Source organism: Micromonospora sp. MH99 (assembly GCF_021442385.1).
Classification (GTDB): Bacteria; Actinomycetota; Actinomycetes; order Mycobacteriales; family Micromonosporaceae; genus Micromonospora.
Map to the genome: position 1 here is coordinate 1 of NZ_MUZA01000013.1, position 57,671 is coordinate 57,671.

46 protein-coding genes and 1 pseudogene (1 of these 47 running past the window's edge) are annotated in these 57,671 nt (G+C 68.2%); 26 read left to right on the forward strand and 21 right to left on the reverse strand.

Annotation, left to right across the window (positions count from 1 at the left end):
* The coding region (locus tag B0E54_RS09535) for a LysR substrate-binding domain-containing protein (RefSeq protein ID WP_234582959.1) at positions 1-320 on the forward strand (320 nt) is incomplete at its 5' end.
* 97 nt (positions 321-417) lie between these two features.
* Positions 418-1,269 carry an aldo/keto reductase gene (locus B0E54_RS09540; protein ID WP_234582960.1) on the forward strand — a complete coding sequence of 284 codons (852 nt, stop codon included), beginning with the start codon at positions 418-420 and terminating at the stop codon, positions 1,267-1,269.
* Positions 1,270-1,335: 66 nt separating this feature from the next.
* Here B0E54_RS09540 and B0E54_RS09545 read toward each other — a convergent pair whose 3' ends face one another.
* Positions 1,336-2,178 (reverse strand): helix-turn-helix transcriptional regulator, encoded by an 843-nt coding sequence (locus B0E54_RS09545; protein ID WP_234582961.1) that lies wholly within the window; start codon positions 2,176-2,178, stop codon positions 1,336-1,338.
* Positions 2,179-2,280: 102 nt separating this feature from the next.
* On the opposite strand from B0E54_RS09545, the gene B0E54_RS09550 reads away from it, so the two are divergent.
* Positions 2,281-3,033 carry an SDR family oxidoreductase gene (locus B0E54_RS09550; RefSeq protein WP_234582962.1) on the forward strand — a complete coding sequence of 251 codons (753 nt, stop codon included), beginning with the start codon at positions 2,281-2,283 and terminating at the stop codon, positions 3,031-3,033.
* An 84-nt stretch (positions 3,034-3,117) separates the two neighbouring features.
* A complete protein-coding gene (locus B0E54_RS09555; protein ID WP_234582964.1) occupies positions 3,118-4,104 on the forward strand; it encodes an aldo/keto reductase in 987 nt (328 codons plus the stop codon).
* Positions 4,105-4,128: 24 nt separating this feature from the next.
* On the opposite strand, the gene B0E54_RS09560 is transcribed toward B0E54_RS09555, so the two are convergent.
* Positions 4,129-4,644, reverse strand: a complete 516-nt coding sequence (locus B0E54_RS09560) for a GNAT family N-acetyltransferase (protein WP_234582966.1) — start codon at positions 4,642-4,644, stop codon at positions 4,129-4,131.
* A 176-nt stretch (positions 4,645-4,820) separates the two neighbouring features.
* On the opposite strand from B0E54_RS09560, the gene B0E54_RS09565 reads away from it, so the two are divergent.
* Both B0E54_RS09565 and B0E54_RS09570 read left to right on the forward strand, forming a co-directional pair.
* Positions 4,821-5,834 (forward strand): ATP-binding cassette domain-containing protein, encoded by a 1,014-nt coding sequence (locus B0E54_RS09565; protein ID WP_234582967.1) that lies wholly within the window; start codon positions 4,821-4,823, stop codon positions 5,832-5,834.
* Positions 5,831-6,685 (forward strand): ABC transporter permease, encoded by an 855-nt coding sequence (locus B0E54_RS09570; protein WP_234582968.1) that lies wholly within the window; start codon positions 5,831-5,833, stop codon positions 6,683-6,685. The genes B0E54_RS09565 and B0E54_RS09570 overlap by 4 nt, the downstream gene beginning before the upstream one ends.
* Before the next feature lie 107 nt (positions 6,686-6,792).
* On the opposite strand, the gene B0E54_RS09575 is transcribed toward B0E54_RS09570, so the two are convergent.
* The gene (locus B0E54_RS09575; RefSeq protein ID WP_234582970.1) at positions 6,793-10,098 is read right to left on the reverse strand and encodes an AAA family ATPase; all 3,306 of its coding nucleotides are present in this window, start codon (positions 10,096-10,098) and stop codon (positions 6,793-6,795) included.
* Positions 10,099-10,212: 114 nt separating this feature from the next.
* Here B0E54_RS09575 and B0E54_RS09580 point away from each other — a divergent pair, with 114 nt between their 5' ends.
* Complete coding sequence (locus tag B0E54_RS09580) at positions 10,213-10,662, forward strand: helix-turn-helix domain-containing protein (RefSeq protein ID WP_234582972.1); 450 nt, start codon at positions 10,213-10,215, stop codon at positions 10,660-10,662.
* The gene (locus tag B0E54_RS09585) at positions 10,655-11,023 is read left to right on the forward strand and encodes a DUF4180 domain-containing protein (protein ID WP_234582973.1); all 369 of its coding nucleotides are present in this window, start codon (positions 10,655-10,657) and stop codon (positions 11,021-11,023) included. Before B0E54_RS09580 ends, B0E54_RS09585 begins: the two co-directional genes overlap by 8 nt.
* On the opposite strand, the gene B0E54_RS09590 is transcribed toward B0E54_RS09585, so the two are convergent.
* The 3 genes from B0E54_RS09590 to B0E54_RS09600 all read right to left on the reverse strand — a co-directional run bounded on the left by B0E54_RS09590 (position 11,013) and on the right by B0E54_RS09600 (position 13,672).
* Positions 11,013-11,651: a hypothetical protein gene (locus B0E54_RS09590; RefSeq protein ID WP_234582975.1), complete on the reverse strand. Its 639-nt coding sequence runs from the start codon at positions 11,649-11,651 to the stop codon at positions 11,013-11,015. The genes B0E54_RS09585 and B0E54_RS09590 overlap by 11 nt on opposite strands.
* 102 nt (positions 11,652-11,753) lie before the next feature.
* Positions 11,754-13,109: a hypothetical protein gene (locus B0E54_RS09595; RefSeq protein WP_234582976.1), complete on the reverse strand. Its 1,356-nt coding sequence runs from the start codon at positions 13,107-13,109 to the stop codon at positions 11,754-11,756.
* A 176-nt stretch (positions 13,110-13,285) separates the two neighbouring features.
* Positions 13,286-13,672, reverse strand: coding sequence for a GIY-YIG nuclease family protein (locus B0E54_RS09600; protein ID WP_234582977.1), 387 nt, complete (start codon positions 13,670-13,672; stop codon positions 13,286-13,288).
* A 305-nt stretch (positions 13,673-13,977) separates the two neighbouring features.
* Between B0E54_RS09600 and B0E54_RS09605 the strand changes: the two genes are divergently transcribed.
* Positions 13,978-14,280, forward strand: a complete 303-nt coding sequence (locus tag B0E54_RS09605) for a hypothetical protein (RefSeq protein WP_234582978.1) — start codon at positions 13,978-13,980, stop codon at positions 14,278-14,280.
* Positions 14,281-14,915: 635 nt separating this feature from the next.
* On the opposite strand, the gene B0E54_RS09610 is transcribed toward B0E54_RS09605, so the two are convergent.
* A complete protein-coding gene (locus B0E54_RS09610) occupies positions 14,916-15,062 on the reverse strand; it encodes a hypothetical protein (protein ID WP_234582979.1) in 147 nt (48 codons plus the stop codon).
* A gap of 710 nt (positions 15,063-15,772) precedes the next feature.
* A complete protein-coding gene (locus tag B0E54_RS09615) occupies positions 15,773-16,081 on the reverse strand; it encodes a hypothetical protein (protein ID WP_234582980.1) in 309 nt (102 codons plus the stop codon).
* 155 nt (positions 16,082-16,236) lie between these two features.
* Here B0E54_RS09615 and B0E54_RS09620 point away from each other — a divergent pair.
* A pseudogene (locus B0E54_RS09620) lies at positions 16,237-16,477 on the forward strand (GntR family transcriptional regulator).
* A gap of 443 nt (positions 16,478-16,920) precedes the next feature.
* Here B0E54_RS09620 and B0E54_RS32760 read toward each other — a convergent pair.
* The gene (locus B0E54_RS32760) at positions 16,921-19,533 is read right to left on the reverse strand and encodes an NB-ARC domain-containing protein (RefSeq protein ID WP_234582981.1); all 2,613 of its coding nucleotides are present in this window, start codon (positions 19,531-19,533) and stop codon (positions 16,921-16,923) included.
* A 774-nt stretch (positions 19,534-20,307) separates the two neighbouring features.
* Between B0E54_RS32760 and B0E54_RS09635 the strand changes: the two genes are divergently transcribed.
* Entirely contained in the window at positions 20,308-20,712 is a 405-nt protein-coding gene (locus B0E54_RS09635) for a very short patch repair endonuclease (protein WP_255786753.1), read from the forward strand.
* A gap of 42 nt (positions 20,713-20,754) precedes the next feature.
* Positions 20,755-22,059: an ATP-binding protein gene (locus B0E54_RS09640; RefSeq protein ID WP_234582982.1), complete on the forward strand. Its 1,305-nt coding sequence runs from the start codon at positions 20,755-20,757 to the stop codon at positions 22,057-22,059.
* An 18-nt stretch (positions 22,060-22,077) separates the two neighbouring features.
* Here B0E54_RS09640 and dcm read toward each other — a convergent pair whose 3' ends face one another.
* Complete coding sequence (gene dcm, locus B0E54_RS09645; protein WP_234582983.1) at positions 22,078-24,030, reverse strand: DNA cytosine methyltransferase; 1,953 nt, start codon at positions 24,028-24,030, stop codon at positions 22,078-22,080.
* A 329-nt stretch (positions 24,031-24,359) separates the two neighbouring features.
* Here dcm and B0E54_RS09650 point away from each other — a divergent pair, with 329 nt between their 5' ends.
* The 5 genes from B0E54_RS09650 to B0E54_RS09670 are packed head-to-tail and all read left to right on the forward strand — an operon-like array spanning position 24,360 to position 34,471.
* Complete coding sequence (locus tag B0E54_RS09650) at positions 24,360-25,838, forward strand: ATP-binding protein (protein ID WP_234582985.1); 1,479 nt, start codon at positions 24,360-24,362, stop codon at positions 25,836-25,838.
* Between the two features lie 43 nt (positions 25,839-25,881).
* A complete protein-coding gene (locus tag B0E54_RS09655) occupies positions 25,882-28,680 on the forward strand; it encodes a Z1 domain-containing protein (protein WP_234582987.1) in 2,799 nt (932 codons plus the stop codon).
* Entirely contained in the window at positions 28,677-29,684 is a 1,008-nt protein-coding gene (locus B0E54_RS09660) for a PD-(D/E)XK motif protein (protein WP_234582988.1), read from the forward strand. The genes B0E54_RS09655 and B0E54_RS09660 overlap by 4 nt, the downstream gene beginning before the upstream one ends.
* A complete protein-coding gene (locus B0E54_RS09665) occupies positions 29,681-31,690 on the forward strand; it encodes an AIPR family protein (protein ID WP_234582990.1) in 2,010 nt (669 codons plus the stop codon). The genes B0E54_RS09660 and B0E54_RS09665 overlap by 4 nt, the downstream gene beginning before the upstream one ends.
* Positions 31,691-31,726: 36 nt before the next feature.
* Entirely contained in the window at positions 31,727-34,471 is a 2,745-nt protein-coding gene (locus B0E54_RS09670; RefSeq protein ID WP_234582992.1) for a sigma factor-like helix-turn-helix DNA-binding protein, read from the forward strand.
* 73 nt (positions 34,472-34,544) lie between these two features.
* Here B0E54_RS09670 and B0E54_RS09675 read toward each other — a convergent pair whose 3' ends face one another.
* Entirely contained in the window at positions 34,545-40,202 is a 5,658-nt protein-coding gene (locus B0E54_RS09675; RefSeq protein WP_234582993.1) for an AAA domain-containing protein, read from the reverse strand.
* A 753-nt stretch (positions 40,203-40,955) separates the two neighbouring features.
* Between B0E54_RS09675 and B0E54_RS09680 the strand changes: the two genes are divergently transcribed.
* The 3 genes from B0E54_RS09680 to B0E54_RS09690 all read left to right on the forward strand — a co-directional run bounded on the left by B0E54_RS09680 (position 40,956) and on the right by B0E54_RS09690 (position 42,126).
* On the forward strand, positions 40,956-41,171 hold the full coding sequence (locus B0E54_RS09680) for a helicase-related protein (RefSeq protein ID WP_234582994.1): 216 nt from the start codon (positions 40,956-40,958) through the stop codon (positions 41,169-41,171).
* Complete coding sequence (locus B0E54_RS09685; protein WP_234582995.1) at positions 41,168-41,605, forward strand: hypothetical protein; 438 nt, start codon at positions 41,168-41,170, stop codon at positions 41,603-41,605. Before B0E54_RS09680 ends, B0E54_RS09685 begins: the two co-directional genes overlap by 4 nt.
* 293 nt (positions 41,606-41,898) lie before the next feature.
* On the forward strand, positions 41,899-42,126 hold the full coding sequence (locus B0E54_RS09690; protein ID WP_234582996.1) for a hypothetical protein: 228 nt from the start codon (positions 41,899-41,901) through the stop codon (positions 42,124-42,126).
* A gap of 34 nt (positions 42,127-42,160) precedes the next feature.
* Here the strand turns inward: B0E54_RS09690 and B0E54_RS09695 are convergent, their stop codons facing one another.
* The 3 genes from B0E54_RS09695 to B0E54_RS09705 form a co-directional block, all read right to left on the reverse strand.
* On the reverse strand, positions 42,161-42,334 hold the full coding sequence (locus B0E54_RS09695) for a hypothetical protein (RefSeq protein ID WP_234582997.1): 174 nt from the start codon (positions 42,332-42,334) through the stop codon (positions 42,161-42,163).
* Positions 42,335-42,853: 519 nt separating this feature from the next.
* Positions 42,854-44,704 (reverse strand): DUF262 domain-containing protein, encoded by a 1,851-nt coding sequence (locus tag B0E54_RS09700; protein ID WP_234582998.1) that lies wholly within the window; start codon positions 44,702-44,704, stop codon positions 42,854-42,856.
* 424 nt (positions 44,705-45,128) lie between these two features.
* Positions 45,129-46,052 (reverse strand): S-4TM family putative pore-forming effector, encoded by a 924-nt coding sequence (locus B0E54_RS09705; protein ID WP_234582999.1) that lies wholly within the window; start codon positions 46,050-46,052, stop codon positions 45,129-45,131.
* Positions 46,053-46,354: 302 nt separating this feature from the next.
* Between B0E54_RS09705 and B0E54_RS09710 the strand changes: the two genes are divergently transcribed.
* On the forward strand, positions 46,355-48,868 hold the full coding sequence (locus B0E54_RS09710; RefSeq protein WP_234583000.1) for a hypothetical protein: 2,514 nt from the start codon (positions 46,355-46,357) through the stop codon (positions 48,866-48,868).
* Between the two features lie 14 nt (positions 48,869-48,882).
* Here the strand turns inward: B0E54_RS09710 and B0E54_RS09715 are convergent, their stop codons facing one another.
* Positions 48,883-49,266, reverse strand: a complete 384-nt coding sequence (locus B0E54_RS09715; RefSeq protein ID WP_234583001.1) for a peptidase inhibitor family I36 protein — start codon at positions 49,264-49,266, stop codon at positions 48,883-48,885.
* Positions 49,267-49,597: 331 nt separating this feature from the next.
* Here B0E54_RS09715 and B0E54_RS09720 point away from each other — a divergent pair, with 331 nt between their 5' ends.
* Positions 49,598-50,473 (forward strand): cellulose binding domain-containing protein, encoded by an 876-nt coding sequence (locus B0E54_RS09720; RefSeq protein WP_234583002.1) that lies wholly within the window; start codon positions 49,598-49,600, stop codon positions 50,471-50,473.
* A gap of 4 nt (positions 50,474-50,477) precedes the next feature.
* On the opposite strand, the gene B0E54_RS09725 is transcribed toward B0E54_RS09720, so the two are convergent.
* The 5 genes from B0E54_RS09725 to B0E54_RS09745 form a co-directional block, all read right to left on the reverse strand.
* Complete coding sequence (locus tag B0E54_RS09725; protein WP_234583003.1) at positions 50,478-51,251, reverse strand: DUF6082 family protein; 774 nt, start codon at positions 51,249-51,251, stop codon at positions 50,478-50,480.
* 47 nt (positions 51,252-51,298) lie between these two features.
* Positions 51,299-51,913: a DUF6879 family protein gene (locus B0E54_RS09730; protein ID WP_234583004.1), complete on the reverse strand. Its 615-nt coding sequence runs from the start codon at positions 51,911-51,913 to the stop codon at positions 51,299-51,301.
* Entirely contained in the window at positions 51,906-52,181 is a 276-nt protein-coding gene (locus B0E54_RS09735) for a hypothetical protein (RefSeq protein WP_234583005.1), read from the reverse strand. The genes B0E54_RS09730 and B0E54_RS09735 overlap by 8 nt, the downstream gene beginning before the upstream one ends.
* 98 nt (positions 52,182-52,279) lie before the next feature.
* Positions 52,280-53,338 carry an FAD-binding oxidoreductase gene (locus B0E54_RS09740; RefSeq protein WP_234583006.1) on the reverse strand — a complete coding sequence of 353 codons (1,059 nt, stop codon included), beginning with the start codon at positions 53,336-53,338 and terminating at the stop codon, positions 52,280-52,282.
* Positions 53,335-53,625, reverse strand: a complete 291-nt coding sequence (locus tag B0E54_RS09745) for a hypothetical protein (protein WP_234583007.1) — start codon at positions 53,623-53,625, stop codon at positions 53,335-53,337. Before B0E54_RS09745 ends, B0E54_RS09740 begins: the two co-directional genes overlap by 4 nt.
* A 219-nt stretch (positions 53,626-53,844) precedes the next feature.
* Between B0E54_RS09745 and B0E54_RS09750 the strand changes: the two genes are divergently transcribed.
* The 4 genes from B0E54_RS09750 to B0E54_RS09765 all read left to right on the forward strand — a co-directional run bounded on the left by B0E54_RS09750 (position 53,845) and on the right by B0E54_RS09765 (position 57,526).
* The gene (locus B0E54_RS09750) at positions 53,845-54,363 is read left to right on the forward strand and encodes a flavoprotein (RefSeq protein WP_234583008.1); all 519 of its coding nucleotides are present in this window, start codon (positions 53,845-53,847) and stop codon (positions 54,361-54,363) included.
* A 576-nt stretch (positions 54,364-54,939) separates the two neighbouring features.
* Positions 54,940-55,932 carry a hypothetical protein gene (locus B0E54_RS09755; protein WP_234583009.1) on the forward strand — a complete coding sequence of 331 codons (993 nt, stop codon included), beginning with the start codon at positions 54,940-54,942 and terminating at the stop codon, positions 55,930-55,932.
* On the forward strand, positions 55,929-56,843 hold the full coding sequence (locus B0E54_RS09760) for an aminoglycoside phosphotransferase family protein (protein ID WP_234583010.1): 915 nt from the start codon (positions 55,929-55,931) through the stop codon (positions 56,841-56,843). The genes B0E54_RS09755 and B0E54_RS09760 overlap by 4 nt, the downstream gene beginning before the upstream one ends.
* Before the next feature lie 167 nt (positions 56,844-57,010).
* A complete protein-coding gene (locus B0E54_RS09765) occupies positions 57,011-57,526 on the forward strand; it encodes a macro domain-containing protein (RefSeq protein WP_234583011.1) in 516 nt (171 codons plus the stop codon).
* 31 nt (positions 57,527-57,557) lie between these two features.
* Here the strand turns inward: B0E54_RS09765 and B0E54_RS32765 are convergent, their stop codons facing one another.
* Positions 57,558-57,671, reverse strand: the final stretch of a protein-coding gene (locus B0E54_RS32765; RefSeq protein WP_308195344.1) for a very short patch repair endonuclease. 681 nt of this gene lie beyond the right edge of the window; 114 of the gene's 795 nt are visible here — the last part of the coding sequence; its start codon lies off the right edge, out of view — the gene reads right to left on this strand; its stop codon occupies positions 57,558-57,560.

Consider the following 57,671-nt stretch of genomic DNA (forward strand, 5'->3'; position numbering starts at 1 on the left):
ACGGGTGGCGGCCGGCGCGGGTGCGGCCGGCGCGCAACCCGGAGTTCCTGTTCGGGCTGGTGCTGGCCGGCGGTGGGGTGGCCGTGGAGCCGGCGGCGCTGGCCCGCCGGGAACCCCGGATCGCGTGGCGGCCGATCGCCGACGCCCCGCTGACGAAACGCACCTCGGCGGTCTGGCCGCAACGGTCGGCGCATCCGGCGGCCCCGATGGTCGGGCAGATCGCCGCCGAGGTGCTGGCCGTCGCCGAGCCGGCGCCGCCCACGCCGCCCTCGGTGCCGGCGGCGCGACCCTGGCCGGTGTTGTTCGACACGACCGGGTGAACCGGCCCGACGTTGCGCTCGTCACCTCGCGTTGGACGGTGGATCGTCCACCCGCCCGGGTATGGATGACGGATACCGAAGACGCGAAGGAGCCGCAGTGGCACTCACGATTCCTGACATCAGCCTGAACGACGGCACCACCATCCCGCAGCTCGGCTTCGGGGTGTTCCAGATCGAGCCGAAGGACACCGTCGCGGCGGTGACCACGGCCCTGGAAACGGGCTACCGGCACATCGACACCGCCGAGATGTACGGCAACGAGGCCGAGGTCGGCGAGGCGATCCGCGTGTCCGGCCTCGACCGGGGTGACGTCTACGTGACCAGCAAGCTGAACAACGGCTTCCACCGCCCGGACGACGCCCGCAAGGCGTTCGACTCGACGCTTGCCGCGTTGAAGATGGACTACATCGACCTGTTCCTGATCCACTGGCCGCTGCCGACGCTGTACGACGGCGACTACGTCTCGACCTGGAAGGTGCTTGAGGAGTTCCAGCGCGACGGCCGGGCCCGTTCGATCGGCGTGTCGAACTTCCAGGTGGCGCACCTGCGGCGGCTGGCCGACGAGGCGAGCGTGGTGCCGGCGGTCAACCAGATCGAGGCGCACCCGTACTTCGCCAACGACGAGGTCCGTGCCTACGGCCGCGAGCACAACATCCTCACCGAGGCGTGGTCGCCCATCGCGCAGGGCAAGGTGCTCGACGACCCGACCGTCGTCGACATCGCCGAGGAGCTCGGCCGCACCCCGGCCCAGGTGGTGCTGCGGTGGCACGTGCAGCGCGGCGACATCATCTTCCCGAAGTCGACCACGCCGAAGCGGATCGAGGAGAACACCCGCATCTTCGACTTCGAGCTGGACGACACGGCGATGGAGCGGATCACCGCACTGGACAAGGGTGAAGCCGGGCGGCAGGGCCCGAACCCGGACACCTTCGCCTACGTGCCCCGCTGACGCTCGATCGACGGTGCTGCCGCTCAGTCCGCACGCTGGCTGAGCGGCAGCACGTCGCCCGCGGATTCAGGAGCCGACGCGCTCGGCGAGCCTGCGGAACACCGCCTGGGTCGGCGAGTCCGGCTCGGCGACGTAGACGATCAACCGCTGCTCGGTCTCCGGCACCAGCAGCACCCGGCACTCGAACTCCAGCGGCCCCAGCTCGGGATGCGCCACCCGCTTCACGATGGGACGGCGCTCCTCGACGTCGTGCTCGGCCCACAGGCGAGCGAAGTGCGGCGAGGTGCCGAGCAGTTCGGTGACCAGCTCCCGGATCGCCGGGTCCGCCGGATAGCGGCCGTAGGCGGCCCGCAGATCCGCCACCGTGCTGTGCACGAACCGGCGTACGTCGGCATCGGTCCAGTGGGCGTCGGTCATCGGCTGCCGGAACGTCCAGCGGATCATGTTGCGCCCGGCGTCCGGCACTGTCGCGAGATCGCCCACGAAGTGCGTGGCAAGCCGGTTCCAGGCCAGCACGTGGTAGGCGGCGTCGACGAGGTACGCGGGGGCTTCGGTCATCGCGTCGAGCAGGTGCCGCAGCCCGGGGCTCACCTCCCGGCTCGGGCCCACTGTCGCGGGCGGATGCTCACCGGCGATCCGGAACAGATACTCGCGCTCGTCGCGGCTCAGCAGCAGCGCCCGGGCCATCGCGGCGAGCACCTGCCGGGACGGGTGCGGCCCACGGCCCTGCTCCAGGCGGATGTAGTAGTCGATCGACATCCCGGCGAGCTGGGCGACCTCCTGTCGACGCAGCCCGGGGGTGCGCCGACGTGTCCCGTCGGGAAGGCCGACCTCGGCGGGGCTCAGGCGGGCGCGGCGGGTGCGCAGGAACGCCGCCAGTTCGTCACGTCGCAGGCCGCTGCTCGTCATTCCCCCAGCATGCCCCGGACGGCGTCGGCCAGGGTGGTACCGCCGGTCCCAGGCTCGACCCGTCCCTGTCCGCTGGCCGCCGCCGGGGTGAGGCTCGACGGCATGACGAACATGATCGCCCTGATCACCGGGGCCAACAAGGGAATCGGCTTCGCCACCGCACGACAGCTCGGCGGCCTCGGGATGACAGTCCTGGTGGGCGCGCGCGACGCCGAGCGGGGTCGGGCCGCGGAGCGGAAGCTGCGCGACGGCGGCGCGGACGCGGTGTTCGTGCCGCTGGACGTCACCGACGCGGAGTCGGTGACGGCCGCCGCGAAGCGGGTGGAGGCGGAGTACGGCCGGCTGGACGTGCTGGTCAACAACGCCGGCATCGTGCGCGCCGACGGTACGCGGGGGCTGCCCAGCGAGACGACCGTGGCGACGCTGCGCCAGCTGTACGAGACGAACGTCTTCGGGGTGGTGACGGTGACCAACGCGCTGCTGCCGCTGCTGCGCCGGTCGCCGGCGGCGCGGATCGTCAACGTCTCCAGCGAGGTCGGCTCGATCGCGGTGATGACCGACCCGGACGGCGCGCTGTTCGAGTTGACCTCCGTGCCGTACCCGTCGTCGAAGGCGGCGCTGAACATGCTCACCGCCATGTACGCCAAGGAGCTGCGCGACACCCCGATCAAGGTGAACGCGGCGAACCCCGGCTACTGCGCCACCGACCTGAACGGCAACAACGGCTTCCGCACGCCCGAGCAGGGCGCCGAGGTGAGCGTTCACCTGGCGACGCTGCCGGCCGACGGCCCGAGCGGGCTGCTGTGGGGCTTCCAGATGGACGCCGGTGGCGGATACGGCGTACTCCCCTGGTGAGACGACGGCTTGACCTGGAGCGCACTCCAGCCGCCACTGTGGTCCTCGGGCGCCCACCGGCAGGGCGCACGAAAGGAGATCCCCATGCGGTACCGCACGATCGGCACCGACCCGGCGACCCGGCGCGAGGTCAGCGTGCTCAGCCTCGGGGCCATGCTGTTCGGCAGCGCCACCGACGAGGCCACCTCGTACGCGATCCTGGACCGGTACGTCGAGGCCGGCGGCACGTTCATCGACACGTCGGACAACTACGCGTTCTGGGTGGACGGCGGCCAGGGCGGGCAGAGCGAGGAGCTGCTCGGCCGGTGGCGGCGCAGCCGCGGCGTCGGCACCGAGATCGTCATCGCCACCAAGCTGGGTGCCCGACCGCTGGCCCCGGGGACCAGCTACCTGGACAACGCCGAGGGCCTCTCCGCCAAGGTGATCCGCGAGTCCGCGGAGCGCAGCCGGGAACGGCTCGGGGTGGAGCGGCTGGACCTGCTCTACGCGCACATCGAGGACCGGACCGTGCCACTCCAGGAGACAATCGAGGGCTTCGCCGAACTGGTCGCCGAGGGCACTGTGGGTCTGCTGGGCGCCAGCAACCACCGGGCCTGGCGGGTGGAGCGGGCCCGCGCGTTGGCCGCCGCCGCCGGACTGCCGGGGTACGAGGTGCTCCAGTACCACCACAGCTACCTGCCCCGGCGCACCGACGTGGCCGGCGAACTGGACCCGGACGGCGACCCGGGCGCTGCCGGCGGTGACCTGCTCAGCTACCTGCGCGCCGAGCCGCAGCTGACCCTGGTGGCGTACTCGCCGCTGCTCAAGGGGGCGTTCACGCGGGCGGACAGGCCGCTGGGCGCGGAGTACGACCTGCCGAGCGCGCCCCGGCGGCTGGCCGCCCTGCGGGAGGTGGCCGGGCAGACCGGCGCGACGGTGAACCAGGTGGTGCTCGCCTGGCTGCTGGGCGGTGACCTGCCGACGATCCCGCTGGTGGGGGCCTCCTCGGTGGCCCAACTCGAGGAGAGCCTGGCCGCGGTGGAGCTGGAGTTGACCGCCGAGCAGCGGCACCGCCTCGACACCACCTGGTGACCCGCGGCGGCCGCCCCGCCGACCTCAGTCGTCGGTCGGCGGGGCGGTCAGGTCGAGCTGCCAGTCGTTGGCACGCATCAGGTGCCCGGGTGGATACTCGAAATTCGTCTCTCCCAGCAAGGTGAAGCCCGCCTTGCGGCAGACCGCGTTCGAGGCGGGGTTGTCGACGGACGGGTACGCGTGCGCGTAGCGCCGGTCCCGTCGGGCGCGAACCACGTCGAGCGCCGCGCGCACCGCGCCGGTGGCCAGCCCCATTCCCCGGTACGCGGGCAGCACCGCCCAGCCCAGCTCGTACACCTGTCGGTCGCGCCACTCGCGGGCCCAGTAGCCGACGCTGCCCGCCCGCGCGCCGTCCGGCAGCACCACTGTGAACATGCACCCCTGCCCGCCCTCGGCGAAGTGCACGTACCGGTCATGGCGGGCGAGCACCTGCTCGTCGGTCTCCGGGCCGCCGGTGTGCCGGCGCGTGTCAGGTGAGTTGAGCTGCCGCAGCAGATCGAGATCATCCTCGCGCCACGGCTCGATGCGTACCTGAGTCATTCCGTCCCCCTCGTCGACCCCCAGTCAAGCCGATCCCACCGACATTCCGGCCCGGAACAGCGCCCGCTAGTTCCGATCTAGCGGGCGGGTGGTCGTCACCTCGCGCCCTGTGGTGGGCGGCGTCGTTGACCTCACCGACCACGACGTCGCCGGCCATCGGACGAGAGGTAGGGATGATGAACAGACGCTCCACCGGCCTGGCCATCGAGGCAGAGGGGCTCACCCGCTCCTTCGGGGAGACCCGGGCCCTGGCCGGCATGGACCTGCGGGTGCCCGCCGGCACCGTCTACGGCCTGCTCGGCCCGAACGGGGCGGGCAAGACCACAGCGGTCCGGGTGCTGGCGACGCTGCTGCGCCCCGACGGCGGCACCGCGCGGGTGTTCGGGCACGACGTGGTCACCGAGGCTGACAAGGTCCGCAGCCGGGTCAGCCTCACCGGCCAGTACGCCTCTGTTGACGAGGACCTGACCGGCACGGAGAACCTGGTGCTCCTGGCCCGCCTGCTCGGCCTGCGCAAGCCGGCCGCCCGCGAGCGCGCGGCGGCGCTGCTCGCCGCGTTCGGGCTGACCGAGGCGAGCGACCGGCAGGTGAAGAAGTACTCGGGTGGGATGCGGCGGCGCATCGACATCGCCGCGAGCATCCTCAACACGCCTGACCTGCTCTTTCTCGACGAGCCGACGACAGGTCTCGACCCGCGCAGCCGCAACCAGGTGTGGGAGATCGTCCGGGCTGTGGTGTCGCACGGCACGACCGTGCTGCTGACCACGCAGTACCTCGACGAGGCCGACCAGCTCGCCGGGCGGATCGCCGTCGTCGACCACGGCCGGGTGATCGCGGAGGGCACCCCGGGTGAGCTGAAGTCGTCGGTCGGCTCCGGCACCGTCCACCTGCGACTGCGCGACCCCGGTCAGCGGCCGCAGGCCGAGATGGTGCTCCGCGAGGCCCTCAACGTACCCGTGCAGCTCGCCGCAGATCCGGTCGCGTTGACCGCCCGGGTCGGCGAGGCCGGCAGCGACCTCGACGCCAGCGCGCAGGCCGCCCGCGCGCTCGGTGACCTCGCCCGCGCCGGCATCGTCGTCGACGACTTCTCCCTCGGCCAGCCGAGCCTGGACGAGGTCTTCCTGGCCCTGACCGATCATCCGGCCGTGTCGGCCGACGAGCGCGACGACGAGCTGGAGGCAGCCCGATGAGCGACACCACCACCACTACCGAACGGGCGCCGTCGGTCTACGTACCGTCCGCCGAGGCGCTGGCGACAGTCCTCGCGCCGGGCGCGCGGCCGGCCCGACCCAGCGCACTGGGGGCGTCGCTCACCTTCGGCTGGCGGGCCCTGCTGAAGATCAAGCACGTGCCGGAGCAGCTCTTCGACGTGACCGCGTTCCCGATCATCATGGTGCTGATGTTCACGTACCTGTTCGGCGGCGCCCTCGCCGACAGCCCGCGCGACTACCTGCAGTTCTTCCTGCCCGGCATCATGGTGACAAGCGTCGTGATGATCACCATGTACACCGGCGTCGGCCTGAACACCGACATCGAGAAGGGCATCTTCGACCGCTTCCGGACGCTGCCCGTCTGGCGGCCGGCCGCCCTGGTCGGCATGATCTTCGGCGACGTGCTGCGCTACATCCTCGCCGCCCTGGTCATCCTCGGCGTCGGGCTGGCGCTCGGCTTCCGACCCGCCGGCGGCGTCGTCGGAGTGGCCAGCGGCATCGGGCTGCTGGTGATCTTCTCGTTCGCGTTCTCGTGGGTGTGGACGTTCTTCGGGCTGATCCTGCGCAGCGAGAAGTCGGTGATGGGAGTCAGCATGATGGTGCTGTTCCCACTGACGTTCCTCAGCAACGTCTTCGTCGAGCCGAGCACCATGCCCGGCTGGCTCCAGGCGTTCGTGAAGGTCAACCCGGTGACGCAGCTGGTGGCCTCGGTGCGCGCAGTGATGGCCGGCGAGTCGGACCCGTCCGCCACGATGTGGCTGCTGGCGTGGAGCGCCGGCTTCGTACTCGTCTTCGGCACGCTGACCATGTACAAGTACAACCGCCGCTAACCCCTCCCGCGCCCTACCGCCGCGATCTTGCACTTCCTGCCCCGACAAGAGTGACGAAACCCCATATTTCGGGGACCGAAAGTGCAAGATCGCGGCGGTGGGGCGGGTTAGAGGCGCCAGGGTGGGCGGGTTTGCGGGAGGTAGCGGCAGGTGGCGCCGGTGGAGACCGAATCGCGCAGGTGGTTGGCGAGCGCGGGATGACGGTCGTCGAGTTTGCGTAACGTGTCGCGGATCCGCGCGGTGACCGTCTTGCGGGCGCGTTCGGCCTCGTCGCCCAGGCGTCGGCTGCGTCCGGCCAGCCCCGCCGCAGCGCGCAACTCACCGAGCAGCGCGCCGCGCTCGGCGTCCAGCGCGCTCACCTTCGCCTCGTCGCCGCGCGCGGCGGCCCGGTCGATCTCGTCGTCGAGGCGGGTCAGGTGCCGCCGGTAGCGGGCCTTCGCCTCGTCGTCGAGGACCGGATCGCCGCCCATCCGGCGGGCGGCCACCAGCTCCGGCCCGGCGGCCGGATCGAGCAGTTCCACCGCCGGCACGTCGCTGCCGGGCCGACTCAGCAGCAGCTGCAGGTCGTGCAGGCCCTTGGCGTCGGGCAGGTGCGCCACCACCCCCGCGTAGGCGAGCCGCCAGACCGGCCCGTCGTGCCGAAAGGCGTACCCCTCGGTCGTCGGGTCGGACGGCGTCACCTCACGCCGCCCGACGACCTGGCCCACCTCGGAGGTGCGGCCCGGAAGGCCGACCCGGTCCGGCCCGGCGTCGTCGCCCCGACCGGCGACGTGGCCCGACTCGGCGTCGGTTGGTTTTGAAGCGGCGAGCCGCTGGAGCACCTGTCGCATGTCGAGAGCGGTGGCGTCCCGTGCGGTGGTGGCGCGCAGCTCGGCCAGCGTCGCAGCGTCACCCGGGCGGTCGCGGCGGGCCAGGGCGTTCACCAGCCCGGCGCGGGCGATGAGCGACCAGGGGCGGGAGCCCATCCGGTCGGCGGCCTCGCGGGCCGCGGTGAATCCGGCGATCGCGTCGTCCCAGCGTTCCTCGGCGGCGTCGACCACGGCGAGCCAGTGGTCGACGGGCCCACTGATGTCGCAGCCGAAGAGCCCGACCGCCCACTGCCCCCGGTGCGGAGCCAACGCGGCCCGCGCGTCGCGGCAGCGTTGCGGATCGCGGGACGCGGCGGCGGCCTGCGCCCGCAGGCGCAGCCACAGCGGTGACACCGGGCGCGGGTAGTGGATGTCGGCGGCCTCGATGACTGCGGTCAGCCGCACCGCCGTCTCGTCGTCGCCGCGCTCGGCCGCCGTGATCGCCGACAGCAGCTCCCGGTAGGGGTAGTCGGTCGGCGCCCACTCGTGCAGCAGCGCGTCGATCTCGTCGAACCGCCCCTGCAACAGCAGCCGGGCCCAGCGCAGGTGATGGCCCATGAAGGCGAACTCGGCGTGCCCCGGGTCGGACAGGTCGGTGATGACGGTGAACCGCTCGTCGGCCTCGGCGAAGTCGCCCCGGAACGCCGCGATGATCCCGCCGTCGACCGCAGCCGCCATGCGGGGACGGGCCAGGTCGCCCTGCTGACCCACGGTGACGAAGGCGGTGAACTCCTCGACGAACCCGGGGTCGCCCAGCTCCAGCAACGCCACCCAGCGCAGCGAGGTGGCCCACAGCTCGGTCTCCCGGTCGCCCGAGCGACGGGCCACCTCCCTGATCTCGGCGGTGAGCGCGGCTCGCGCCGCCGCGGTGCCCAGACCCCAGGTGGTGTCGTGACGCGCCCACAGGCTGAAGGTGAGCGCCTCGTCGTCACGGCCGGACCGCGCGATGGTCTCCGTAGCGGTGATCAGATCGGCCACCAGCGTGGCCACCGACGCGGTGGCCGACGGCTCGCCGATCAACCGCTGGTAGGCCTCGCGCACCAGGTTTGCGGTGTCGACCGAGCGGATGGTGTCGACCTGACGCGACCGGTGCACGGTGAGCGCGACGCGGGCCAGCAGCAGCGGGTCGTCGAGGGTGCGGGCCAGCGTCGCGGCCTCCGCGAGCAGGCGTACGGCCTCGTCCCGACCGGCGTGGTGATATTGCACCTCACCGAAGTCGACGAGCAGCCGGACCCGCTGCGCCGGGTCCTCGACGATCTCCAACGCCCGGCGGAAGTGCACCCCGGCCTCGTCGGCCGCGAGCCGGGCGAACGCGTCCCGCCCGGCGGCGACCAGCAGCTCGACGACCCGGGCCCGGTCGAGCGACGGGCCGGCCAGGTAGGCGTGTCGGGCCAGGTCCGCCGGGATTAGCCGGTCGGTCAGGGCCGTCGGCGGGTCCACCGCACGGACCACCGCGGCATGGCGGGCCTGCCGGTCGTCGGCGGTGAGCCCGTCGTAGAGGGTCTCCCGGACCAGGTCGTGGGCGAAGGCGAACCGGCCACCGCTGCGGGCCACCACCAGCCGGGCTGTCACCGCCTGGTCGAGCAGCCGGTCGACCTGGGCCGCCGGAGCCGCCGCGCTGGCCGCCAGGACCTCCCGGTGAAACTCACGGCCGAGCACGGCGGCAACGGTCAACGCCTCGACCACCGTCGCGGGCAACTGGTCGAGCCGCTGGCGCACCGCCTCCCGTACGCCCGGCGCGATGGCGCCGGTCGTGCCGTCGGCATGCCACAGCCGGGCGGTCTGTTCGACGAAGAACGGGTTGCCGCCGGTACGCCGATGCACCTCGTCGGCCAGGTCGGCGTCGGGCTCCCGCCCGGCGGTACGCGCCATCAACGCGGCCACCTCGTCGCGGGCGAGGCCGGTGAGGGTGATCGTGGTGGCCTTGGCGACCAGCGGCATCAGCAGCGGACGCAACGGGTGCTCGCCCGCCTCGACCTCCGCGTCGCGGTACGTGCCGATCAGCAACAGCCGCTCGAACCAGGTGTGCTGCGCGGCGAACGCCAGCAGCCGCAGCGAGGCCGGGTCGGCCCAGTGCAGGTCGTCGAGGACGACCACCACCGGCCGGTGCGCCGAGACCGCGACCAGCGCGGCGGTCGCCGCGTCGTACAGGGCGAACGCCTCCTGCTCGGCGACGTGGCTGCCGCCGGGCGGAGCGGTCCAGGTGGCGGCGAGGCCGGGCACGTCACCGCCGGTCTCGCCGAGCAGGGCGGCGAGGGCCGGCTCGGCGTCCGGTCGGGCGAGCGCCCAGTCGTCGGCGGAGCGGCGCAGGGCGCGCAGGACCTGCACCCAGGGCCAGTAGCCGGGGGCGCTGTCGGAATCCCAGCAGGCCGCGCCGAGCACGAGCGCGCCACGCTGGCGGGCCTCGCGCGCAACCGACGTGACGAGGGTGGTCTTGCCGATGCCCGGCTCGCCGGTGACCAGGACGAAACCGCCGTGGCTCGTGGCGGCCCGATCCAACTCGGCGCGCAGCAGACCCGCGGGGTGATCCCGCCCGATGATGGCGTCGCCGACCCGCGCGTCCATGGTTCCCAGACGGTACTGGACCCCACCGACGCTGAGCGTCTCGCTGTGACTGCCGACAGGCAACGGCTATCCCATGAATCCCTATCCTTCCCTATGGGGTTAGGATAGGGAACGATGACGGAAGAAATGTACTCGGTGGAACAGGTTGCCGACCGGCTCGGCCTACACGTGCGGACGGTGCGCGGCTACATCCGCTCCGGCCGGCTGCGCGCCGTACGGATCGGCAAGCAGTACCGGATCGCCGCCAGCGATCTCGACGCGCTCACCGGACGGCCGCCCGCCCCCACCGTGGCCGCGCAGGCGGAAGTGTCGAGCATCGTGCAGATCGACGGTGTCGACCGCGCCGCCGCCGACCGGCTCGGCACGCTCGTGCTGGCCAGCGTCAACACCGGGCACGACCCGGCCCGGCCGCTGCGGGTGCAGACCGTGCATGACGATGACCGCCGCCGCCTGAAGATCATCATCCTCGGTGATCCCGCCGGCACCGCCGAGGTGCTGCACCTGCTCGATGCCGTCCTCAACGCCGACAACGGCCTGATCGACCGGGAGGTCCACGATGCCTGACGAGATGCAGCAGCGCGCCGGCGTCACGGTGCTGGTCTGCGACCCGGCCGGCCCGACCGTCGCCACCGAACAGGACGCGCTGGACCTGATCGGCGCGGCCTTCGCCGGCGCGCAGGTGGTCGCCGTGCCCGCCAACCGACTCGACGAACGCTTCTTCTCGCTGGGCACCCGCTTCGCCGGCGACGTGATGCAGAAGTTCGTCAACTACCGGCTGCGCCTGGCCATCGTCGGTGACATCTCGACGCACCTGGACGGCAGCTCGGCGCTACGGGCTCTGGTGCACGAGTCGAACCAGGCCGGGCACATCTGGTTCGTCCCCGACCTCGACGCCCTCGACGCGCGCCTCCGCGCTATGTCCTAGCCACCTCGGCGTTGTGCACGACAGCCATTTCGACCGCGTCCGGCTCAACGCCTCTGGCCTGTGCCTGCTCGGCAGCCCAGCTCAGGTATGCGAGCCACTCCTCCGACAACCAGCCGGAGTGACGGCCGACGCCGGCCTCGCTGGGGAGACGGCTGGCCACGACACGGTCGAGGATCAAGGGCTGCACGCCGCCAACCCCTCGCCGGTAGCCGGCGAAGTAGAGGACCTTGGTGAACAATCCCGGCCCCAACCACGGCAGACGAGCGTGGTTGGGGTCACGGAAGCGGCGGTACGCCGTGCGGAGCGCGTCCTCGTCGGCCGCTGAGGTGGACACCTCCTCAAGCGCGTACGCCAGGCGTTTGCCGTCCGGGTCGGCGCCGAGCGATTTGGCGGCGCGCCACGGCCCGTACCCGATGGGGCCGTAACCCCAGACCAGCACAGCGGTCAGCAGTTGCCGCGCGCTGGCGTTGCCGGCTCGGTACGCATCGGCCACCGCGAAGACGTCACGCCGCCAGACCTCGCCGCTCAATGGGAAGTTGTCCGGCCAGGCGTCCGGCGGCAACCCCGCCCGCCAGCGATCCAGCTTGACGGCGACCGGGGCCTGTTCCCCCGGTAACGGCTTCCACATGGCTGCCTCCCTCAGGTCGCGCGCTTCGACCTTTGGGACGCTACGGTCGGGCCTTCGTGCCCGCCGTCCGCCGACGCCATATCGGGGTAACGACCGCCTCGCTCATCGTTGCAGCGTGGCGGTCGCGTAGCCGTCCGGGTAGAACTGGTAGTAGTCGCGGTACCGGACCGTGAAGGTGGTGGTGCCGCGCGGCAGCGAGTAGGTGAGGGCGTATCTGCCGCTGGCGTCCAGCTTGCCGCGCCAGAATTCCCGCTCGGCCCCGCCGTTGGTCGATGCGGTGATCCACCAGTAATTGTCGTCACCGATGGGCGAGCTCCAGGTCACGGTGAGCTGCGCGATGCCCTTGTCCTTGCCGGCCCCGACCCCGGCGGTGACGGCCAGGTCGGTGACCGGCGGCTTCGGCGGGTGCGCCGGCCCGAAGGAGTGCAGCAGCTGAGTCTCCTGGTAGGGGTCGGTCGAGGTGACCGCCCACGCCCGGGTGCCGTCCCGGTTGACCAGCAGCGTGCCCTCCCAGAGGCTGTCGCCGCTGCGGAAGTCGACCGCGTACGTCGGGATCGTGCTGCCCTTGCCGTAGAGGTAGACATCGGCGTCACCGGTGCCGGTCGAGGCGCGGCCGATGGCGACGGTGGAGCCGTCCCCCGACCAGGCCGCGTCCTGCGGGTAGACCCCGCTGGGATAGACGGTGGCGTCGGCGAGATCCGGCAGCCGGTACGAGTGGTGCTCGTACGGGTTGCCCACGGTCTCCACCACTTCGGTGCCGTCCGGGCTCACGGCGTAGTCGATGAGGTTGCTGCCGGTGTAGTCCCGCTGGGCGACGATAGTCGGGCTGTCACCGGATACGTCGATGACGTAGGTGGTGACGGGCGAATACCCGGTGTCGCCAGCGACGAGGAGACCGGGCGCGCCGGGGCTGGCGTCGATGATCGGGTGGTAGTTGGGGCCCGCGGTGTAGACCAGCGGCTGGGTTTCGGGCGCGGACCAGATCAGCAGACCGCCTGAGCCGATGCCGGCGTCGATGAACCCGCCGACGACCTTCTCACCTGTCGGTTCGACCGTGTACAGGTGTGTGCCGTTTGGTGCGGGATAGCTGGCGATGATGGTGAGCGTCGCGGCATCCAACGCGATGATCCGGTCGAAGCGCTGGGCCGCGTACAGGATGCGTCCGTCGTCGCTGAGCACGAGGTCGGAAATGTCAGTGACGGCAGTGACCCGGGACAGCAGGCGGCCGTCGAGGTCGGTCACCACCAGCGGCAGAGCGCCACCAACCCCCTGTGCGATGTAGAGGCGGCCGCGCGCCTCGTCGAGCTCGATCGCCCGCAGGTCGTTCACCGGCAGCTGGACGCCGACGCTCTTCAGCACGGCCGCGTCGGCGGCCGCAGGCGCTGCTCTCAATAGCTCCCCGGCACTGAGCCCGATCGCCGCGAACATCCCGGACGCCAGCAGTTGGCGACGCCGCATGACACCTCCCCGTGTCGGCCAGCCGCGTGCCGACGGCCAGGCGAAATCTTAGTACCGGGCCCTCTGCTGGCGCTGTACCTCAACGCCCGGCCGCTTCGTCGCAGCCGTCCGCAGTGGGCGGTGCGGTGCACGAACCGTACGCACGCGCCGGCCGCCTGCCAGTTCCGCCGGCTTCATCAGCGCGGCTTCGGCACCTGCCGATTGAAGCGGGGCTTGAGGGCTAGGACCAAGGCTTCCTTCGTACCCTCCGGGTTGTCGGTCTCCTGCCAGCGAAGCTCGCAGCGACCCAGCCAGTCGGCGATGTCCTGCGCTGTCGCCACCGGACCCTGCTTGTCGAGGAGCTGGCCGACCTGCTCGTGCAGCACCGATGACTCGCGGTTGCCGGTCAGGTGCTGCCGGAGGCGATTGCGCAGGTTCCCGGTCCGGCCGACGTAGATGATCGTGCCGCCATCGAGAACAACGTGCACGCCGGGCGCGCGGGGCGCGTCAGCGACGGCTTCCATCGTGTACGGCCGAGGAGCCGCGAAGCCGGCCAACAGGTCGTCGATCAAGGGGTCGAGCATGCCCGGAGGCTACTCCCCTGCGGCCCCGCGCGGGCCGTCGTTGTCGTTGCGGCGTCGCAGGCGCCATCGAGCTTGGCGTCACACAAGAATCGGGCACGCAGGAACAGGCGTTTTACGCAGGTCCATTGTGGTTACGATTCGGGCCATGCGTGCCCGCCGCGTCACCGCCGTCGTCGCCCCGCCGCGCTGGCGAGCCTGCCTGCCGTCTCCCCCCGCCCGCGCCGACGACACCTCGGCGCTGACCACCCCCGGCAGCCCGACCGTGCTGGCCAACGAGCCACACCAGCTCACTTTGAGGTCAAGTCATGCTGCATCGGGTGGAGTCGTCTGATGGCGCGGTGACAGAGGTGCTGGGATACCCGGCCTTCTGCGACCGCCTCGAAACCGACCCGAGGTTCCCATCCTGGTTCACCCGTCTTTTGGCGGAGGTGCACGAGGTGGAGGCCCAAGGCCACCGCGGGAATGAGCGGTTGGTACGCCTGCAGAACGAACTCGTCGGTCTCATTGAACTGATCGATCCCAAGGGTGAATGGCTCCCGTTGGAGCAACGCGAGCGACTGCCACGATCGACCCCGCTCCTGCCCACCTCGCGGACACCCAACGGCTGACGATCGGGTGGTGGCTCGTGACTAGCCGCCGGGTGACCGGGTACGCGCGGGGCATGGGTAGCCACAAGCAGAACAAACACGACAGCGGCGGCGAGTCGGCACGAGGCCGGCGGCATTCGGGCAGCGGCGCTGCGGGCCGTCAGGGCTCGTCCGTGGAGCACTCGCCCGACCAACGGCACCGCCGTACCGCGACCGGCCCCGCTGGCACTGAACGCGACCTGCGTCGGGCCAAGGTCTCCGGCGACGGACGTATCCAACGCCAGGGCGGCTCCTGAGCCGACCAGTCAACGGTGCGGCCGCCCCGCGAACGCGCGGGGCGGCTGCACCGGATGAGTGACTGCTACGCCGTGGCGCAGATGGCGTACGTACGCCGTGTCGGACCAGCTGCCGGCTAACGCGTCCTCCTCGTACGCACCCGAGGCGGCCGACACCGGGCGTCGCGGGACCACCGTTGGGGCGAAAGTCGTCCACGATGCCCTCGCCGGTGACACCGTTCAGCTCGTAGCCGGCTCCAGTCAGCACCTTCGCGACCGGGCAGGTCGCGACGACGCTGCGGAAGTCGAGGGAGTTGCTGGCACCCACCACGGACGCCCGCACCAGGCCGGGCAGCGGGTTGGCGCAGATTGCGTACGCCGTCACCGACCAGTTCCCCGCGACGCCTCCGTCTCGTAGGCGCCGACGGTGACGGCCGCCGGCGCGGTGGCCGGACCGCCGTTGGGGCGCAGGTCGTCAACGGCACCCTCACCGGTGACGCCGTTCAGCTCGTAGCCCGTACCGGTCAAGACCTTGCCTGGCGGGCGGGGTCGCCTTGGCGCTGTCGAAGTCGGCGAAGTCGCTGACGCTGGTGGCGGAGATTCGCACCAGGCCGGGGACCGCCGCGGATGCCGGGCTCGCCGAGGCGACCACCGCACCGGCCGCGACGAGACCGAGCACGAGTACGCAGGCACGCGAACCGAACCGCCGGGATTCCTTCTGAACACGCATACGTTACTCCCGTCTGAGACCGGGTGGCGGCTGCTCAGTTCCAAGGAACCGACGCCGGCACCAAGGCCGCTCGCGAGGACGGGGTTCACGGTAGGTAGTGGCGTGACCGGGCGTTATCTCAAAACCGACTACGTCACGTAACGGACCATGTCATCTGACGGCTCGATCCGTCTGCCATGGGCACGGGGCATTTTTCGGCAGGCGCGGCGTGCAGAGCGGGACGACGTCGCCGGCGATGCCTGCGATCAGGGTAGGTCTACGCGCCTGCCGGAACGAGACCACATCGCGCATGCGGCTCGGTGACGGCGGCTAACTGGCGGGCAATCCTTGCTGCGGTACGCAGATCACCAGGTTTCCGAGAGGAGCGAAGTGCCTGTCTTGTCCGCCTCGCCGATAGTGGCGAAGGACGTCCAGCCGATCACCAGGTAGACGGTGCCCGCAATCCACCAGGCCGGACGCCGGGCACGCGGGCCCAACATAGAGGAATCCGGCCGGCGGGCGAGGTCCCCTATTCACCAAGGTCCGCGTAACGCGGCTTCGGCACCTGCCGGTTGAAGCGGGGCTTGAGGGCCAGGACCAGGGCTTCCTTCGTACCCTCCGGGTTGTCGGTCGCCTGCCAGCGGACCTCGCACCGGCCCGGCCAATCGGCGATGTCGGCGGCCGACGCCGCGCTGCCCGGGGTGTCGAGGAGTTGGCCGACCTGCTCGTGCAGTACCGCCGAGCCCCGGTTGCCGGTCAGGTGCTGCCGGAGACGAGCCCGCAGGCTTCGGGTGTGGCCCACGTAGACGACCACGCCGCGGTCCAGGACCACGTGCACGCCGGGCGAGCGGGGGCGGCGGCCTCCATGGTGTACGGCTGAGCAGCGCCGAAGCCGGCCAGCAGGACCTCGTGCGTGGTGTCGGGCATCCCCGGACGCTACCGGGGTGGGTCCTCATCCGTGGCCCCGCAGGTGCCAGCCCGGAAGAATCACCTGTGTCCCCGATCCCGCTCAGCTATACCGACATTGCCGCCGACATTGCCTCCAGGATCAAGGGGCGAGTACGAGCCAGGGGCAAAGCTGGCCTCGTACTCGCAGCTCGCCGACCTCTACTCCGTGTCGTTCTCCACTGCGGCGCGCGCGGTCGCCTTGCTACGAGACCGCGGCATCGTCATCGGCGCCCCCGGCCGCGGCGTCTTCGTCGCCGACCGGGCCAGCAGACAGTCAGAAGGTTGAGCGAGAAAGCGTTTTGAGCCCATGGCGCTGCGATCAGCTACCTCGAACGGCCGCCGCCCGATCCACGTCGCGAGGGCAGACCTCACGCAGCACGCAAGGCGCCGCAGTTAGGGATCCGACGCAGCACAACCGCCGCACGATTGGCCAGGCGGGAAAGTCGAGTTCGCCCGGTCGCTTGGGGTGCAGACGTCGGGTCACATCCACGATGTGGCCCAGGTCGTCGTACTCGGCAAGCCCGCCCCCGGTTCGCCGAGCTCGCGGTTCGCCTGTGCCCGTTTCCCAGCATCGAGCAGAAGAGCGGCGTGGCAGTGGAGATTTTCGCCCGCGACATGGGCGTGGCCGATCGCCGGTCTGTTCGGAGCGGCATCGCCTTCGACGTACATGTACGGCGGGTCTTCCTGCGGACGCAGCACTCAGATCGAGCCGGCCTGACCGGCGCCACTTTATCTAATGTTTGGCGCCGAATCCCCAAGCCGACGCCTCAGGCTCTCGCAGTGTTGATTTCCGGGCTCACGCGCCAACCCTTCGACAACCCAGCGGCCTGCCGATTCAGCATCTTGATCATGCATGCACAGCCATGCAAGCCTTGAAAGATCGGTCGCGTCAGCCTCTTCGGCTCTCGCCTCCATAAGAGCACGAAACTTGCGAATGATCAACCTTCGCTCGTCCGCGTTGAAATCAATCTCTTTCCGCGACAGCAGCCCGTTCAGGCGGGATGCAGATTCACTCAGATCATGGTAGGGCGGTTGCGCAATCTCTGCCAGCTGAAGACGAGCGTGCATCTCTGCTACAGGATTGCCGGAGCTGCGGTATCGAGAAATAAGCCGCTTCCAAGCATCCTGGTCACCCGGCCGAGCCTCTAAATACCTGTTAATGGCCGTAATGACTCGCTCATTGCCATATCCAAGCTCCTGATACAGGTCGGCAAGATTCAACCAGGCCGGGGGGTAGGAACTAGCAATATACTCAATCACGCCGAACTCTTGAGACAGATCAGCTCCTTTCCGTTCCCGGCTCGCTATTGCACGGACGAGGCGATCCACCCGGGGCCCCAATCCTCTTGCCAGGTCCGTCGTTGACGTCGCGCCGAATCCTCGGATGAGTTCTAGATCCGCCTCGATAGCAATCTTCAAAGAGCTCGTTACTAGCCGCTTCCTACCAAACAACGCCGCCGCGAGCGGAACGGATAGGTATTCGGCCATGGACGGTTCCTCAAAGGTAGTCTCAACCAACGACAACTGCTGAAGTTCGGCAAGCGCCTTCTCGATGTCCAGTCGCTCATTTCCCGGCCGAAGTAATACCGCTTCAAGCCCAATACGAGGAACTAGCGACCGCCAGCTACATAGCGTCAAGAATACGCGCTGACCGGCTGGCGAAAGAGCGGCAAACGATCGATCGAAAAGCGCATCGAGCATTGCGTCCTTCCCGGCTATGACGCGCTTCAAAGATGCCTTCTTGCGGATACTTGCAACTTCACCTAGCAACACTTTGGTGATATAAGGGTGACCATCAGATTCCTCGAATAGTTCATCCTCAAACGAAGCATCGATTAGGTCGGAGATGTCCAGTCGTCGACTCACTTCCGTGACCAGAACGGAGAACTCGGACCGCTTCATGCCTCCAACCTCTACCGGGTAGTCAGCCTTAAAGTCGCGGCTTCGCGTCGTTATCAGCACCTTGTTCGGCAACCTGACGGCGTTGCTCAAGTAAGCATACAGCTCCGCCTGTTCTCGAATTGTCTCGAAGTTGTCGAGAACAAAAAGGAACGGACCATCGCCATCCTTACCTGATAGACAGCGCGTCAGATACTCTTGGGCTTCCGGCAGCTTCAATCGCTTCTCTGGAACCATCAGCTGGGCAAAGTCTTTGGCCACATCCTCCGTGGAGACTACGTCGGCCTTAACTACTCGCGGCCCCTCAGGCATCAAATCGATGTCTCTCGCACTGAACCAAACGATGCCAAAAAAATTGTTCTCGTCGGCTAAACGATGAAGGACCTCGAGTGCTAATGACGTCTTGCCGATCCCACCTCGGCCGTGGAGTGTAACAACTGGATGTCTACTGTCCCGTAGGAGGCTCCCCAGCTCGCGCTCCAACTCGTCTCGCTTTACGTAGGAGGGACGACGGGGTGGCATATTAGAGAAGGAGTTTCCGATAATGTCGAGTTTCGGTTTAGCTGTAGTCTCACTGGCTGGCTGTGCTTGAACAGGAAGAACGTACTTGCCGCCGTCCTCGGTCCTTCGCTCGTCGGAAATGTAAGACAACACCTCAAACGTCAGCTTTTGAAAGTTCCCATTTGGAAGGAAGAAGTCAGTTAGATCAGGATCAGTGAATAGCAGCCGCACCTGACGGTAACCACTCAAATAAACGTATACACCGTCAGAAAGGCCGTGATTGCTCTCCTTGGCCAAACGCGAAAAGGCGGCTCTTTCTCCGCCAAATCCGCTGACCCTGTACTTGCCGGACATGTTCCTTCGCACATAGGCCCATGACCTCGCAAAGGCCGGGGCCGAGCCAATAATCAATTGCAGCGACTCTTCAAGCTTAGGACACACCTTCGATAGAGTCGCTGACTTCGGTGCACCATGCCCCCTCGTGCGATTTCGTAGCCACACAAACTGACGGACCCATTGCCTAAGCGTCACTTTTTGACGATTCAACTCTACTATTGACGAATCAATGCAACGGCACGCCTCGTTAAGCAGGTTGACTGCGTCTCTCTGCCAAGTGGTCTCCAAGGGGCCCACCTGTGCAGTGAGGGCTCGCTGGGAATCCCGAGCGGCAGCGACAAGGAGCTGACTTGCAGGGCCAGTCAGAACTTCATCTAATACATCCGCCCACTCACCGATGCTATTGGCACGGACAAGCCGGTACTCCAATGAGTACCGGTGTTGTTGGCGATCATCCTGCAAAGCGGCCAAGAGTTCAAGGGTAAGTACCTTAATCAGACACTCGCCCATGTAGAGGAGGTCGAAGAAGTACGAGGTATCGGAATCCTCTTTTGCCCTTTCCGCTCGTTCGGCCATCCTAACAATCGGCAGAAACTCATTAGCCACGAACACTTCTCCCGTCTTCCGCCAATGTCATCCACACGAAGAGGCCCCAGGCGTCATCCCAGGCTGCCCACGCCCAGGCAGGAAAGCCATCACAGCATGATCGCCGTGCAGCCTCTGGAAACTTGACCGGGAGATGGAGGTGTACGAAGTCAGTCGACGGATGAGCTGGCCGGCAACCGCCAACTCGACGGCGGCACGCATCCCCAGTGTCGACTTGCCGGCCCCAAGCGGAGAATCCACCACTACGGCCCGGGCGCCGCCCAAACGCAGGTGGGCGAGTACGGCCGTGATCGCCCAGTCCGCTTCGACCGCGGGCGGTACTTCCAGCCCAACAAGAATGGACCCCACCTCCCCACAAGGTGTCCCAAGACACTACCGGCAGGAGTCCTGCCAACGGGACCCCGATTCCTCTCGGGCACGCTGGACGAGGTTCGTCGCCCTCAGGAAAGGAGCTGCGCAGTTGCCTGGACGGAGAACCTGCTCTGAGCTGGCAGCACGGCAGGCTCAACCCCGTGAGCTGCAGTAGTAGGACTTCTGACCGCTCGTCAACGAGGTGTCACCCCTCCTGCCTCTAGGAGCCTGCCGTTCCATCGATGCAAGCGGCAACTGTCCGGGATCTGACACCGCTAGGGTTGTCCGACACCAGTGATAGGGATGACGCGTGCAGGAAACATGGTCGTCGCGACGAGGTGCGGGGGCGTGGCGATGACCAGCGCCTCTGGGGGGCCACCCGCGCGTCGACCTGCTCCGTTGAGTGAAGCGGTCTCCAACCAGATGAAGCGGATGCGCAGGGCCTCCACCAAGCCGGAGTTACTCATCCGCCGAGAACTGCATCGCCGCGGTCTGAGGTTCCGGATCAACCATCCCGCACTACCGGGACGACCTGACATCGCCTTCACCAGAGCACGTCTGGCGGTCTTCGTTGATGGGTGCTTCTGGCACCAGTGTCCGAAGCACGGGGTGATGCCAAAGAACAACCGTGAGTGGTGGCAGGCGAAGCTGCATCGGAACGTCGAGCGGGACCGGGAGAAGGACGCAGCACTGACGGCACTGGGCTGGCAGGTTCGGCACTTCTGGGAACACGAGGACCCGGCGGCCGTGGCGGATGAGGTGGAGCAGACATGGCGACATCTACGGACACCGCCGGCGCCTGCCTCAAGATCACGACGTAGGTTGTGACATCCTGGTCGTCACCAGGGACGAGCTGACGGAGGTGGGCAGATGCCCGGCAAGGCGTGGTTTGACGTCGCACCCTCGGCTGCACGCCTGACGAACTCGCTGCGCGACATCGGCTATGACTTCCCGACCGCAGTGGCGGACATCGTCGACAACAGCGTGGCCGCCGGCGCGTCGCGGGTGGAGGTGATGATCGAGTTCGCGGGGTCGAAGACGCGGGTGTACATCGCTGACGACGGACGCGGCATGTCTCCCGGAGCGCTGCTGGAGGGACTCCGGTTGGGCACACGCCGGACGTACAAGGCTGGTGAACTCGGCCGCTACGGGCTGGGGCTGAAGACCGCATCGCTGTCGCAGTGCCGCTCGGTGGCCGTGATTTCCCGGAGTACCCCCGACGTCGTGCGGACCTCAGCCCGAGTCCTCGACCTTGACATCGTCGAGGAGTGGGATCAGTGGGTGGTGGTCGACCCTGGCGCGGATCCGGATGTTGCCAGAGCTCGCCAGTGGCTGGCCGAAGGGACGGGAACGGTCGTCCTCTGGCGCAACCTCGACCGCGTGCTTCCGGAGAACCGTCCCGAGGGAGGCTGGGCGCGCCGGCGATTGGAAGCGCTGGCGACGAAGACAGCGGAACACCTAGGGATCGTTTTCCATCGATTCCTGGAAGGGGTGGGCGGACTGGCCCCGATCGTCATCACCGTCAACGGTCAGAAGGTACGACCGTGGAACCCGTTCGCCCCTGACGAGGACGGTCGTTCTGAACTGCCCGCACAGCGCTTCGAGGTCGCCGTCGGCAACGTGTCCGGGCACGTTGACCTACGCCGTTTCATCTTGCCGTCCCGTGACAGGTTCTCCAACACGAGCGAATTCGAGCGGCTGTCCGGGCCACTGAACTGGAACCGTCAGCAGGGGCTCTACGTCTACCGCGCCGACCGGCTGGTGCAGTGGGGTGGCTGGAATGCCATCCGCGGCATCGACGAGCACACCAAGATGGCCCGGGCTTCGCTCGACTTCAGCACAGACCTCGACTCCGCCTTCAACATCAACGTCGCGAAGATGCGGGTCTCACTGCCAGCCCAGCTGCGTCAGATGCTGGAGGCGCCGGTCAACGAGCTTTGCCTCTACGCCAATGACGCCTACCGCAAGAGCGCCCGGGTGAAGGCAAAGCCCTTGCCACAGGACCTGAACGCGTCCGCCGACGTCCGGTCCGCCACCCAGGCGGCGACGACCACCGGGCTCGCCCTGAGAGCGGCAGCGATGCAGTCCGGCGAGTGGGTCGCCTGGCAACGGATCGCGGCGACCCTGCGCAAGGACGCCCCTGAGGTCGCCCGGTCGCTGGGTTTGGAGCCGTGAGCCGCTGACGGACCCGGCTCAGAAGAGCCGTAGCGGGTCCGCGCGCGACTCCGAGCAGAGCTTCTGGAGCGGGCAGGCGTTGCACTCCGGTTCCACCGGCCGGCACAGGCTGTTGGCCAGTTCGACCAGTCCCAGATGGGCTCGCCGGGCGTCCGCGTCCGCGCCGATCATCCGGGCAATCTCCAAGCGGCCGTCCGTGAGCCGATTCCGACGATCCACAGGATCACCGCTGAAGCGGGCAGCAACCCGAAGTACGCCCTTCGTCACGAGAACCGGCTCCTCGGAGTCCTCATCGCCGTGGGCCGGGACCACGAGGATCGCGAGATCGGCCACCGCTTCAGTGAGCCCCGGGACCTGCCGGAGGTGGTCGTCATCCTGGAGCAGCTCCGGGTTGTCGGCGAGCCGTCCGGCCAACTCCACGATCGCCCCGGCTCGGCCCGGCCGCCCAGCCCACTTGCTGATCTCCAGCAGCTCAGCCTCCGCAAGGACGGTCTCCTGCGGCTCACGCCAGCGGGCCAGGAGAGGCCAGATGAACCGCACCACCTCCGCCGGCGCACGGTCCAGAAGCATCTCGGCCTGAATCACCTGCCAACGGGTTTCCGCCCTCAGCCACGGAAGACCGCGGACCGCGGCGCTGTCGAACCATGCGGCGAGAAGCGCAGCGATGTCCTGCGTCGTCGCGGGCACCGGTCGCGGATCGTCCAAGGCTGCACGGACAGCACCGGCGAGGTGCTCCCCGAGCAGCGGGGGAACGGCGTTGCCGATCTGGCGGAACGCCGCCGATGGCGGCCCGGCGAAGCGGAACCAGTCCGGGAACGTCTGCAGTCGTGCGGCCTCACGAACTGTGATGGTGCGGTTCTGCCGCGGATGGATGTACCAGTACCCGTCCTTGGCGATGTGCGCGGTGATCGTACGGGAAAGGTTGTTCTCATCGAGTCGCTTGTACTTGTCGTCGAAGATGTCCTCGCGGTAGCGCTTGACCTCGTCCGGAAGATCCCGGTACCTCGTGGTGGCGTCCATCGCCTCGAAGGCCCGAGCGTCATCTTCACGGACGGGTCGCGTGACGTGGTCGAAAATCTTGTTCGCGTCGGCGTCAGGCACCGACTTCCGCATGCGCCGCTGAAACTCGCTGTACGGTCGGTCGTAGTCGCTCCAGCCCTCGGCGCCGCCCGCCGGCCGCCATCCGCCTTCCACTTCCGGCAGGTCCCCGATGGCGTTCCACACGGTCACCCGCTCGCGCTGCTCCCGAGGCCAGGTGAAGGCCACGCCGTCACGGAGCGCCACCAGGATGAGCCGCTGCCGGAACTGCGGAACGCCATAGCGGAAGGTCTCGACCGAACGCTCCTCGACCGAGTAACCGATCGACTCCAGCTCATGGACCATGGTCCGGAGAATGAACATCTCCTTGTCCAGTGCCATGTCCGGCACGTTCTCCATGAGAACAGCCTGAGGGCGGGCGATTCGAGCGATCTCAAGGTACGAGCGCCACAGGTCCCTGCGCTCGTCGTACGGGTCGCGCAGCCCGTGACGGACACGGTGCCTGATCTTTGAGCGTCCCGCCTTCGAGAATGGTTGGCAGGGAGGACCGCCAGCGAGGAGTTCCACTCCCGCTGCCTTGATCAGGTCAGCCACCTGCCGCACCCGCTTTGGGTCTCCGAGGTCCCAGTCGACACTCATCCCACCGTGATGGTGCCGGTGGGTCTCGATCGCCTCCTCGTCGTGGTCCACCGCGATCACGACCTGATAGCCAGCTGCTTCCAGTCCCAGGCTCAGCCCGCCAGCACCGCTGAAGAGGTCGGCGGCCAGCCGGCCGCCGTCGGCCCTGAGTCTCGACGCCAAGGCAAGAAGATCCTCCGGCTCGGAGCAGGCGTCAGGGTGAGGGGCGAGGCGGACGAAAGGACCGCGAACCAGCTTGACTCCGTACCCACGGCGACGAACAGGTGCGGCGGCGGGCTGGTCTTCACTGGTCACGATCAGGCAGGTTACCGCCAGGGCGCCTGCGGCGACGATAGTCCGTCCCGACACACCGTCGGATCGTTCAGGGCTGCTGTCAACCCGACCGTTGACCTGAGCAACCAACCATCCGTACGGGTGGAAGCTTCATGAGCAAAAGGGGCAGGTCGACCAGAAGCGCAAGAAACGATCTTGACGCACCACATGAGAGGAGCATCACCTCCCTATACTCGCGCTGTCCGCCACCGGTCACCCTCACACCGTCACAAGGGATGGTTGGTCGTCGGACAGCAACGAACGCGACGTGCGGCGCCCCGAGCTCCGTGCCCAACTGGAGCCGACCTGCTTTGAGCTACGACATCGCCAACCCCGACCCCGCCGGAACAATCACTTCACTTCGGTCCTTCGGGTACAGCGTCGAGGCTGCCGTGGCGGACCTCGTTGACAACAGCGTCTCGGCCGACGCTCGGCGTATCGACGTATATTTCACCTGGGCGGGCCCTGCCTCGTGGGTGGCGGTCGTCGATGACGGCCGAGGCATGACGACCGGGGACCTTGTCAGTGCGATGACCGTCGCTGCGCGGGGCTCCTTCAAGGCTCGCGCATCTCAGGATCTGGGCCGCTTCGGCATGGGCCTGAAGAGCGCCTCGTTCTCGCAGGCCGCCCGACTAACGGTTGCGACAAGGCCCGAGGTCGGCGCAGCCGAAGCTGTCCGTACCTGGGACCTGGCCGTCGTGTCCGCCACCAGCGAGTGGCGCCTGCTGCACGGCACCGACGACGAGACCATTGAGACTCTGGCCCGACTGCGGCCGGACGGGGGCGTCGGCACGACGGTGATCTGGCGAAGCCTGCACCGGTTCGACGTCGTCGGCCTGACGGTGGAGGACACCCGGGCCCAGAAGCAGTTCTACACCGAGGCGACCCGCGTCGAGGAACACCTCGGCATGGTCTTCGCCCGTTTCCTGATCGGCCGGAACCGGATCGCGATGACGGTGAACGGCAGTCCGGTGAAGGCGTGGGATCCGTTCCTCAGCGGCCATCCCTCGGTTCAGCGACTTCCGACCGAGGAGTTGCCCGTCGGTTCGCACACCGTACGGATCGAGCCGTTCATCCTGCCTCATCCAAAGAAGCTGGACTCCGAGCAGCAGGAACAGGCCGCCGGTCCCGCAGGCTGGCTCGACCAGCAGGGTTTTTACGTCTACCGGCGGGACCGACTGATCCTCGCCGGTGACTGGCTCGGCATCCGCGGCTTCCGACGCGACGAGCGCTACAACCTCGCGCGGATCGTCGTGGACGTCCCCGCCGAGGCGGATGCGGAATGGGCCATTGACGTACGGAAGTCCACGGCCGTGCCCCCGGTGGGCGTCCGGCGCCATCTCCAGCGCATCGGTACCGCCACCCGCAGCAGGGCCGCGGAGGTGCTCAGCCATCGCGGTCGGATCGCTGCACGTGAGCACGGCGCCGAGTTCATCTACGCATGGCGGGTGGACAAGCGCGACGGCAACATCCGATGCCGTATCAACCGAGACCACCCACTGGTCCGGGAGGTGATGCAGGGCGGACCTGACGCCGCCGTAGACGCCAAGGCGTTGATCAGACTTCTGGAGGAGACCGTCCCGGTGGCCGCACTGCGGATCATGCACGACGGTGACGTGGCGGACGACCCGGAGCCGTTCCTTGGAGCTGCACCGAAGGAGGTGGGCGACGTGGCGAATCGCATCTACGCCGCCTTCGTCGCCCAGGGCCGGACACCCCGCGAGGCGAAGGAGCGACTCTCGCTGATGCCGCCCTTCGACCAGTTCGACGGCTTCTGGCAACAACACTGACGGCCCTGCCGCCGACCAGACATCAGATCAACGGGAGGGCCACATGACCGCGAAGACGCAGGACAACGGTGACGCGATGCAGCAGGCCATCCGGTTGGTGCTCGCACTGCTGCCGCAGGAACGCCAAGCGACGCACGACGAGATCGCGGAGAGCGTCGATCCGATCTGGGTGATGCAGCAGACCCGTGGGCAGTTGCTCGATCGGGACGTCCTGCTGAAGGAGATCGAGTCGCGGGTTGCGGTCTGGCAGGACGACTCGGTCGGCTTGAAGGACGATCGCAACCACATCGAGTGGCTCACCGAGGCCCAGCTGGAACGCAGTTGGGATTTCTGGGACCGCTACCGCCGGTATCTCGAGGACGTGCGCCTGATGCCGCCGAGGGTTGTCCGTCGGCTGGACCAGAGCACGGACCGCATCCTTCGCCAGATCGAGGATCCGCGGCGTCCGGGCGCTTGGCGTCGTACCGGCCTGGTGGTCGGCCAGGTGCAGTCGGGTAAGACCGGCAACTACATCGGCATGGCATGCAAGGCGGCAGACGCCGGTTACAAGCTCATCGTCATCCTGGCAGGCATACACAACAGTCTCCGGAGTCAGACTCAGCTCCGGGTCGACGAGGGCCTGCTCGGCTTCGACACGCAGTACCAGCAGCGCTACGACGAGGCGACGAACACGGCACGCATCGGTGTCGGAGTGATGCCCGGCGTGAAGCGGCTGAAGATCGCCTCACTGACGAACAGCGCGGAAGGCGGGGATTTCAAGCAGCAGATAGCCAGGCACCTGAACCTGCCGATCGGCGACTACCCCGTGGTGCTCGTCATCAAGAAGCACAAGAGCATCCTCGAGAACGTCCGCAAGTGGATCGTCGAGATTGAGGGCGTGCCCGTCGGGGACGGTAAGTCCAAGGTTGTGCGGGACATTCCACTCCTCGTCATCGACGATGAGGCGGATCACGCATCCGTCGACACGACCAAGGACGATGACACCGACCCCTCGACGATCAACCGGTCGATCAGACATCTGCTCAACAGCTTCGACAAGGCGGCGTACGTCGGGTACACCGCGACGCCCTTCGCCAACATCTACATCAAGCCGAAGGCGGACCACGACACGTTCGGGCTCGACCTGTTCCCCGAAAGCTTCATCGAGAGCCTGCCTGCGCCCTCGAACTACCTCGGACCGGAACGGGTGTTCGGGCTAAGCGCGACGGACCCGGATGACGACGGGATCAAAGCGCTTCCGATCTTCCGCCCCGTCCACGACCACGAGGCTTGGATGCCTCCCCGGCACAAGAAGGAATGGGTGCCGCCCGAGGAGCTTCCCCCGTCGCTCCGCGAGGCGATCGACGCCTTCATTCTGACGTGCGCTGCTCGTCGGGTACGGGGGCAGGGCACTCAGCACAACTCCATGCTCGTCCACGTCACGCGGTTCGTCAGCGTGCAGAACCGGATCCGCGACCAGATCGACGAGCACGTGAACCTGACGCGTGACCGACTCCGCGACGGCATGGGCGACGAGGCCACCCACGTGCTCGCCCGACTCCGGGGTCTTTGGGAAAAGGACTTCGCCACCACCAGTGCGACGTTCCCGGCCGAGGAAGCCTCGCCGGTCCAGTGGAACGATGTTGAGAAGGAGCTGCGACCGGCTCTCCGGAAGATCGATGTCCGGGCCGTCAACGGCAGCTCCCGGGACGCGCTCGAGTACTACGAGAACCGCAAGGCCGGTCTGTCCGTCATCGCCGTGGGTGCGGACAAGCTCTCTCGTGGGCTGACGCTGGAAGGCCTCAGCGTGAGTTACTACCTTCGCGCGTCGAGTATGTACGACACGCTGCTGCAGATGGGTCGTTGGTTCGGCTACCGCCCTGGCTACGAGGACCTGTGCAGGCTGTACACGACGTTGGAGCTCTTCAACTCATACGGGGAAATCACTGCAGCGGACAACGAGCTCCGTCAGGACTTCGCGGAAATGGCGCGTCTGGGCCAGACGCCGGAGAGTTTCGGACTGCGCGTTCGCGCTTCTCCGGCCGGGCTGGCGGTCACCGCCGCCAACAAGATGCGACGCGGCGTCAAGGTGCGGCTCAGCTACTCCGGGGAGCTTCCTGAGACGACAGTCTTCAGCCTGCACCCCGAGGCTGTCCGGCGGAACTTCGACATCCTCGAACGCTTCATCACCGGCTTGGACCAGCAGGGCGGTCCTGAGCCCGACGGGACCAGCCTGGTCTGGCGAGGCGTGCCGCCGACCGAGATCATCGATGGCTTCCTCGACGGATACATCTCCGACCGCGGTTCCTACCGGGTGCGCCCGGCGCTCATCGCGCAGTACATCCGTGGGTGCATCGCGGTGGGCGAACTGTCGAGTTGGACGGTGCGGTTGGTGGGCACGCCTACCGGAACGCTGGAGGAGATTGGCACTCACCCACTTCGCCTCGTGACCCGTTCCCGTCCCGACGGCTTGGAGGCGGAGCCAGGACGGCACACCATCAAGCGCGTGCTCAGTCCAGCGGACGAGAGCAGGGATCTGTCCGAGCATCTCCGGACACGGGCTCTGGAAGCGACGAGCGCAGCTCGACGGCTCGAAGCCAACCGCAAGGGGAAGGAGTTCAAGGAGCCGACCATACCCACGGGGCAGCCTCTGCGGAGATTCCGCCCAGTGCAGGAACCCCTGCTCCTGATCTACCCGATCGAGCATCCTGAGGCAAAAGCTGACGTGGGCCTTCCTCCCTTGGTCGGCTTCGCGATCAGCTTTCCGTTCTCGGAGCATCCGACCGAGACCGAGTACGTGGTCAATGACGTCTGGCGGCAGCTGGAGATCGACCTCTTCGATGACGAGGATCCGGACGAGTGAGGATCCGAGAAGAAGACTGGGCGCCCCTCGAGGCTGAGCATCACCCGTACGGCATCGTCGCCCGGCGTCTGTTTCCACGATCGCGGCACGACATCTTCCTGGCGGTCCAGCAGCCAACGGGGAGGCGCGTGCTCCTCTTGCGGGTGCCAGCGTCTGCCGGTCAGCCGGTGGCCCAACGGTATCCGTCATTGCCCAGCACCCGAGGCCTTGCGATCGAGTTCGCGACGGCTCCTGACGGGAGCACAGAACTTCGGGTCGTCCTCACCGCGAACGAACGGCGGGAGGTCTTCAATCCGCTGATCGCCGACGTGGCCACGACCGCGCACGCGGCCGAGGGCCCCGCTGAGGCTCTGACCGCGGCCATCGAGCGCTTCGGACACTGGCGTCATCTCCTCCAGTCCATCCGTGATACCGGACTCAGTGAAGAGGCACGACGAGGCCTGTTCGGGGAACTTGTCGTCCTACGCGACCACCTGTGTCCGGTCCTGCCGCCTCAGGAGGCGGTGTCGGCCTGGCGCGGGCCGATGGGAACGAATCAGGACTTCGAACTGGGGACCTGTGCCATCGAGGTCAAGACCGGAACGGGAAGAAGCCCCCGGACCATCGTCATTGCGAGCGAACGTCAGCTCGACGACACCGGAACTGATTTCCTGCTGCTGGCTCACTTCTCGCTGGACGAACGCCGGGGCGGCTCCGGCGAGTCGCTCAACGCCGTGGTCGACTCTCTCAGGGAGGCATCACCGTCGGCGGCGGTGCGAGCGGAGATAGATGATCAGCTCATCCGTGCCGGCTACCTCGCCGAACACCGGTACCTGTACGACGAGCTCCGCTACACGGTCCGGGAGACGCACTTCTGGCACGTCACTGGCGACTTCCCGCGAATCACCGAGGGTGACCTACGGCCGGGGGTCGGGGGCTGCCGCTACCGAATCAGCACTGTCGGACTGGACCAGTACGGTGTCTCCGCTGAGCGGGTCGCCAGCATTGTCAAGGGGGAGGCATGAGCCAGAGCAGCCTGTCGGCCTACGCGCAGGAACTCGTCGCCGACGTGCTCGCCACGGCCGAGGCGGAGAACGCCACCGCTCCAGACACCTTCACCCGCCGGGTGCTGGATGAGTTGGAGCAGGCCGGCGAGGTGGAAAACACCTTCACCGCGTACCACAAGGCGATCGGTCTTGAGGTCAACGGCTACGGAATGAACGAGTCCCTCGGGACCCTGGATCTGTTCATCACCCACTTCAGCCTTCAGCCCGAGGAAGGCCGCCTCACCCGGAGCCAGGCCGAGGGACATTTCAAGCGGCTGCAGACCTTCGTCCGCAAGTGCCGTGATGGCTTGGCGAAGGACATTGATGAATCGTCTGACGTGCATGACATGTGCATCGCGGTCCAGAAGGCTCTGCCCGACGCTCCGCGGATCCGCCTGTTCCTCCTGACGGACACCGTCAGCGCAGTCTCGACGCTGCCACCAGGCGAGCTGGACGGCCTCACCGTCACCCATGAGGTCTGGGACCTCACCCGGCTCCACCGGCTGGCGTCCTCGGGGACGCTCAGTGAGCCGATCGCGGTCGAGTTCAATCCACCGCTCCCCTGCCTCGCCACGCCCGAGACCGACCGCAACTACTCTGTCTTCCTGGCGATCATTCCGGGGCAGGATCTGGCCGACCTCTACGGCCGACACGGCACACGGTTGCTGGAGCTGAATGTCCGGTCGTTCCTGCAGACCAAGGGTGGGGTCAACAAGGGCATCCGGGAGACCCTCCTGACCAACCCGGACCGTTTTCTGGCCTACAACAACGGCATCACCGCCACCGCTTCGACCGTCGAGTTCACTGAGCTGCCCGAGGGCGGTCAGGCGATCAGCAGGATCCACGATCTGCAGATCGTCAACGGTGGTCAGACCACGGCCTCGATCCACTACGCGCACACGCGTGACAAGGCCGATCTCAGCCGGGTCCACGTACAGATGAAGCTGACCCGGGTTTCCCCCGACCGTCTGCAGGAGATCGTTCCGGAAATCTCCAGGTACTCGAACACCCAGAACAAGGTCACGGTCGTCGACTTCAGCTCCAACCACCCGTTCCACGTGGCCATCGAGCAGGTCACGCGATCGCTGTGGGCACCGGCAGCGGACGGGAGCGGGCAGGAGACGAAGTGGTTCTACGAGCGCGCCCGAGGGCAGTATACCGACGCTCTGGCCCGCGAGCGCACCCCGGCGAACCAGCGCAAGTTCAAGAGCCTGCATCCGACCGGTCAGAAGTTCACCAAGGCCGACGCGGCCAAGTTCATTCACTCGTGGGCCGGCTTCCCCTTTCTGGTGAGCCGAGGAGCCGAGAAGAACTTCCGCGAGCTCATGGTGCGGATGGGCGAGAACGCCCCGGCCGTCAACGTCAGCTACTCGCAGCGTCTGCTCGCCAAGGCGATCCTGTTCAAGGCCACTGACAAGATCGTCGCGGCGAGGGACTTCGGCGGCTACAAGATCAATATCACGTCGTACACGATCGCGCGGCTGGCCGAGGCCACCAACCGACGAGTCGACCTGGATCGCATCTGGCGAGAGCAGCGCCTGTCGCCTGCACTCGCCGCCGCCCTGGACGACCTGTGCGTGCCCGTCCGCGAGGTGATCGTCAATCCGCTCAGGGGAGGCACCAACATCGGCGAGTGGGCGAAGCGCCCGGACTGCTGGGAGGCGGTTCTCGCCCTTCCGTGGACGGTTCCCGACCAGCTGGCGGCGGAGCTGGCTGATCAGCCTCTTGAGGACAGCGCCCTGACAGACCCGGACGACGGCACCGGTGGTGATGTCGCATTGGTGATGGCGATTCCCGCCCCCGAATGGTTCGGCTTGGCGCGATGGGCCAAAGAAACCAGCAACCTCCAGCCGTGGCAGCGGCAGTTGGCTGACAACGTGGGCCGCTACGTCAACAACAGCTGGACGATCAGCGACAAGCAGGCGGCGCAGGCATTGCGGGTGATGGCCGAAGCACGGCGACTCGGATTCAGGAGCACGCCTTGACGCCGTTGCTCATCGTACGAGCATGAGAGGACCACTGTGACCAGCGCTCCGTTCGGGGATCTTCCTCCCGAGGCGTACCACGACGCGCTCTGGAACCGGGTGCTGCCCTGGCTTGCTCATCACACCCCTGCCACGGCGCGGGAGCTGGCTGATCTCACCCCGTCTCCCGACTGGTGGCTCACCGAGTCACCAGCTGTTACGACAATGATGGTCGAACACGAGGCGCTCTGCCGTCAGCTGGCCCGGTTCTTCCTGGCCCGGCATCTGGACGCGGCGTTCGGGAAGAGCTTCCCGACGGTGCCGGCACGGATGCCCCTCGCCACCCTCACGATGGCAGCCAGGGCGCGGACCGCCTTCCAGAGGCTGCAGGCGCAGACCGTGGCCGACCTTGAGATGCTGTCGGTCAAGGATCTGTACGACGTCCGCGGCACGGGCCAGGGCACTGTGGAGGAGGTCATCGCAGCGCTGGTGTCCGCTGCCATCATCCGGTCCGGTGATCTGCCCGAGACCGACGTGAGCGGAGAGGACGACCCATCCGCCAACGCACCGGTGGCGAGCCTGCCCCCAGCGCAGGCGCAGCTACTCGAGGATCTGGCTCAGCTTGCCGCATGGCATCACCTTCGGCGACGCAGCGGTCAGTCTCTGCTGAAGGTCGTCATCGAGGATGGGGCACCTGAACAGATCCAGGAAGTGGCCCTACGCCTCAACTCCCTTACAGCAGCTGACCTGGGGACCAATAGCGGCAGCTCTGACCCGGTCCTGGAGTTCACCGCCGTCCTGTCCGAGCTCGATGAGCGACAATTGCGGATCCTCCGTGACCGGCTCCTCGGCAGGCCACCCAGGACGCTGGCGGAACTCGCGATTGACTTCGACGTCACACGTGAGCGCGTGCGTCAGATTGAGATCCGGCTCAAGGAACTGTTGGCGCGTACCTTCCACTTCGGCACCAGCATCGGCAACCTCCTGGCCAGTCTCCGTGCCGAGATCCAGCCGATCGCTGCGCTTGACCGGTTGATCACTTTGCACCCCGATCTCGCCCGTGATGTTCCAGGGGTCGGTGTGCCTCTGTGGCTGGTCCTCGACCGCCTTGACGACTACTTCGAGGTCAGTGAGGGGTGGGCCGCCGCTCCCGATGTGAGCGCTGCACGCGAGCAGACCCGAATCCTGCTGGAGGACTTTGCGACCGAGCACGGCCTGGTCGACCTCGCCGCGGCAGCCTCCGCCACCGCGATGCCGAAGGCGGAGCTGCTCTCCTGGCTGAGCTGGTGCGGTTACATCGTGTACAACGACCAGATCCTGACCCGCACGCGGTCCCTCAACGATCACGCGGCGGGGGTGTTGGCGGCGACGGGCGAGCCCTTGCAGACCGACGAGCTGCACCGGGAGATGGGCCGAGACACGACCATCCGCAGTCTGACCAACGTGTTGGGCAGCGACGACCGGTTCATCAGGACCGATCGGGCGACGTGGGGCCTGGCGAGCTGGGAACTGGAGGAGTACACGTCGATCCGCCAGCAGATCGGTATCGAACTTGCCGCGGCTGGCGGACAGATCGAACTCAGCCGGCTGGTGGAGTCGATCACCAACCGGTTCGACGTGTCGCCGAGCAGCGTCCAGGCGTACGCAGGCAATGGTGAATTCGAGATCGTTGATCGCGTTGTACGGCGGCGGGAATCGCCAGCGGCGCCTCGCAAGGCGCCCAGCGCCACCCGCCGGCTCTTCCGGCACGGGGACGTATGGAAGCTCCGCATCGTCATCACCCGCGATCATCTACGTGGTTCGGGCTTTCCTGTGCCGTCGGGTGTCGCCAACCTCGTCGGCTGCGTTCAGGGCGAGGTGGTTGAGCTCGACTCTGAACTGGGCACCCAGAGCATCCGCTGGACGGGACTGCAGCCGGCCAGCGGCACCATCAAGAGATTCCTCGACCAGTTGCAGGCCAGGGAAGGGCAGAGCGCCTTCCTCGAGTTCCGCCCGTACGGCCGCTTCGGCCTCACGGTCCACGAGCCGCCTGCGCCGAGCACGGATCCGCTGGCGCAGGCGCTGAGCCTGATCGGTGCCACGGAAATCAGCGGTGCGGAGGTCGCGAAATCAGCCCTTGCCACCGCTGTCGACCTTCCCGAAGACGCGAAGCCACGACGCATTCTCGCTGCCTACCGGCAGCGCGGTGACGACGACATCGCAGCACTCCTCGAGCAGGTATGGACGGGTCAACGGCACTACCGGGCGGGGGAACGGGTCACCGCCGAAAGCCACGCCGTGTCACTGGCAGATCCCGATGATGGCCACCAACCGCAGCACCACGATCTGGACGCCGACGTCAACGCAGATGACGCCCCCCCGGACGGTGGTGTGCCCGAGGAGGATTCCTCCGCGGCGTGGGTGCCGGTGCCAGCCGGATACCGCAGTGTTGGCTGGGTCCGCCCCCATGAGGCGGAAGCGGCCGTACTGGCGTACCAGTTGCACGCAGACGTGCCGGTGCACAGCGGCGATGAGATCACGGGTTGGGCTCGCTACGTGGATGAGGCCTCGACGAACAACTTCAACAGCCATGCCAACGTGAAGCTGGTGAGAACCCGGGCCCAGGGCGAGCGGATCGCCTGTTGGATCAGAGAGCACGAGGCATTCAGCGTCACCCAGGCCTCAGCCGAGAGGCGCTCGATCACCGTGACCGGCCCGGACGGTGAGACAGCCGGGCTCGTGGAGTACTACCGACCGGGCAGCGAGGAAGCTGAACGCTTCCTGAGTTCCACAAGGCTGCTCCGGGGCCGCCCGCCGGGCTGAAGGGGACCGCTGAGGCGGCTGTCGTCCTTCCAGAAGGCACCGACGACAGCGGCCTCAGGATCACGTCAGGAGTTCAGGAGGATGCCGCGTCCACGCGGCTGCGAGCGACGTTCAGTTCCTCCTCGGTGAACAGCGCACGAAACTCCGTCCGAAGAGCCAGTGCCTCCGCCGTGAGGTCCACCCGTCCGCGCTCCCACAGTGCAGTGAAGCCGTCCGACACCACCGGACTACGCAGCAGCTGCCGCGCGCTGGCAAGTCCCCCCTTGTCGGTCACCAGACGCAGCAACAGAGTCGGCTGGTAGCTCACCTCATCCCGCGCCCGCTGACAGATACGGACCATCTCGCGATGGAACAATGCCTCGAGGCTACGCCGGTCCACCGTGCCGCTTCCGGAAGCCGCAGCAGGTCCGACGGTTTCCGGGGGTCGCTCCTGCGGCTTCCGCTGCGCCGACAAAGTCGAAGACCCACCCTGGCCCGTCCTTTCAAGTGAAGCCGGGCGAGGCTCCGGAGGCTGCGGTTCCGTCGGCTTTCCACTCGCCGGAGTGAGCATCGTCTCGGCTGACGCCCTCAGTGGAGGCCGGGACGGAACCTCCTCCCAGGATGAGCGCAACAACCGGGTGACACTCCGGTTCTGGATCGCCGCGGGGCTGGTCGGAGCGAAGTACTGAACGAGTCCCTCCCTTCGACCGTCATCGGTGTCGCAGGGGCTGTCCTTTCGGGTGCTGGCCGTTCGGACGACAGCCTCCGCCTCGTTCTGGCGTACCCAGCAGATAACAAGCGGGCCTCCGGCCTCCGCGCGCTCGATCCGAATGTCTGCCCCGAGCGGGCGAGCCCCCGCCGAACTGCCGCCCCCGTGCCGCGCCCAGCCAAGCACCTTGCCACCATGACGGATGGGAACGTCGTGGCCGGTCCGGTAGCTTTCGATGGCGGCCATCGCCTCGTAGGGGCGAATCCAGGCGATGCTGCGGTAACCCGGTGGCACCCACTCGTCCGAGACTCTCTCGTCCTGCCGCTGCCGGCTGACGGGCGTAGCAGGAACGGCCGGCCTCTGCCCAGGAGTGTCTCCCACCGCCGCAGTGGGCGATGTGTCGGTCGAGTGACGCTCCGCGGCATCAACACTTTCTGATGTGCGCCGTGGCTCGTCGACCGCAGATGGCGGAACATCGACCGGCACAGGTTTCACGGCCTCACCCCCGGCCGCCCTGGGCATGCTGCGCTCGTCCTCCGCTCCGGAGGCGTTCTCGACAGACTCGACCGGTGCCTCTGTCCCATCCTGGCCGCCCCGGTCCGCTGGTAGCGACGTAACCTCCAGCGCCTCGTCGATGAAGCGGGCAGCGTCATCGCGTCGCGCGTCCGGGCCCGTCGCTGCCAGATCGGTCCCGGTCCCGGCGGCTTCGTCGGCGCTGGGGCCCGCGTTCACCGGCTGGGTCCGGGCGGATGCATCCACCGGCTGCGGGACCGCGATGCCCAGCTCGTCGATCCGCTGCCACAGCGGTCCCAGCGCCGCCTCCGGATCCCGGCTGAACACACTCCCCCGGATCCGCACGAAGACGCAGTTGCCGACCCGCTCCAGCACCGCCTGTCGGCGCATGTCGCTCTCCCACTGATCCGGCCCGTGGTACGCGTCGCCGTCGCACTCGATGGCCAGCCGCCGCCCGTCCGGCGCTGGGAGGACGAAGTCGATCCGGTACCCGCCGATGCGGAACTGCGGCAGCGGCCGGTACCCGCGACGCAGGATGCGGCGCAGCACCTCGCGTTCGAAGTCGCTGTCGCAGCGCTTCTCCAGGTCGTCGTACGCCTCGTCGACGGCAGTGACGTTCTGGCAGTAGGTGAGCAGCAGTCCTCGGGCGTCGTCCTCGCGCAGGTCGGCGGGCTGCACCGAGTGGAACACCCACAGCTGGTCCCGGGCGCGGGACGCGGCGACGTTGACCCGCCGATGGTGGTCCCGCTTGGTGAAGGCCGAGACCGGCCCATGGTGCGGCTCGACGACCATCGACACGAGGACGATGTCCCGCTCGTCGCCCTGGAAGGTGTACGAGTCGCCGACGCGCAGCCGACGCCGTTCCATCTCCTCCTCGCCGACCTCCTCGCGGAGGCGGGTGAGCAGGTAGAGGGCCTGTCCGCTGGTGCTGAGCAGGCTGACCACCCCGATGCTGCGTCCCCCGTAGGCCGGGTCGGCGACGATCGCCGCGACCCGTGCGACGAGGGCTTCAGCCTCGGGGACGTTGACATCGCCGTAGCCGATGAGGCCTTGGCGGATGCCGTCGGGCACATGGACGGCGTTGACCGGGTCGCCGATGCCGGCGGGCCGGTCGGTGCGCAGCGGCTCGATCTCCCCGCCGTAGTACGTCTCGCTGGAGAAGCCGATGATCGCCGGTACGGAGCGGAAGTGCTCGGTGAGCAGGATGCGCTCCGGGGAGCGTCGGACGGCGTGGTCGTACAGGCTGCTCTCCGGGTCGAAGTGCTCGGCGGACGGCACGTCGACCAGGTGCGAGTTGATCAGGCCGGTCACCGTGCCGACGAACGACAGCTGCGGTCCGATCTGCTGGTCGTCGCCGACCACGACGGCCCGCTCGGCGAGGCTCAGCACGGGCAGCGAGAACATGTCCGCCTGAGAGGCCTCGTCGACGATGACCACGTCGAAGTGCGCTCCGCCGGCGAACTGCTCGATGGCCCGGTCGACGGACATGACCCAGACCGGTACGGCGTCGACGGCGGCGCTCATGGCCCGCTGGGCGTGCGCCTGCCACTGGGCGGCGTTCTTGCCCGTACCCTTTCCGATCTTCCTCAGGGCGGTGGTCCAGTCGGCGAGCGCGGCCCGCCGGCGGTCGTCGAGGGCCTTGGAGACCTCCAGCCAGGAGGAGGCGACGACGAGTTCCTGGGTGAGTCGCCGGATGCGGTCCCGGGTCTGCTCGACCCGGTGCGCGAGCGAGACCGGGTCGACGCTGCCCACGACGGTGTCGAACCAGGTCTGGGCGCGGCGCCACTGCCAGCGGTGCGGGCAGTCGCCGCCGCTGCCGGCGAGGGCGTACGCGGTGCCGGTGTCGATCTCGGCGGTCCAGGCGGGGGCGGCCGGGCGGAGCCGGCCGGCGAGCTGGGTGAACCGTTGCGCGTCTGGGCGCAGGCCGGCCAGGCGGCGTACCTCGTCAAGGATGCCGTCCCAGCCAGGCAGGTCGTCCTGCTGTCGGCTCTGGTCGAGCAGCCGCCACAGTTCGCTGGCGTCGCTGGTGGACATGCCGGCCTGGAGCAGGGCGCCCAGCTCGCGCTCCTCGGCGACGAACCGGTCGTGGGTGAAGACGGTCGCGCACCGGGCGACCAGGTCGGTGAGCGCGGTCAGCCGGCGTACGTCGACCGCCGGCTCGACCCGGGGCACCAGTCGGCGGACGGTCGCGTGCAGGGTGGGCCAGCGGCGGCGGTCCCAGTCCAGGGCGGTCGCCGCGTCGCTGAGCAGTCGACCGGCCCAGAGTTCGGGCTGGTCGCCGGGTTCCTGCGGCAGGTTGAGCAGGTTCCGCCACTCGGTCCACCGGGTGGCGAGTTCCTGCCGCAGCCGGAGACGGTTGACGTACGCGACGACGATCTCGACGTCGTCGGCGGTGCGCAGGACCTCACCGTCGATGCGGCAGTCCGCGGCGAGCTTGGCGAGGGTGCCCTGGAAGAACTTGTTGACGCCCTTGCCTGCGGCGAAGCGCTGGCGCAGTTCGCCGAGCTGTGCCAGCAGCCGGCGCGGTTCGGCGAGATGCGGGTCGGCGACGGTCACCCGGTGGCCAGCGACGACCCGGGTTGCCGTGGCGAGTTCGGCGAGCGCCCGCTGGCAGGCGGCGACGTGGTCCTCCCAGATGGCCCGCCAGTTCGGGTCAGCCTGCAGGAGTTTGGCGAGGGTGTCCGTCCAGGCACCCTCTCTGGCGGTGAGCAGGGTGAGTGCCTCCCGCAGGTGCCCGGCCAGCTCGTCGAGGGCGGTCCGGCCGAACGCCCGTACCTCCGGCAGCACCACACCTGCGGCAATGAGCTGGTCCAGCTCAGCACGGGTGGCGGCGAGTTCCCGCCGCGCCGCGAGGACAGCCGAGGCGGTCGGCATCGCGGCCACCGTCGGCAGGTGCCGCAGCGCCTGCGTGCGGTCCTGACGGGCGGTACGACGGGCGATGTCGAGCAGGTCGGTGAACTCCTCGACGGTGAGCGGCGCGTCGAGGTCCGGTGGGATCTCGTCGGGGATGTCGCCGTACCGGTCGGCCCGGTCCCGCAGCCAGCTGCCGACGTCGCTCGGCGACAGCCGGATGCCGTCGATCTCGTACTGCGCGGACTCGTTCTCCGCCAGGGTGCGCAGCGCCCCGAGCGCCTGGCCGAGGTCCCGTTCGGCCTCCTCGATCTGGCGGCGCAGCCGATCCACCCGCTGCTGCTCGCTGCGCTTGTCGAGGGTGGCGCCCCGGTCGGAGAGTTCCCGGGCGGCGAGCTGGAGCTGGACGAGCTGGTCGGTGGAGCGGCCGAGCACCGCCAGGCAGAGCGACTGGATCTCCTCGGGCAGGCCGTCCCGCAGGACCCGCAGCGGATCCTCCTTCTGCGCGACCACGAGCACCCGCTTGCCGTGCGCCATCAGGTGGCAGATCAGGTTGCGGATGGTGTGGGTCTTGCCGGTGCCGGGCGGACCCTGAACGGCCACGTTGCGGTGCTGGGCGAGCCGCCGGGCGATGGACTCCTGCGCCTCGTTGGTGGGCAGCGGCATGAGCAGCCGCTCCCCCAGCGGCGCCCACCGTTCCGGCTGGTCGTGCGGCATCTCCAGGCGGCTCGGCTCATGGGCGAGGATGGCGGCCAGCGCACCGATGCTCGCGGTATCGCCGCTGAGCAAACGGGCGCGGAGTTCCTCGAGGAAGCGGCGCAACATCCGCTGCCGGGGCCGGACGAAGAGCACGCCGGTGTCGTGGACGTACGGGCCGACCGGGGCGGGAGCGTCGGCGGCCCGGACGGTCGGGTCGTGCCCGAGGCGGCGCAGGGCCCGATCGAGGAACTCCTGGCGGGCGAAGTCGTCCCAGACGTCGAGGTCGAGCTGCCCACCGGAACCGGCGAGAGCGAGCAGCTGGCTGAGGTACCGCTCGTCGAGGCCGGTCAGCGGGTCGGTCTGGAGCCGGCCGGCGCCCTGCGGCACCACCCGGATCATCGACCGGTCGGCGTCGAACTCGATGGCGACCGGGGTCACGACGAGCGGGTACTGCACCCGGTTCCCGACCACGTCCATGCGCAGAACACCGTGCCCCCACACCAGCTCGTGGGTGGCGGCGTTCATGTCGATGCGGTGCTTCAGGTCGAACAGGCTCCGGTGCAGCCTGCGGACCGCCTCGGCACGTCGGGCCTGCTCGGCCCAGGGCCGCCACTCCCGCTCCCGCCACTGCTCGAACCGGGTACGGAGGTGCTCGACCGTCTCCTCGTCGCCGGCCAGCCGCGGATCGCTCTCGTACGACAGCGGCCCGGCGAGATACGGGCCGAACTCGGCGGGTGCCCGCAGCTGCTTCGGCGCGGGCGGCAGACCGACCCGCAACCAGCTGCTGCCGTCAGAGGAGACGCCCACCTGGCAGTCGGGGTGAGCCGGCAGGTCGTGCTGCCAGAACGCGTCGGTCTGCGGCACCGTCCGGGCCGGCTTCTCCATCTGGGCCCGCACGGCCATCAGATAGTCGACCAGGGAGGTGGCACGGTCCATGATCAGCGCCGGCGATTCCGTGGCGGACGGGGATCGGGAGAGCATGCGGCACCTTTGGTTCTGCGGGTAGGACTGGCCCCAATGACGAGTCTGGTCCGGCGTCAGCACGCGTGATGCGGCACTCCCACCTCCCCACCGGCGGTGTCCGAAACACTACCTGCGGCACGCCAGCCAGCGGGACCCCCGGCGTTCACCCGATCGGGCGGCCCCGTCGGCCCGCTCAAACCCTGTCAAGAACCTGCACAGGCAATATTGCCCGCAGCAACAATTGTCATCGAGCGGGTGCACCTGGCGCGAGCAGAGCGGACATACGCCGCGCTGCGCCGTCGCCTCGTCGGGGACAAGGCGCTCGGCGACGGCCGGCGCTCATCCGCAGCGCGACCGACGACCAGAACACCCGTCGACATGTCACTCGAGGTCAGGTAGGGCGCCAGCGGCGACAGGAGGAGGCCTCGGCCCCGCAGCCGAGCGGATACCGGCGGGGTCGGAAGGCCCGAGGACGCCTCGGGGGGACGTACCAACGGGCGCGGGCCGCACCGCAACGACCGACGCCGGACCCCGACGTCGGCCCCAGTCGGCAGGGGGCCTGCCTCTCACAGGATGGTGGCCGCCGATCCATAGTCGGCGGCCGCCAGTGTTCAAGCGGTGAATTAGGCTATTGGACGCCCGCCCTCTGCTTGTTGTAGTTGCTGCCCTGACCGTCCGGCTTGTAGTTGCTCTCCACGTTGCCGGCGATGTCGATCGAGAACCAGTTGACGGTGGTGTCGCTGTTCACCGTTGCGGGCGCTCGGGTTCTGCGTGAGCATCGGGCACGCCGAGTTCATGGCGGACTGGTTCACCAAGCACGGCGTACCGTCGGCGACGGTGACCTCGCGGGTCGACGCCGCCGGGCGGCAGGCGCTGCTGACCGCCTTCCGCAAGCGTGATCTGCGGGTGCTCTTCACCGTCGACCTCTTCAACGAGGGCGTCGACCTGCCGATGGTCAACACGATCCTCATGCTGCGGCCACCGTGAGCGCCACGATCTTCCTGCAGCAGCTCGGCCGCGGCCTGCGCCCGGACGACGGCAAGTCCTGCCTGACCGTGCTCGACTTCATCGGCGGGCAGCACGCAAACTTCTGCTTCGACCTGCGCTGGCGGGCGCTGACCGGGGCCAGCCGACGGGCCGTAGATGTGGCCGTCCGGGATGACTTCCCGTCGCTGCCGAGTGGCTGCCCGGTCGAGCTGGACCTGGTGGCGAAGGAGATCGTGCTCGCCAACCTGAAGTCGGCCCTGCCCACCTCGAAGAACGGCCTGGTGGCCGAGCCGCAGCAGCTCGGTGACGTGAGCCTGGCAGAGTTCCTGCGGGAGGCCGGCCTGGAGATCGAGGACGTCTACCGTCCGGCGAGCATCGCGGCTGGGCCGGGCTGCGGCGCCTGGCCGGCATCGACACCTCGGCCGGCCAGATGACCGCGAGCTCGGCCGGGCCACCGGCCGGATGCTGCACACCGACGACGTCGATCGGCTGGACCTGCTGGCCAAGGTGGCAAGCGGCTAGCACCCCGGCGGCGTACGGCTTCTGGACATGCTGCACTTCAGCCTCTGGGGGCCGTCTGTGCCGCTGACCGAGCGCGACGCCCGGCTGTAACGGCTGTGGGCAGAGCCGGCGCGATGCGCCGAGCTGCGCCAGGTCGCCGAGGTTTGCGGGACCGGATCCACTGAGTGACGAGTGGGAGTCGCAGAGCACGACATTGGCTGCCTCGGTGACGGGGCAGCGCTACATCCACCACACCGAGCGCGGGTCGACAGTGCACCTGTTCGCCCGGGAAACCAAGGTCGCCGACCGCGACCTGGGCGCACCGCCGAATCGGTATGCCGGACCGATGATGTACCAGGAGCACAGCGGCGACCGGCCGATGCGGATCATCTGGCGGCTGCGTCACCCGCTCCCCGCCGACATTTACGCCGCTGCTCGCGCCATCGCGGCATGAAGAGCGCGGACGCAGGCACGAGGAACCTTCGCCGTCAGCACCTCGCCTGGTAGGCGCGGTGCGCGCCGTTGACGCCCAGTCCGGCCGTCACCAGTGAGCCGAGCGTTTGGATACTGGCAGGTTCCGTCATCGCCGCCGCGACGGATGCTCGATATGTCGCAATCGCAAACACGAGGTCGCCCACCTGCGGATCCGAAAGCGCGGCCACGGTTGAACGGTAAGCCTGCGCGTCCGTGTTCAGCTGCTCCAATTCATGAGGAGTGGGCGGAGTTAGTCCATCTGTAAGGGGACCAAGCCGGTCGTGCCAGGAATCGTAGGCCCGCTGCTCGGTCGCGCATGAGTCACTGGCCGGCGAACCCGCTGGCGGGGCGATGGGCGGCTCCGGCATGCGGGTCGCCTGAGCCTGCCCGTCCAGAATTGCTAGCGCCCGCTCAGCTCGCCCCTTATCCGGGGCGGAGGACTCGTTCCGAGAACTGAGCCAGTTCACGCAGCTTCCCAGGAGGCAAAGGACCGACATGAAGACAACGATCCGTCCTATGCCTCCCTGCCGTTCCTTGCGGATGACGCCACGGTAGGACGAAAGCCTGTAGTGGTCGCTGCGGTAGTGCGGGCTCACCCACCTACCGTTGCGCATGTGTCCGCGTACTGAATGGCCCCGCACGTAATGGCGCCGCACCCTAGCTTCCTGCCTCGCCGCTAGGTCGGCTGCCGGGCACGCAACGGCTGATCACGAGACAAGCTCCGCCGCTACGGCCGGGTCGTCCGCCAGTTCCTCGGGCTCAGGCTCGTACGCCGCTGGCGACTCGTCGCGCTCGGTCTCGCCGCTGCGGACCGCTCGCTTGCCCATCGCCGCCCCTACGAGCTGCAACAGGGCTTCCGTCCGCGCTTCGAAGAACTTGTCGAAATTGGCTCGGCGGAGGTGCCTCGGCTCGATGGCGTGCGTCTCCAGGATCGCATCGAGGTCCTTCGGCTTGATACCGGCGGCATGTTCGATCTTCGGCAGGTAGTCGCGAGGGGATTGGCCGCCGATCCGCTGATTGGTGAGCCGGGACAGGGCCGTCTTGTTCACGATGCTCTCCCGCCAGATCGGCTCAACGCCGTTCTTGTCGCACCATGCCTTAGGGAAGATGTGGTGGATATCGACCTTGTAATTGTAGAAGGTCGCCTGGCCTAGGGCCTCGGCCTTCATCCAGTCTCGGCCACCCTGCCGCATCAGGAGGGCGTAGATGCCCTTGTAGGCCGCGCTGTTGCGGGTGCGGAGCGTGTAGAGGCGCTCCTCGTAGAACGTGGCCTCTTGGACCGTGCCGGGTTCCTTACCCTTGCCAGCCAGCCACGCGACGACCTGCTCGAGGTCGCGCGCGAAGCGGGTTTCGGTCGCACCGCCATACAGCTCGCCGAGCACTCCGCACCAGAACCACTGCCGCAACTTAACGTCGTGCCCCCAGAGCATCGCCTCGTCGCCGAGGGCGGCACGGATCGCTGTGAGCGGCACGAGCTGCGTGCGGTAGGGGACGTCACGAGCATCGAAGATGTGTTCGGCAGCGAGGAACGCTGCGGCCCACTCCAACGCCTCCGTCACCTTGGGCGCCCAGTGCAGGAACTCGGTCAGCTTCAACCGCAGCATGTCCCGCCGCTTGCAGCTCACGCCTGGTGCGTTGTGAGCGTCCCCGTGGTAAGCCCGCTTCCGCTCCCATGTCGCAAGCAACGTCACCGCCTGGAGGAAGTCCGTGTTCTCCAGGAACCGGAGCACGGGATGACGCGCCAGCCGCCGTTGCGTCGCCAGCCAGTAGTCGTTCAGGCGGAAGTCCTCGCCGTGCGTGGCGAAGTAGTCCTTGTCGCCCGCGTAGGTAGCGGTCAGCAGCTCGAAGACATTGAGCGCGACCCCACCCGTGTTGACCTTCTCAAAGACGGTACAGACGGCCTCCTTGGGCGTCGTCTTCGTCAGTTTGATGACCGGCACGAGGTAGGAGGTGAGGTTGTCCAGGACAGCGCTTTGGAACTGCTTCCACATGGCCCGCCGGTCGTGGTCGACTCCGATGAACTCGAGTGACCAGTCAAGCTTGGCGTCGCCGTCGAGGGCGATACGCAGTGGGAACATGCCCGCCGCGCACTCCTTCTCCATCGTGCTGTAGTCGGCAACTATGCGGCGGCCGAAGTTGTCGCGAATTGTCAGGTCCTCGGGCGCGCTGATGATCGCGTCTTCCCGGTCACTCTCATCCTTCAGCGTCTTCTCGATGTTGATGTAGTACCACCGCTTGAGCCGCTTACCCCGGTCGTCCGTGGTATCTACCACCTGTCCCGACATCAATGACTGGTAGAGCGAGGTCAAGCGCTGCTGCCCGTCCAGCAGCAACTGTTCGGGTTCCTGGAGCCCGCCTAGCGGAGCACCGGACAGCGGCTTGGGCTTGAAGCGTGCCCCATCGCCACCGGTCTCCAAGGTCATTACCACGCCGATCGGGTAGCCCCGCGTAATTGTCGCGAGCAGGCTGACGATGCGTGCATCGTCCCATTTCCAGTCGCGCTGGAAGTCTGGCAGCTGCACCTTGCCGGCCCGAATGTCGCGCAGGAGATCCGCCAACGGCCAATCGGGACTTTCAAATGGCATGTCGAGGCGCCCTTCGCTGAATACGGCGATGCAGTGGGGCGACTGCGATCTGGCGGGACCGGTCCGCTTGCGTCATGCCATCCATCACGGCCGGCCCTTGAGGACAACCCAAGTCGACCCGCCTCCCCACTAGCGGTCTTTGGACAGTACCGGCGAGAGTCCCGTCCGAGGGACCCCATCGACGTCCTCCTTTCAGCTATCTCTTGTGGACCGGAGGATTAGGAGGAGTGCGGCTACGCTACGGCCCCGCAGCGCCCGTACTACGCCGTCGACCGGCCCCGCCGGCACTGAGGGTGACCTGGGCCGAGCCACGGTCTCCGGCGACGGACGGATCCAACGCCAGGGCGGCTCGTGACCCGACGTCGCCTGACGGACCATGGCGTCCCGAGTGGCGACGTCAGTCCGTGCGGGCTGCCGGCGGGCGAGCGCCCAGCAGCTCGGCGAGGCTCACCATCGCGGCCTGGAAATCGACCCGGTCGGCGGCATGGAACCGTCGGAAGAACCAGTCGGGCACCCGGGCCTGCCCCTGCCGACTGTGGAAGATCAGATCCTGCGTCTGCCGGGCGAGGGTGAGCAGGCGCGATTCCACGTCGGGGTCGTCGCCCTCGACGGCCACGGCGATCTGCCTCTGCAGGATGGCGAGGGCGCGGTCCCGCTCGGCGGCGACGTCGCGCTGACCCCGGTAGATCTCCACGCCCAGCAGGAGGACGCCGAGGGACGGGACGAACCACTGGGTCAGCAGGTCGGCCACGGTCAGCTCGGCGGTCACCGCGAAGACGACGCCGACCGCCGCCCAGAGCGCCACCCCGGCGAGCACGGTGTACGCGTAGCGCCGCCGCACCCGCGCACCCCATCCCAGGTTCTGCTGCTGACAGGCGAGCACGTCGTACGGGCGGGGCAGGTGCGGCACCTCGTAGTAGTCGCGCAGGTATCGCTCGTCGCCCCGGTAGGCGCGGTCGAGCCGGCTCACCTCCTCGGGGCCGAGGGGTTCGCCCGCCGCGACCGCGTTCCAGGGCAGCTCGAAGAGGCGTACGTCGAACATCTCCTGAAGCGTGGCCGCGCGGCGGATCTGGCCGGCGGACCAGGAGCCGAGCCCGAGCGCGTTGACGACGGCCCAGAGCGCGCCCGCGGCGGTGACGGCGACTGCCGACACGCCGGTGAAGGCGACCACCGCCCCGGCGACGCCGATGGCGACGGAGAGCGCCATGCGGAGGTTGTCGAGCCGTTGAGCCCGAGCGTGGCAGACCGACATGGCGTGCAGCAGCGCCATCATCTCGGGCCGCCGCTGCCGTTGGAGCAGGGATTCCGTGCGCTGTGTCACCGGCACCTCCCTTATCCGTGACGATCCTATATCCACCTTTCTAGATGTCACGGAACGCGTACTGACGGAAGCGGAAAGTAGCCATTTATTACTTTTAGGTAGATGCGGGGGCGGCTGCGAATTACTAACGCGTTCGCCCGAAAGTTGCGGTAGCTTGAGCCTCGCGCCCACCCGCGCATCCCTCACTCGGACGTGCCACCCCCGCCCGTCCGCGTCCACTTTCACCACTCGTGGAAGGTCCAACGGCGGACATGGGCGACGGCCTCGTTGACGAGTTCGAACAGTACATAGAGGATGCGACGATGTCGGTCGCGCTGCGCGACTGGGCCGCCGGCCGTGACGCCATCGTCCGCCCGCCCTGCCACGGCACCCGACTGCGCGGGCGCAGCGGCGCGCAGCTGATACCCGTGATCGTGCAGCAGAGCGACGGCCAGGATCCCGAACAGCTGTACGTGAAGGTGCTGTCGGACAAGCAGGCGCACGAGGAGACCGCCCGACACGCACGAGCGGTCCGGCTCGACGCGGGCTTCGCGGCACGCCACCTGGTCCCCCAGCCGTACCCGTCGCACCCGGTGGGCGACGGCCGGTACCTGATGTTCCAGGACATCGCGCACGGGGCGGAGCAGGTCGTTCCGCTCGCCAAGGTGGGTGACGACCAACTCAGGGACGCCTATCGCGCACTGCTCGACGGGGTGTGGGACTGGCACCCCAAGGGGCGGCGGGTCACCCGGACCAGTGCCGGCCGCTTCGTGCGACGAGAGCTGGTCGATGCCGACGCCGAGACCGAGGTGTACGCGGCCGTCACCGCGCTCGGCCTCGGCGACCTCGACACGGACTGGCTGCACGACCCCGCCAGCAGCGAGGTGCTGCCGAACCCGCTGCGGTTCGCCGCGGCCGGGTCGCTCTTTCACGACGGCCAGCTCGACCAGCTCTGCGGGGCGTCACACGGCGACCTGCACGGGCGCAACGCCCTCTTCCCCTGCTCTCGCACGGGCCACGTACAGGTCAAGAAGTTCTGCCTGGTGGACCTGGACCGGTTCGCCATCGACGCCCCGCTCACCCGCGATCTGGGCACCCTGCTCCTGGATTTCGTCCTCCCCGAGGTGGCCGCGGCCCCGCGCACCGTCCCGGCCGACGCCCTGCTGGCCCTGCTGATCGACCCGACCGGCACCGCCTCGGACCGACTGTCGAAGCGGACGGTCAAGGTGATCAAGGCAAGCTACGCGGCCGGGCAGGCGGTCGCCGAGAAGGGGAACTGGGCGGCGATCTGGCGGGCACAGTACCTGCTCACCCTGGTGAGTCAGGCACTGATCTGCTGCACCTACGAGAACGCCGGCCACGAGGGGCGTATTTGGTACCTCCGACTGGCCGCGCACGCCGCGCTCGCCTATCAGCGGGAGTTCCGGACCGACGTTGTCCCACCGTCGGCGGCCGGCCTACCAACCCTGCCGCTGGTCGGTGCCGCCCTGCGGCCCGCGTTCCCGGCCAATGACCGGTCGGCCCGGTTCGACGCGGTGGGGCCGCTGCCCAGCCAGCAGAACCGCGGCGCACCGCTGGACCGGACGCCGACGGACCAGGCCCGGCCTCCCGCCGACCCGGAGGCACCGGCGTGGCCCTGGGGCATGATTCCGCTTCAGCAACGACCGACGCCCGGGGGTTGGCACGGGCGGCACCCGGCCGCACTCCCCACCGGCCGCTCCGGCGACGAGGCCAGGCAACCACACCGCCACCAGGCCGCACCGACGCCGGCCGGCAACCGACCGGGCGCGACCCCGCCGGGGAACGCGGCCAGTGCCATCCGTGCCGGTGCGCCGGGCCGGCCGACGAGGCACGACGGCGAACGGCGCGTCAACCAGCCGTCACCACGGCCTGCCGTCTCCGCCCGGACGAACGCGATCCCGCGACCCCGTCGCCCCACTGGCGAGGGCGCCAGGGTGACGCCGACCGGGTCGAGCCGGATCGGTCGGCTGCCCCCGAAGCTGCGGGCCGTCCTGGCGATCCTGCTCGGTGGGGTGTCGTTGACATCGCTGGTGGCGGTCGGCACCTCCGCGAGCCGGGGCCGCGGGGAGACCCGGGTCGCCCCGACGGAGGCCCTACCGGGTGGGCTGTCGTCGTCGGGCAGCGCCACCCCCGCGTACACCGGAAGTGCCCGGCGTCTCGCGGACCTCGCGCTGGATGTCGCCGGGTTGACGCCGACGATCACCGACGGGTCGTACACCGTTGTCTGCCGGCGGATCTGGGCGCCGGCGGACCTCGCGCCGGGAGTCGATCGGGGCAGCTACCGGGACGAGCAACTGTGGTGGAACTCCGCGCTGTCCGGTCACCGGGTCGTCACCGCGTTCGCGGGCGGTCGCCCCTCCGGTGAACCCACGTCGGCGCCGTACGGCCCGGGGGACCTGTCCGAGATCCCACCGGTGCCCTCGGCGGACCCGGTGGAGCTGCGCCGGCAACTCGCCGACCAGTTGGGCGAGCTGCCTGAGGAGCTGCGCACCGCCGCCGGGATGATCACCGTGGTCAGCCGCTTCTTCCGCTATCACCTGCTGAGCCCCGCGCAGATCTCGACGCTGTTGTTCGAGTTGGCGGCGACGCCGGGCATCCAGGACCGGGGCGCGTACCCGGACTGGAACGATCGGACCGGGCTCGCCTTCAGCGCCGACGACACCCTGGGGCGCCGGGAGACGGTGCAGTTCGACGGACACAGCGGCGAGCTGCTCAGCCACGAAACGACCACAGTGGTCGACAACCAGATCCTCGAATACGTGCTCATCCTGAGCAAGGCACGGACCGACCGGACCACCGGACCCGGGTGCGCCTGACCGGTCGACGCGAGTCAGCAGCGACGCTGCACGTAGTTCGGCCAGTTCCGATAGGGCGCCGCGTCGCTGCGGACCCGGTTGGCCGCGCCGATGTCGAAGAGGCGGGTGTCGTAGTAGTAGAACGACACCGTCCCGCTGCCGAGGTTGTAGTGCGCAGACTCGACCCGGAACTGCCACTGCCAGGTGGCGAGGCTCTGCCGGCCGCAGTCGGAGAGCCGACCCCGGGGATAGCCGTAGTTGGGCCACTCGTAGAAGCAGTACCAGCCCGAGGGGCAGTCGGCGGCGACGAGCGTGCCGATCGGCCGTCGCAGCGTCACGACGAAAGCCCCGCCGTCGTAGCTGATCTCGTTGTCGCTGATCGCCTTTCCACCCGGGTGTGCGGCCAGATAAGCCGCCACTTCCGGACCGTCGGCCACCGCCGCGCGAGCGGGACCGGGCGTCGAGACAACGAACAGAAGACAACTGAGTACGGCGGCGAGCAGCGTACGAACAGAACGGGAAATGACCATTCGACACCTCACGATGTGAGCGCGCAGTCGAGTCAGCGTATGGACAACCCGCGATTGATCGCCAGGTGGAGTCGGTGCAGCATTCTGACAACGCGCTAATGGGGCACGGATGCGCGCTTCCCATTTCGTCGTACCGCGAGTCGATGGAAGTTGCAGCCACCAATCGGCCACCACGTGGGAATAATCATTGATCGTTGTCCATTGTGGTTACGATTCGGCCATGCGTGCCCGCCGCGTCACCGCCGTCGTCGCCCTCGCCGTGCTGGCGAGCCTGCTCACCGTCGCCTCCGCCCGCGCCGACGACACCCCGGCGCTGACCACCCCCGGCAGCCCGACGGTGCTGGCCAACGAGCCACACCGGCTCACCCTGACCTGGGCGCCGGCCGCCTGGGCGGGTGAGCCGACTGGCGACGGTCCGATCAGCTACGAGGTGCAGGTGCCGCTGGGCCCCTACACGTACCGCCTCCTCGGCACCACCACCGCCACCACCCTCACGCTCACCGACCTGGCGCCCGGCACGACGTACCGGATCGCGGTCGCCGCCCGCGCGCCCGGCGGCTACTCCGACAGCTCCCCCACGACGACCGTCCGCACCGCCGCCGGCCGGGCCACGGTCAGCTACCGCAACCTGGACTGGTCACCGACGAACAACCAGATCCAGTACGTCCTCCAGGTCACCAACACCGGCGACGGACCGCTCGACCTGAGCACCGTCCGGGTCCGCTACCACCTGCGCTTCGAGGGCGGCAACACCTCGCTGGTGACCAACTGCGACTGGGCCGCGCTGGGCTGCGACACCGTCCGGCAGACAGTGCTGTTCTTCGTCCCGCCGACCATGCCGGGCACGCCGACGCCACCCCGCTACCCGATCCCGGGCACCACGATCCCCGGCTGGATCGAGCTGACCTTCACCGGCGGAGCGCTCGCCTCGGGCGCGTCGACCGGGCCGATCCAGCTCCGCCACCATCGGCACAGCTGGAGCGACATCGACGAGCGCGACGACCCGAGCTGGCTCGCCCCCGCAGGCCAGTGGACCGAGAACGACCGGGTCACACTTGACGTCGACGGGGTCCCCGAGTTCGGCGACACGTTCTGACGCCTCACCCGTCGCGGCGGACCGGAGCGCCCTGGCGGAGACGGCGACCGGCAATGACGGTTAAGGCGCCGAGCACGACGCCAACAGCTACCGCGGTGACACGGCCGTCCCTGGCGGCCTTCTCGGACATGCTCGCGGATCCGGTCGTCCGCGCAGCCTCACGAGGCCCGTTTTCCGCTGGCCCCGCTGCGACCGCCGCCAGGTAGCGGCGGTCGACAGTCAACGTGAAGCGCCGCGCTCGCCGCGACGTCTCGGCCTTCATCCGAGGGCCACGCGCCTCGGCCCAGAAGCGGCGGCCAACCTGTCCCTTGAAGAACTGGTCGGCGAGCACTTCCAGATGCGGCGCGACGAGGACATCCACCTCCCACATCAGCTGCCAGTGGGACACGATCAGGTTCGCGTAGACGTGCTTGCGGAACCATTCGACATCGGCGGCGTCCTCGATCGGCCCCCAGCATTCGAGGAGGGCGGGATCGTCGATGGCCATCTTGAGTAGGTCGGTGTGCAGCGCACGCAGCGCCTGCTCCCGGGCCGCCTTGGCCTCCCGGGCCTGCAGCCTGAGCGACGAGACCACCCCGATGAGCGCGAGGCCCGCGAGAATCGCCGACGCGGCACCGTACGTCTGACCGACGTTGCCCAAGAGCGGCCAGTCGTACCCGGGCCGCCTGCCGATCCAGAGCAACACGACGGGCGAGAAGAGCACGGCTGCCAGCATCGCCAGGACGGCAAAGGCCAGGGTCGTTGACGCGGCGGATCGACGGGCCAAATCAGAGATCATCCGGAGTCGGGGCACACTGCCTCCACGCTCGCTGTGGAGGCAGGTTACTACAGCTGCGGCCCGGCCGGCCTTGTCCCGTCGACCTCCCGAACGAAGAAGGATTCGAACGGCTCAGCCTTTTCGAGCAGGGCCAGGACCTCGGTTCGGCAGGCTTGCACCACCATCGGCTCCACGCTCTTCTCGGCGCCGATCGGCGTGCCGGAGCTGTCATAGAGGACTTCGTAGACGGCTCGACTGCCAACCACCATCAGCTCCGGAACGGTGCCGGCCGCAGCCTCCCAGTCGCTGACTGATCGCGCGTCCAGCACGCGGATCTGCTCTCCAACTTGGGCGCGGTAGCGAAGAAAATGCAGCTCCCAGGTCAGGTACGGCGTCAGCGGCAGCTCGACGATCCGCAGGCGCCGGAGCCCGGAACCGAGCTGGTCGAGGTGCTTGAAGAACGCGGCCAGCTCCGGGTTCGGCTCGGCGGCGATCCGAAGAGCATCCTCCCATCGACCGTCTGCGTACGCCTCCCAGCTGGGGCTTCCCGGCTCGCGGAAGGTCTGGATCCGCTCGGTCTTGAGGATGGGCCCGTCGGTCGACTCGACGGTGGCGTAGAAGTCGGCGTCGTACTCGGCAAGGCTCAGTCGCTGCCGTTTGGCTCCACCCAGTAGGTCACGCATCCGGGATGTCCGGCTTGGCGGCCACGAGCATGCTTCGCGGAATGACGACCACCCGTTCGTCGGCTCCGACGCTCACACCGTCGGGCAGCCGAGTCGCAAGGACGTCGGTCAGATCGCGGCCGATGACCGCGACATCACCGTTGGACAGCTCCCAGACGTCGGGACAGGTCGTCGTTCCCCCACTTTCGCCCAACTCCGCGGCGGACTTGCCGAGTCGGCGCGAAAAGCGGGCGGCCCGGTCAGCTTCCCAATGTCCGGTCATGTTCATCTCCCACGATCGTGGATTGGCGGTCAGGCTAACAAGATGAGGGCCCAGCGCTGGACCGATTTACTCGTGCTTTCGGATAGGAGGAAGTAGATCTCCCATCAGGTGAAGGTCGCGGGCGTGTGGAGGCGGGCGGCGGGGATGCCCAGGGCCAGCAGCCGTGACCGGGCGCCAACCAACATCGCGGGCGGGCCGCACAGGTAGATGTCCTGGCCGGGGCGGTGGTGGTCGAGGGCGATGGTGAGGGCATCGCCCTGCTCCGCCGGCCCGGCGCAGGGGTCGTCGGAGAACGCCGGCACGATCGTCAGCCAGTCGTGGGCGCATTGCAGCTTGTCGAGGGCTATCGCGTCGTACAGGTCGACGAAGGCGCGGGCCCCGACGACCAGGGTCACCCGCCGGCCGTCGGGGGCGGTGGCGACCTGCTCGACCAGGGCGCGCAGCGGCGCCAGGCCGGTACCACCGGCGACGAGCAGCAGATCGCCGGCACGCCTCGGGTCCAACCGCAGGCCAGTGTTGCCGGGTGGGCCCAGCCAGAGCAGCTCGCCGGGGCGTACCTCATGAACCAGGCGGTGGGAGACCGTGCCGGCGGGTACGGCGCGGACGTGCAGCTCGACGGTGCCGTCGGCGCGTGGGGCGTTGGCTGGTGAGAGCCAGCGCCAGCGGCCGGGCAGGCGTGGTGTGCAGACGGGGACGGCCTGACCGGGGTGGTGGGGCAGCCGCCGCCAGGGACGTACCGTCAGGATGGCGACGCCCGGCGACGGCCGCTCGTGGCCGATCACCTCGGCGGGCCACCAGGCCGGGCCGTCGCCGACGCGGGCGGCGGCGCGACGGACGGCGTGCGTGGTGCGGTCCACGGCGCGCTCCCACACGGTCGTCCACAGGGGAGGCGGTGCGTGCCGGGCCAGGATGGCGAGCAGCGCGTCGCCGACGGTGGTGGCGTGTGGGAGCAGGTCGTAGCGACGGTAGGCGCGGCCGAGCACCATGAGCAGCGCGGCCCGACCCGCCCGGTCATCGCCGCCAGCCACGAGACCGCCAAATGCGGCGAAGAACAGGGACGCCTCGCGCTGCGGCAGCAACCCGGGGCGGCGGTCCTCCAGCATGCACCAGAAGTCACCAGCCGCCCGGTCGTCGACAGACGTCCAGGCGGCGGCGAGGTTCACGCACCCACCTCGAACGCCCGCCTGACCTGGGCAATCCGACCGTCCGGCAGCTCGGCCGCCCGCAGGACGCCCTCCAGGTAGTCGACGACCCGTCGATGCTGCGTCTCCGACAGCCCCAGACCGCACCATTGGGTTGCGTTCCCGTCGAGCACGGTCGCCAGGTGCGTGGCGAGCCTGTCCAGATCAACCCCGATGAGGTACGGCGACAGCTCCGCGTCCGCCGCCACCAGGCGCAACCATCGGGCGACCAGGTCGGCCGGTGGCGTGGGTTGATGAGGGGTGGGCATGGCGGCTCCGAGACGTCGACGGATCGGGTGGCGCCGGGGCGGGCGGGTGCGGAGCTGCGCCGTTGAGGGCCGGCCAACTCCGGAGCCAGCACCCGCCCCGGGCCGTGCGTCGACCCTCTCCTTTGACCAGGCACGACGGCATGCCACGGTGATCATCGGCAGCATGCGCGCTCCGTATGTGGTCGACTACGCGACGACCGGATCGGGCAGACTGCGGGCATGACGGAACGTCCGGTGCTGTACCTGGTCGTCTGCGCCGCCGGGCCCGCGGAGCATATCGACGAGCTGGTCGACCTGCTGATCGCCGACGGCTGGCAGGTGTGCATGATCGTCAGCCCCACCGCCGCGCCGTGGCTCGACCGGGCGGCGTTGCAAGAGAAGACCGGCTATCTCGTACGCGTCGAGTGGCGGATGCCCGGCGACCCCGAGCCGCACCCACCGGCCGATGTGGTGGTAGCCGCGCCGGTCACGTTCAACACGGTGACCAAGTGGGCTTTGGGCATCAACGACACGCTGGCGCTCGGCGTCCTCAACGAGTCGCTGGGCGCGGGCCTACCCATCCTGGCCTTCCCGCACGTCAAGACGGAGTTGGCCGACCATCCGGCATATGCCGGCCACCTGGCGGTGCTGCGCGGCGCTGGTGTCGTCGTCGCCGACGGCAGGGCGCTGGGCCCGACGGCACGACGAGATCGCTGGGTCGTGGTCATCGAGGCGGTGCAGATGTATCGCCCGTCCTGAGGTCCCCGTGATCGGCGGCCCTTGAAGATATGCGTCGTGCGTATACCAGCGCTCCACGCACCGTGTTCAATGGACAGGTTCGATGAGGCGAACTGGACGGAGCCGCCCGTGACACACGCGAACTGCCCTCGGTGTGGCGGTCGGCTGGCCCGGGACAACGACAGCGGACGGTGCACGCCGTGCCAGGCCGCCGAACGTGACCGGCTGAGCAGGCCGCCCGTGGTGCCAGCGAGCTTCTGGGAACACGAGCCGGTGCGGCAAGCCTTGGCCGAGCGACATCTGGGACGGGTGATCAGGGCTTACCGATGCCATCCGTACCACGGGCGGGTCGCGTTGCCGCAGACCGTGGTGGCGGGATGGCTCGGGATCACGCAGGCGCAGTTGAGCAGGGTGGAGAACGGGCCACCACTGGTGCACCTGGACCGCCTGTCGCATTGGGCGCAGCTTCTCAGGATACCAGCCCCTTGCCTATGGTTCGCGCTCCCTGGTCAGCCTCGGCGGTCTGTTGAAGGGGCTGAAAGCCCCCGCGACTCAACGGATCGAGGGAGCGGCGGGCCGGACGAGGGTAGACGGGCCTTGTTAGCCGGTATCGCCGCTGTCGCTGCGGGCGCCGGCCTGCTCGGTGGGAGCGAATTCGTTCAGCCCCGGCGCATCGGCACGGCGGATGTCGCTCGACTGAACGCGGTCTTGGAGCTGTACCGGTCGGTGGACCGGGAATGTGGCGGTGGTCTGCTGTATCGGGAGGTGGCTCGGTTCGCCGAGTCGGTGTACCGGATGCTTGATTGGTCGCACACCGCTGGGCTCACGCCGCCTCTCGTCGCAGCGGTGGCGGCAGCCCGGCAACTGGCCGGCTGGACCGCGCTCGACGCGGGTAGGCACGACGACGCGCAGCGGCACTTTGTCGCCGGGGAGCGGGCTGCGCTGACGTCTGGGAACGTTCCGTTGGTCGCGATGATCCGGTACGCGCAGGCCAAGCAGCTTCAGCACCTCCGCCACAATCGGGACGCCCTCGCGACACTGCAACTAACTCACGCGCAGCTCGGTCCACAGGCCACCCCAGCGGCGAAGGCCCTGCTCTGGGGCGCGGAAGCAGCTTCGGTCGCAGCCCTCGGTGACCACCGAACTGCCCTGAAAACCCTCGGGAAAGCAAGTGACCAGTTCGTGCGCTTCGACAAGGAGCGCGAGCCTTCGTGGATGGGCTTTTACGACCGCGGGGAGTTGTTCGCGCAGTACGGTCGCGTGTACCGAGACATGGCACGGCGGGACAGCAGGCACGCGGCCGAGGCGGTGCGCTGGGGCAGAGAGTCCATCGCCGCGTTCGGCGCTGGGAACGTGCGTAGCACGGTGCTGAACGAGATTGGCCTGTGCAGCGCGCTGTTCCTCGCCGACGAGCCCGAGCAGGCGCTCGCGGTCGGCACGCGCGTGCTGAAGATGGCCGAGGCAATGAGTTCCAAGCGCGTGATTGATCGGGTCGTCAATCTGCGTCGTGATCTCACTCGGCATCGGCCGCTTCCGGAGGTAGCCGCGTTCGAGAGCGCCCTCAATGCTCGGGCGGCGATGGCTGCATGAGCGGACGCTTCTCCGAGGAGACCATGACGGCGGCCATGCGGGACATCGCCGCTGCCCTTGACCAGTCGGCCCACGATGCTCACCTGCTGCGATTCACCAACAACGCTGTCTTCGCGCTGCCCACGGCTGGAATCGTCATCCGAATCGCGCGGACCCACCAACTGAGGGATCGGGCGACCAAAGTCATACGCCTTGCGCGCTGGTTCGCTGACATCGACGCGCCGACGATCCGCTTAGCGCACGTCGAGCAGCCCATCGACGTCGGGGATCTGGTTGCTTCTGTATGGCAATACATTGCACCGCGCACGCCTGCAGCCACGGTGGAAGACCTCGGTACAGTGCTGCGCGATTTCCATGCCCTCGGTGTGCCGCCCTTCCCAGTGCCCAAATGGAATCCCATCGGGGATGCAAGGCAACGCCTATCCGATGCCGAGGGCCTAAGCGAGCCCGACCGCGATTTCCTCGCCACTTGGTGCGACCTATTGGAACCGAGGGCAGCAGTCCTCAACGAAGGCGGACCGCAGGCGCTCGTACACGGCGACGCGCACGTCGGCAATCTACTCCGAGAGCCATCGGGCCGAGTGGTCATGTGCGACTTCGACTCCACATCCGTTGGCCCATGGCAGATTGACCTAGCGGCGGTAGCGGTCGCTGAGTTGAGGTTCGGCACGAATGGGCGGCACCTCTCTATGGCTACCGCTTACGGCTTCGACGTCACCCGTGACCCTTTGTGGGAGATCCTAAGAGAGGTTCGAGAACTGAAGATGATCGCGGCTGTCATGCCATACCTAGCCACGTCACCGCAGGTGGCGGCCGAGTTTACAAATCGCCTGAACTCCATAAGTCACGGCGATTCGACCGCCCGCTGGATACCTTTCGCCGACCTTTCCCGCCCGAAGCCTATTCGCTGACAGTGCGCCCTCTTAGGGCACCCGGTCTCTGCATCTCATACCTGGTGATCTCCGCGCCTGCAGGGAAGTCGCAGCCACACGGAGACCAATGGCAACAGGCGAGAAGTCCGTTTCGGCGCCGACATTGACATGTCCCTACAAGATGTCAGAGTAAACTGGTACTACAGATGCACAAGGAATCACGCCAAATGATCATTTTGAGCCATGGCAACCTACTTAATGCCGAGGCGGACGGGCTAGTCAATCCCGTCAACACAGTCGGGGTGATGGGAAAGGGGATCGCCCTTCAGTTCAAACGCGCCCACCCCGCCAACTACGCGGCTTACCGCACGGCTTGCCGCGAGAGAAGAGTCGAATTAGGGCGAATGTTCATCTTTGACTCGGGGCGACCTGGCCCGCAGAGGTATGTGATCAACTTCCCCACGAAGGGCCACTGGCGGACAGACTCGAAGCTGGACGACATTGAGGCTGGACTGGCCGATCTAGTCCACGTGGTTGATGAGAAGAAAATCAATTCAGTAGCGATTCCCGCCCTGGGCTGCGGAAACGGCGGCCTCAACTGGAACGATGTTAAGCCGCTCATTAAAAGTGCCTTCGCCACGATCCCGGAGGTCCGGATCCTGCTCTTTCCGCCAGAGTGGGCACCCGGCGAAGTCGACGGTCGACCGAGAGGGCATCGCTGAAGCCCTCTGCGGTAAGGCGGTGGCAGCCACTTCACTCAACGGGCCGAAGGCGGCTGCCCTTGACAAGGTCTTCAACGCGGTCCGCAGCCGCCACAGGGTCCTCGTGCTCCCAGACCCTAATCACCGACCAGCCGGCATCCGCGAG

Bases quoted from the DNA above. Each gene is read 5' to 3' on its own strand.
- B0E54_RS09590 (WP_234582975.1), bottom strand. From the start codon at position 11,651: ATGTGGAAGCCGTTACCGGGGGAACAGGCCCCGGTCGCCGTCAAGCTG.
- B0E54_RS09580 (WP_234582972.1), top strand. From the start codon at position 10,213: ATGACGGAAGAAATGTACTCGGTGGAACAGGTTGCCGACCGGCTCGGC.
- B0E54_RS09710 (WP_234583000.1), top strand. From the start codon at position 46,355: ATGTCGGTCGCGCTGCGCGACTGGGCCGCCGGCCGTGACGCCATCGTC.
- B0E54_RS09570 (WP_234582968.1), top strand. From the start codon at position 5,831: ATGAGCGACACCACCACCACTACCGAACGGGCGCCGTCGGTCTACGTA.
- B0E54_RS09760 (WP_234583010.1), top strand. From the start codon at position 55,929: ATGAGCGGACGCTTCTCCGAGGAGACCATGACGGCGGCCATGCGGGAC.
- B0E54_RS09555 (WP_234582964.1), top strand. From the start codon at position 3,118: ATGCGGTACCGCACGATCGGCACCGACCCGGCGACCCGGCGCGAGGTC.
- B0E54_RS09550 (WP_234582962.1), top strand. From the start codon at position 2,281: ATGACGAACATGATCGCCCTGATCACCGGGGCCAACAAGGGAATCGGC.
- B0E54_RS09545 (WP_234582961.1), bottom strand. From the start codon at position 2,178: ATGACGAGCAGCGGCCTGCGACGTGACGAACTGGCGGCGTTCCTGCGC.
- B0E54_RS09655 (WP_234582987.1), top strand. From the start codon at position 25,882: ATGACCGCGAAGACGCAGGACAACGGTGACGCGATGCAGCAGGCCATC.
- B0E54_RS09745 (WP_234583007.1), bottom strand. From the start codon at position 53,625: ATGCCCACCCCTCATCAACCCACGCCACCGGCCGACCTGGTCGCCCGA.
- B0E54_RS09675 (WP_234582993.1), bottom strand. From the start codon at position 40,202: ATGCTCTCCCGATCCCCGTCCGCCACGGAATCGCCGGCGCTGATCATG.
- B0E54_RS09765 (WP_234583011.1), top strand. From the start codon at position 57,011: ATGCACAAGGAATCACGCCAAATGATCATTTTGAGCCATGGCAACCTA.
- B0E54_RS09565 (WP_234582967.1), top strand. From the start codon at position 4,821: ATGAACAGACGCTCCACCGGCCTGGCCATCGAGGCAGAGGGGCTCACC.
- B0E54_RS09605 (WP_234582978.1), top strand. From the start codon at position 13,978: ATGCTGCATCGGGTGGAGTCGTCTGATGGCGCGGTGACAGAGGTGCTG.
- B0E54_RS09735 (WP_234583005.1), bottom strand. From the start codon at position 52,181: ATGAACATGACCGGACATTGGGAAGCTGACCGGGCCGCCCGCTTTTCG.
- B0E54_RS09595 (WP_234582976.1), bottom strand. From the start codon at position 13,109: ATGCGGCGTCGCCAACTGCTGGCGTCCGGGATGTTCGCGGCGATCGGG.
- B0E54_RS09585 (WP_234582973.1), top strand. From the start codon at position 10,655: ATGCCTGACGAGATGCAGCAGCGCGCCGGCGTCACGGTGCTGGTCTGC.
- B0E54_RS09635 (WP_255786753.1), top strand. From the start codon at position 20,308: ATGAAGCGGATGCGCAGGGCCTCCACCAAGCCGGAGTTACTCATCCGC.
- B0E54_RS09730 (WP_234583004.1), bottom strand. From the start codon at position 51,913: ATGCGTGACCTACTGGGTGGAGCCAAACGGCAGCGACTGAGCCTTGCC.
- B0E54_RS09725 (WP_234583003.1), bottom strand. From the start codon at position 51,251: ATGATCTCTGATTTGGCCCGTCGATCCGCCGCGTCAACGACCCTGGCC.
- B0E54_RS09750 (WP_234583008.1), top strand. From the start codon at position 53,845: ATGACGGAACGTCCGGTGCTGTACCTGGTCGTCTGCGCCGCCGGGCCC.
- B0E54_RS09640 (WP_234582982.1), top strand. From the start codon at position 20,755: ATGCCCGGCAAGGCGTGGTTTGACGTCGCACCCTCGGCTGCACGCCTG.
- B0E54_RS09665 (WP_234582990.1), top strand. From the start codon at position 29,681: ATGAGCCAGAGCAGCCTGTCGGCCTACGCGCAGGAACTCGTCGCCGAC.
- B0E54_RS09575 (WP_234582970.1), bottom strand. From the start codon at position 10,098: ATGGACGCGCGGGTCGGCGACGCCATCATCGGGCGGGATCACCCCGCG.
- B0E54_RS09720 (WP_234583002.1), top strand. From the start codon at position 49,598: ATGCGTGCCCGCCGCGTCACCGCCGTCGTCGCCCTCGCCGTGCTGGCG.
- B0E54_RS09560 (WP_234582966.1), bottom strand. From the start codon at position 4,644: ATGACTCAGGTACGCATCGAGCCGTGGCGCGAGGATGATCTCGATCTG.
- B0E54_RS09600 (WP_234582977.1), bottom strand. From the start codon at position 13,672: ATGCTCGACCCCTTGATCGACGACCTGTTGGCCGGCTTCGCGGCTCCT.